This is a genomic window from Alloyangia pacifica, from assembly GCF_900116195.1.
Classification (GTDB): domain Bacteria; phylum Pseudomonadota; class Alphaproteobacteria; order Rhodobacterales; family Rhodobacteraceae; genus Salipiger; species Salipiger pacificus.
The window spans coordinates 1-56,412 of the sequence record NZ_FOZW01000018.1; the positions used below are offsets into that span (position 1 = coordinate 1).

General features: G+C 67.4%; 51 protein-coding genes (1 of these 51 only partly in view). 22 read left to right on the forward strand and 29 right to left on the reverse strand.

All coding sequences use genetic code 11. The features are described 5' to 3' along the window. Positions 1-671, reverse strand: a 671-nt coding sequence (locus BM397_RS25975; protein WP_143187078.1) for an FAD-dependent oxidoreductase, incomplete at its 3' end; no start/stop codon positions are given. Positions 672-1,281: 610 nt separating this feature from the next. Here BM397_RS25975 and BM397_RS25980 point away from each other — a divergent pair. Continuing rightward, positions 1,282-2,865, forward strand: a complete 1,584-nt coding sequence (locus BM397_RS25980) for a BCCT family transporter (protein WP_176806909.1) — start codon at positions 1,282-1,284, stop codon at positions 2,863-2,865. 78 nt (positions 2,866-2,943) lie between these two features. Here BM397_RS25980 and BM397_RS25985 read toward each other — a convergent pair whose 3' ends face one another. After that, positions 2,944-3,987, reverse strand: coding sequence for a GlxA family transcriptional regulator (locus BM397_RS25985; protein ID WP_092430336.1), 1,044 nt, complete (start codon positions 3,985-3,987; stop codon positions 2,944-2,946). Positions 3,988-4,297: 310 nt separating this feature from the next. Here BM397_RS25985 and BM397_RS25990 point away from each other — a divergent pair, with 310 nt between their 5' ends. The 3 genes from BM397_RS25990 to BM397_RS26000 all read left to right on the forward strand — a co-directional run bounded on the left by BM397_RS25990 (position 4,298) and on the right by BM397_RS26000 (position 8,681). Continuing rightward, positions 4,298-5,047: an electron transfer flavoprotein subunit beta/FixA family protein gene (locus tag BM397_RS25990; RefSeq protein ID WP_092430338.1), complete on the forward strand. Its 750-nt coding sequence runs from the start codon at positions 4,298-4,300 to the stop codon at positions 5,045-5,047. A gap of 17 nt (positions 5,048-5,064) precedes the next feature. Further along, positions 5,065-6,000 (forward strand): electron transfer flavoprotein subunit alpha/FixB family protein, encoded by a 936-nt coding sequence (locus BM397_RS25995; RefSeq protein ID WP_092430340.1) that lies wholly within the window; start codon positions 5,065-5,067, stop codon positions 5,998-6,000. 119 nt (positions 6,001-6,119) lie between these two features. Next, positions 6,120-8,681 carry a GcvT family protein gene (locus BM397_RS26000; protein ID WP_092430342.1) on the forward strand — a complete coding sequence of 854 codons (2,562 nt, stop codon included), beginning with the start codon at positions 6,120-6,122 and terminating at the stop codon, positions 8,679-8,681. A gap of 81 nt (positions 8,682-8,762) precedes the next feature. Here the strand turns inward: BM397_RS26000 and BM397_RS26005 are convergent, their stop codons facing one another. Then, positions 8,763-9,641 carry a LysR substrate-binding domain-containing protein gene (locus BM397_RS26005; RefSeq protein ID WP_092430344.1) on the reverse strand — a complete coding sequence of 293 codons (879 nt, stop codon included), beginning with the start codon at positions 9,639-9,641 and terminating at the stop codon, positions 8,763-8,765. Positions 9,642-9,797: 156 nt separating this feature from the next. Between BM397_RS26005 and BM397_RS26010 the strand changes: the two genes are divergently transcribed. Beyond that, positions 9,798-11,036, forward strand: coding sequence for an aromatic ring-hydroxylating oxygenase subunit alpha (locus BM397_RS26010; protein ID WP_092430346.1), 1,239 nt, complete (start codon positions 9,798-9,800; stop codon positions 11,034-11,036). A gap of 6 nt (positions 11,037-11,042) precedes the next feature. Continuing rightward, positions 11,043-12,125 (forward strand): FAD-binding oxidoreductase, encoded by a 1,083-nt coding sequence (locus tag BM397_RS26015; RefSeq protein WP_092430348.1) that lies wholly within the window; start codon positions 11,043-11,045, stop codon positions 12,123-12,125. 93 nt (positions 12,126-12,218) lie between these two features. On the opposite strand, the gene BM397_RS26020 is transcribed toward BM397_RS26015, so the two are convergent. The 10 genes from BM397_RS26020 to hmgA form a co-directional block, all read right to left on the reverse strand. Beyond that, positions 12,219-12,686: a MarR family transcriptional regulator gene (locus BM397_RS26020; protein WP_176806894.1), complete on the reverse strand. Its 468-nt coding sequence runs from the start codon at positions 12,684-12,686 to the stop codon at positions 12,219-12,221. Between the two features lie 20 nt (positions 12,687-12,706). Next, positions 12,707-14,014 carry a TRAP transporter large permease gene (locus BM397_RS26025; protein ID WP_092430352.1) on the reverse strand — a complete coding sequence of 436 codons (1,308 nt, stop codon included), beginning with the start codon at positions 14,012-14,014 and terminating at the stop codon, positions 12,707-12,709. Beyond that, positions 14,007-14,462, reverse strand: coding sequence for a TRAP transporter small permease (locus BM397_RS26030; protein WP_092430354.1), 456 nt, complete (start codon positions 14,460-14,462; stop codon positions 14,007-14,009). The genes BM397_RS26025 and BM397_RS26030 overlap by 8 nt, the downstream gene beginning before the upstream one ends. Then, positions 14,459-15,499 carry a TRAP transporter substrate-binding protein gene (locus BM397_RS26035; protein WP_092430356.1) on the reverse strand — a complete coding sequence of 347 codons (1,041 nt, stop codon included), beginning with the start codon at positions 15,497-15,499 and terminating at the stop codon, positions 14,459-14,461. Before BM397_RS26035 ends, BM397_RS26030 begins: the two co-directional genes overlap by 4 nt. Before the next feature lie 54 nt (positions 15,500-15,553). Beyond that, a complete protein-coding gene (gene maiA / locus BM397_RS26040) occupies positions 15,554-16,189 on the reverse strand; it encodes a maleylacetoacetate isomerase (protein WP_092430358.1) in 636 nt (211 codons plus the stop codon). Further along, positions 16,182-16,376 (reverse strand): DUF2783 domain-containing protein, encoded by a 195-nt coding sequence (locus tag BM397_RS26045; protein WP_245696233.1) that lies wholly within the window; start codon positions 16,374-16,376, stop codon positions 16,182-16,184. Before BM397_RS26045 ends, maiA begins: the two co-directional genes overlap by 8 nt. Next, the gene (locus BM397_RS26050; protein ID WP_092430360.1) at positions 16,376-17,989 is read right to left on the reverse strand and encodes an FAD-dependent oxidoreductase; all 1,614 of its coding nucleotides are present in this window, start codon (positions 17,987-17,989) and stop codon (positions 16,376-16,378) included. Before BM397_RS26050 ends, BM397_RS26045 begins: the two co-directional genes overlap by 1 nt. A 99-nt stretch (positions 17,990-18,088) precedes the next feature. Continuing rightward, the gene (locus tag BM397_RS26055; RefSeq protein ID WP_092430362.1) at positions 18,089-19,039 is read right to left on the reverse strand and encodes an MBL fold metallo-hydrolase; all 951 of its coding nucleotides are present in this window, start codon (positions 19,037-19,039) and stop codon (positions 18,089-18,091) included. Between the two features lie 11 nt (positions 19,040-19,050). Beyond that, complete coding sequence (gene fahA, locus BM397_RS26060; RefSeq protein WP_092430364.1) at positions 19,051-20,292, reverse strand: fumarylacetoacetase; 1,242 nt, start codon at positions 20,290-20,292, stop codon at positions 19,051-19,053. A gap of 124 nt (positions 20,293-20,416) precedes the next feature. Then, the gene (gene hmgA, locus BM397_RS26065; RefSeq protein ID WP_092430366.1) at positions 20,417-21,784 is read right to left on the reverse strand and encodes a homogentisate 1,2-dioxygenase; all 1,368 of its coding nucleotides are present in this window, start codon (positions 21,782-21,784) and stop codon (positions 20,417-20,419) included. Between the two features lie 86 nt (positions 21,785-21,870). On the opposite strand from hmgA, the gene BM397_RS26070 reads away from it, so the two are divergent. Then, positions 21,871-22,317: a MarR family winged helix-turn-helix transcriptional regulator gene (locus BM397_RS26070; protein WP_245696234.1), complete on the forward strand. Its 447-nt coding sequence runs from the start codon at positions 21,871-21,873 to the stop codon at positions 22,315-22,317. A 49-nt stretch (positions 22,318-22,366) separates the two neighbouring features. Here BM397_RS26070 and BM397_RS26075 read toward each other — a convergent pair whose 3' ends face one another. After that, a complete protein-coding gene (locus BM397_RS26075; protein ID WP_092430370.1) occupies positions 22,367-25,519 on the reverse strand; it encodes a 2Fe-2S iron-sulfur cluster-binding protein in 3,153 nt (1,050 codons plus the stop codon). 110 nt (positions 25,520-25,629) lie between these two features. On the opposite strand from BM397_RS26075, the gene BM397_RS26080 reads away from it, so the two are divergent. Further along, complete coding sequence (locus tag BM397_RS26080) at positions 25,630-26,412, forward strand: helix-turn-helix transcriptional regulator (RefSeq protein WP_092430372.1); 783 nt, start codon at positions 25,630-25,632, stop codon at positions 26,410-26,412. On the opposite strand, the gene BM397_RS26085 is transcribed toward BM397_RS26080, so the two are convergent. Together BM397_RS26085 and BM397_RS26090 are read right to left on the reverse strand one after the other, a co-directional pair. After that, positions 26,396-27,574, reverse strand: coding sequence for a CaiB/BaiF CoA transferase family protein (locus BM397_RS26085; protein ID WP_092430374.1), 1,179 nt, complete (start codon positions 27,572-27,574; stop codon positions 26,396-26,398). The two genes, BM397_RS26080 and BM397_RS26085, sit on opposite strands and share 17 nt — an antisense overlap. Further along, the gene (locus BM397_RS26090) at positions 27,571-28,536 is read right to left on the reverse strand and encodes a hydroxymethylglutaryl-CoA lyase (RefSeq protein WP_092430376.1); all 966 of its coding nucleotides are present in this window, start codon (positions 28,534-28,536) and stop codon (positions 27,571-27,573) included. The genes BM397_RS26085 and BM397_RS26090 overlap by 4 nt, the downstream gene beginning before the upstream one ends. A gap of 76 nt (positions 28,537-28,612) precedes the next feature. Here BM397_RS26090 and BM397_RS26095 point away from each other — a divergent pair, with 76 nt between their 5' ends. The 4 genes from BM397_RS26095 to BM397_RS26110 all read left to right on the forward strand — a co-directional run bounded on the left by BM397_RS26095 (position 28,613) and on the right by BM397_RS26110 (position 32,314). Further along, positions 28,613-29,332 (forward strand): GntR family transcriptional regulator, encoded by a 720-nt coding sequence (locus BM397_RS26095; RefSeq protein ID WP_245696235.1) that lies wholly within the window; start codon positions 28,613-28,615, stop codon positions 29,330-29,332. A 64-nt stretch (positions 29,333-29,396) separates the two neighbouring features. Continuing rightward, a complete protein-coding gene (locus BM397_RS26100; RefSeq protein ID WP_092430378.1) occupies positions 29,397-30,374 on the forward strand; it encodes a Bug family tripartite tricarboxylate transporter substrate binding protein in 978 nt (325 codons plus the stop codon). Next, positions 30,371-30,802, forward strand: coding sequence for a tripartite tricarboxylate transporter TctB family protein (locus tag BM397_RS26105; RefSeq protein WP_092430380.1), 432 nt, complete (start codon positions 30,371-30,373; stop codon positions 30,800-30,802). Before BM397_RS26100 ends, BM397_RS26105 begins: the two co-directional genes overlap by 4 nt. 9 nt (positions 30,803-30,811) lie before the next feature. Further along, positions 30,812-32,314 carry a tripartite tricarboxylate transporter permease gene (locus BM397_RS26110; RefSeq protein WP_092430382.1) on the forward strand — a complete coding sequence of 501 codons (1,503 nt, stop codon included), beginning with the start codon at positions 30,812-30,814 and terminating at the stop codon, positions 32,312-32,314. A gap of 66 nt (positions 32,315-32,380) precedes the next feature. Here BM397_RS26110 and BM397_RS26115 read toward each other — a convergent pair whose 3' ends face one another. Genes BM397_RS26115 through BM397_RS26140 form a run of 6 tightly spaced genes read right to left on the reverse strand, consistent with a single transcriptional unit; the run spans position 32,381 to position 38,736 of the window. After that, entirely contained in the window at positions 32,381-33,673 is a 1,293-nt protein-coding gene (locus tag BM397_RS26115; protein WP_092430384.1) for a TRAP transporter large permease, read from the reverse strand. Then, positions 33,666-34,226 (reverse strand): TRAP transporter small permease, encoded by a 561-nt coding sequence (locus BM397_RS26120; protein WP_092430386.1) that lies wholly within the window; start codon positions 34,224-34,226, stop codon positions 33,666-33,668. Before BM397_RS26120 ends, BM397_RS26115 begins: the two co-directional genes overlap by 8 nt. A 45-nt stretch (positions 34,227-34,271) precedes the next feature. Further along, positions 34,272-35,291 (reverse strand): TRAP transporter substrate-binding protein, encoded by a 1,020-nt coding sequence (locus tag BM397_RS26125; protein ID WP_092430387.1) that lies wholly within the window; start codon positions 35,289-35,291, stop codon positions 34,272-34,274. 42 nt (positions 35,292-35,333) lie between these two features. Beyond that, a complete protein-coding gene (locus BM397_RS26130; RefSeq protein ID WP_092430388.1) occupies positions 35,334-36,236 on the reverse strand; it encodes an SDR family NAD(P)-dependent oxidoreductase in 903 nt (300 codons plus the stop codon). Next, positions 36,233-37,045, reverse strand: coding sequence for an enoyl-CoA hydratase/isomerase family protein (locus BM397_RS26135; RefSeq protein ID WP_092430390.1), 813 nt, complete (start codon positions 37,043-37,045; stop codon positions 36,233-36,235). Before BM397_RS26135 ends, BM397_RS26130 begins: the two co-directional genes overlap by 4 nt. Beyond that, positions 37,042-38,736 (reverse strand): AMP-binding protein, encoded by a 1,695-nt coding sequence (locus tag BM397_RS26140; protein ID WP_092430462.1) that lies wholly within the window; start codon positions 38,734-38,736, stop codon positions 37,042-37,044. Before BM397_RS26140 ends, BM397_RS26135 begins: the two co-directional genes overlap by 4 nt. 114 nt (positions 38,737-38,850) lie before the next feature. Between BM397_RS26140 and BM397_RS29440 the strand changes: the two genes are divergently transcribed. The 7 genes from BM397_RS29440 to BM397_RS26175 all read left to right on the forward strand — a co-directional run bounded on the left by BM397_RS29440 (position 38,851) and on the right by BM397_RS26175 (position 46,272). Then, entirely contained in the window at positions 38,851-39,309 is a 459-nt protein-coding gene (locus BM397_RS29440) for a MarR family winged helix-turn-helix transcriptional regulator (RefSeq protein WP_176806896.1), read from the forward strand. A 625-nt stretch (positions 39,310-39,934) separates the two neighbouring features. After that, a complete protein-coding gene (locus tag BM397_RS26150) occupies positions 39,935-40,975 on the forward strand; it encodes an ABC transporter substrate-binding protein (RefSeq protein ID WP_176806898.1) in 1,041 nt (346 codons plus the stop codon). Next, complete coding sequence (locus BM397_RS26155) at positions 40,972-42,165, forward strand: isochorismatase family protein (protein ID WP_092430393.1); 1,194 nt, start codon at positions 40,972-40,974, stop codon at positions 42,163-42,165. Before BM397_RS26150 ends, BM397_RS26155 begins: the two co-directional genes overlap by 4 nt. Beyond that, positions 42,156-43,058 carry an ABC transporter permease gene (locus BM397_RS26160; protein WP_092430395.1) on the forward strand — a complete coding sequence of 301 codons (903 nt, stop codon included), beginning with the start codon at positions 42,156-42,158 and terminating at the stop codon, positions 43,056-43,058. Before BM397_RS26155 ends, BM397_RS26160 begins: the two co-directional genes overlap by 10 nt. After that, positions 43,058-43,855 carry an ABC transporter permease gene (locus BM397_RS26165; RefSeq protein ID WP_176806900.1) on the forward strand — a complete coding sequence of 266 codons (798 nt, stop codon included), beginning with the start codon at positions 43,058-43,060 and terminating at the stop codon, positions 43,853-43,855. Before BM397_RS26160 ends, BM397_RS26165 begins: the two co-directional genes overlap by 1 nt. 3 nt (positions 43,856-43,858) lie before the next feature. Further along, entirely contained in the window at positions 43,859-44,899 is a 1,041-nt protein-coding gene (locus BM397_RS26170; protein WP_092430399.1) for an ABC transporter ATP-binding protein, read from the forward strand. 8 nt (positions 44,900-44,907) lie between these two features. After that, a complete protein-coding gene (locus tag BM397_RS26175) occupies positions 44,908-46,272 on the forward strand; it encodes a hypothetical protein (RefSeq protein WP_092430401.1) in 1,365 nt (454 codons plus the stop codon). Here BM397_RS26175 and BM397_RS26180 read toward each other — a convergent pair. From BM397_RS26180 to BM397_RS26210, 7 genes are all read right to left on the reverse strand, one after another. Continuing rightward, positions 46,257-46,967: an IclR family transcriptional regulator gene (locus BM397_RS26180; protein ID WP_092430402.1), complete on the reverse strand. Its 711-nt coding sequence runs from the start codon at positions 46,965-46,967 to the stop codon at positions 46,257-46,259. The two genes, BM397_RS26175 and BM397_RS26180, sit on opposite strands and share 16 nt — an antisense overlap. A gap of 283 nt (positions 46,968-47,250) precedes the next feature. Beyond that, positions 47,251-48,240 (reverse strand): 4-hydroxythreonine-4-phosphate dehydrogenase PdxA, encoded by a 990-nt coding sequence (pdxA, locus tag BM397_RS26185; protein WP_092430404.1) that lies wholly within the window; start codon positions 48,238-48,240, stop codon positions 47,251-47,253. A gap of 32 nt (positions 48,241-48,272) precedes the next feature. Beyond that, positions 48,273-49,253, reverse strand: a complete 981-nt coding sequence (locus BM397_RS26190; protein ID WP_092430405.1) for a phosphoglycerate dehydrogenase — start codon at positions 49,251-49,253, stop codon at positions 48,273-48,275. Then, positions 49,253-50,140 (reverse strand): dihydrodipicolinate synthase family protein, encoded by an 888-nt coding sequence (locus BM397_RS26195; RefSeq protein WP_092430407.1) that lies wholly within the window; start codon positions 50,138-50,140, stop codon positions 49,253-49,255. The genes BM397_RS26190 and BM397_RS26195 overlap by 1 nt, the downstream gene beginning before the upstream one ends. Positions 50,141-50,152: 12 nt before the next feature. After that, complete coding sequence (locus tag BM397_RS26200) at positions 50,153-51,637, reverse strand: tripartite tricarboxylate transporter permease (RefSeq protein WP_092430408.1); 1,485 nt, start codon at positions 51,635-51,637, stop codon at positions 50,153-50,155. Positions 51,638-51,749: 112 nt separating this feature from the next. Further along, a complete protein-coding gene (locus tag BM397_RS26205) occupies positions 51,750-52,706 on the reverse strand; it encodes a tripartite tricarboxylate transporter substrate binding protein (protein ID WP_092430410.1) in 957 nt (318 codons plus the stop codon). 45 nt (positions 52,707-52,751) lie between these two features. Then, positions 52,752-53,207 (reverse strand): tripartite tricarboxylate transporter TctB family protein, encoded by a 456-nt coding sequence (locus tag BM397_RS26210; RefSeq protein ID WP_176806902.1) that lies wholly within the window; start codon positions 53,205-53,207, stop codon positions 52,752-52,754. 411 nt (positions 53,208-53,618) lie between these two features. Here BM397_RS26210 and BM397_RS26215 point away from each other — a divergent pair, with 411 nt between their 5' ends. The 3 genes in view from BM397_RS26215 to BM397_RS26225 are tightly spaced (at most 57 nt apart) and all read left to right on the forward strand, a layout consistent with a single transcriptional unit that may run on beyond the window. Continuing rightward, complete coding sequence (locus BM397_RS26215; protein ID WP_092430414.1) at positions 53,619-54,737, forward strand: iron-containing alcohol dehydrogenase family protein; 1,119 nt, start codon at positions 53,619-53,621, stop codon at positions 54,735-54,737. Between the two features lie 27 nt (positions 54,738-54,764). Next, positions 54,765-55,796, forward strand: a complete 1,032-nt coding sequence (locus tag BM397_RS26220; RefSeq protein ID WP_092430416.1) for a four-carbon acid sugar kinase family protein — start codon at positions 54,765-54,767, stop codon at positions 55,794-55,796. A gap of 57 nt (positions 55,797-55,853) precedes the next feature. Then, positions 55,854-56,412 carry the 5' portion of a FadR/GntR family transcriptional regulator gene (locus tag BM397_RS26225; protein WP_092430418.1) on the forward strand. The gene runs 137 nt beyond the window's last position, so the window shows 559 of its 696 coding nt (coding positions 1-559); its start codon is at positions 55,854-55,856; its stop codon lies beyond the right edge, outside the window.

Below are 56,412 nucleotides of genomic sequence, written 5' to 3' on the forward strand. Positions count from 1 at the left end.
GTCTCCACGCCCGCCACCGAGCCGTCGGGGTTGCGGCGGATCGCCGTCACCGCGCAGTTCTGGATGATGTCGACGCCGCGCGCCGCCGCGCCGCGGGCATAGCCCCAGGCCACCGCGTCGTGCCGCGCCGTGCCCGCCCGCTCCTGCAGCGCGCCGCCCATGACCGGGTAGCGCGCGTCCTTGGAGATGTTGATCGGCGGGCAGTATTCCTTGCACTCCTCCGGCGTCAGCCAGCGGTTGTCGACGCCGTTGAGGCGGTTGGCGTGCACGTGGCGCTTGAAGCTCTGCACGTCATGCACGTTGTGCGCCAGCATCAGCACGCCGCGGTTGGAGTACATGACGTTGTAGTTCAGCTCCTGCCAAAGGTTCTGCCACAGGTCCACCGAGTGATCGAACAGCCGCGCGCTCTCGTCGTAGAGGTAGTTCGAGCGGATGATCGTGGTGTTGCGCCCGGTGTTGCCGCCGCCGAGCCAGCCCTTGTCGATCACCGCGATATTGGTGATCCCGTGCTGCGTCGCAAGGTAATAGGCCGCGCCCAGACCATGCCCGCCCGCCCCGACGATCACCACGTCATACGCGGCCTTCGGCTGGCTGTCAGGCCATTGCTCCGTCCAGTCCTTGTGACCGGTCACGGCGTTCTTGAGAAGGGTGAAGGCGTTGAAGCGCGTCATCGGCGGGCCCCGGGCTTGGAATGGCGATCCGCTATCCCTAGCGAGACCTGCGGCCCGCCGCGTGAGCTTTTGCGACAGTGTGATCGGATCTTTGCGCCGGGCGCGGTGACGCAATTGTCCGGCCTCGCCCGCGGCAGCGCGATGCGCGTGATCATGCCGCCGAGCGCCGCGACTTACAGTGAGAGCCGGGGGCCCGGAATGCCCAGAACATCGTTTTAAACCATGTAGTTATGCCACTTAATTTTCCGATATGCGCCGACAAACGGGTAGATTTTTCCCGCCCCGGCACCGCGACTCCGGGCCTCTATCCGAAGACCGCGTCGCGAAGATCCCGGCGCTCTGTCGTTCCGGTTCTGCCCTCGGCGCGCGCTTCGCTGAATAACCTCCTGATCGCAGAGATGCCTGCCGCCTGTCCGGGCTCAGAGCCGCTGTAAAGGTCCCAGCCGCGCACGCTACGCCGGCACAGTACGATTTCCCGCAGTAAGACGGGCAGAGGTCTCCGGACACATAATGGCGAAGGGCTCCTTACCAGCAGAGGACGCCTCATTTGACCTATCCCACCGACACCGATGACAAGGCCGCGGACCTAGGGTCCCCACCCGCCGAAAGCCTGATCCAGACCGACTACACGATCGGCCGCGACAATATCGAGGGGTCGGTCGGTCCGATCTACTTCGATGTGCACAACCCGGTATTCGCGATCTCGGCCTTTGCCGTCATCGCCTTCGTGGCCTTCACCCTCGCCCTGCCCGAGCTCGCGGGAACCCTCTTCAGCACGCTCTTCACCAAGGTCACCACGGGGTTTGACTGGCTGTTCCTCGGGGCCGCCGATGTCTTCGTTCTGCTCTGCCTCGTGCTGGTCATCAGCCCCTATGGCAAGGTGCGTCTCGGCGGGCGCGACGCGCGGCCCGATTTCGGCTACCTGAGCTGGTTCTCCATGCTCTTTGCTGCCGGCATGGGCATCGGCTTGATGTTCTACGGTGTCTCCGAGCCGCTCAGCCATTTCGGCTCGTCGCTCGGCGGCACGGCGATGGGCGAGGCCGGCGCGCGCACAGACTGGGCACCGCTCGGCGCCGCGGCAAGCCAGGCGGAGGCGGTGCGCCTCGGGATGGCGGCCTCGATCTTCCACTGGGCGCTGCACCCCTGGGCGATCTACGCAGTGGTCGGCCTCAGCCTCGCGCTGTTCAGCTACAACAAGGGCCTGCCGCTGACGATCCGCTCCGCCTTCTACCCGATCTTCGGCGAAAAGGTCTGGGGCTGGCCGGGCCATGTCATCGACATCCTCGCAGTCTTCGCCACGCTCTTCGGGCTTGCCACCTCGCTCGGCCTCGGCGCGGCACAGGCCAACGCGGGCTTCAACAAGCTCTTCGGCGTGCCGGTGGGCGAGACGACGCAGATCGTGCTGATCATCGGCATCACCGCGATCGCGCTCTTCTCGGTGATCCGCGGGCTCGAAGCCGGGGTAAAGCTGCTCTCCGAGATCAACATGGGCCTCGCCCTGCTGCTGCTGCTCTTCGTGCTCTGCGCCGGGCCGACGCTGCTGCTGCTCACCAATACCGGCGACTACCTGCTGGCCTATCTCGAGTACCTGCCCGCGCTGTCCAACCCGGTCGGCCGCGAGGACGTCAACTTCATGCAGGGCTGGACGTCGTTCTACTGGGCCTGGTGGATCAGCTGGTCGCCCTTCGTCGGCATGTTCATCGCCCGCGTCAGCCGCGGCCGCACCGTGCGCGAGTTCCTCATCAGCGTGCTGCTGATCCCCAGTCTCGTCTGCGTGATCTGGATGTCGATCTTCGGCGGCGCGGCGATCAGCCAGGTCGTGCAGGAAAGCTACACCGCCGTGCAGGAGGCCGATCTGCCGCTGCAGCTCTTCGCCATGCTCGACGACATGCCGCTGACCGCGATCACCTCCTTTGTCGGCATCGTACTGGTCATCGTCTTCTTCGTCACCTCGTCCGACTCGGGCTCGCTGGTGATCGACACGATCACCTCGGGCGGAAAGGTCGACGCGCCGGTTCCGCAGCGGGTGTTCTGGTGCATTTTCGAAGGCATCGTCGCTGTGGTCCTGCTGCTCTCGGCGGGCGGACTGAAATCGCTGCAGTCGATGGTGATCTCGACCGGTCTGCCGTTCACCATAGTGCTGCTGGTGATGTGCGTCGCGATCTGGCGGGGGCTTGCGAGCGAGCCGCGCTGAGACGCGCGCCCTAGCCAGACGGAAGCGCCGCGGAGCCCCCTCCGCGGCGCTTTTGTTTTAGAGAAAGCGTGCCCGGGGTCAGGCCGCCAGGCCTTGCTCCTGCCGCAACGCCTGCGGAGTGCAGCCGAAGCGCCGCCGGAACATCCGGCTCAGATGCGACGAGTCGCAGAAGCCGCAATCCACCGCGACCTGCGCAATGGACTTTTCCGCAGTGAGAAGAAGGTGATGCGCCAGCGACAGACGAATGTTGAGGAATGCCGCCTGCGGTGAGATGTCCAGCGCACTGCGGAAATGCCGTTCCAGCTGCCGCTTGCTGTGCCCGATCCGACGCGCGATCTCCTCGACGGAAAGCGGCGTGTCGATGGTCTGCTGCATGAGCTGCAGCGCCCGCAGAACGATCGGGTCGCGGGTCTTGAAACCGAGGGTGATCCCGGGCTGCGGCTTCTCGGCCTGCAGCGCGTCGTCGATGATCATGATGTGCAGGCTCTTGCTGGCCTGCGCGCGCCCCACGTGCTTTTCCACCAGGTAGGCCCCGAGATGCGCCGAGCTAGCGCCGCCCGAGCAGGTCAGCCGGTCGCGATCAACCACGAAGATCTGGTCCGCCACGGGATTGAGCCCCTCGAACTGCTCGAGGAAATCCGCGTGATGGAACCAGCTCACGCAGCAGCGGTAGCCCTGCATCAGCCCGGCTTCGTGCAGAAGGAAGGCCCCGGTGCAGACCCCGACCAGCGGCACGCCCGCGTCTGCTGCCTGTCGCAGAAACTTGGTGTAGGCCGGCCCGAGCGTCTGCATGTCGTCCATCAGCCCGCCCACCACGACGATATAGTCAAAGCGCGTCGGATCGCCGAGCCGCTCCTTGGGTTGCACCGTGATGCCGCTGCTCGAAGGCACCGCGTCCATCGTGTCCGAGAGCACCGTCCAGGTGCAGAGGATCGGACGGCTGCGGTCCCCCTCGTCCGCCGCGAGCCGCAGCACGTCGACGAAATTGGCAAAGGCGCAGAGGGTGAAGCGCTTGGCCAGGATGAACCCCACCGAGAGGCGCGCATCCTCCGGCCCGCGCCGGATGGCCCGGGAGGACGCCGCGCGCGAGGTGGCTTTCTGCGGTGCAAGGAGATGGGTCATGCTGGCGCTCCGGGCTGCACGGGGACGTTTCGGCGGGCTGTCGTAGCCCTCATCCCCGCGTGACGCATATGTCCTGTCTTTCGACAGCGTTTCGTCGCAATACTCTGCGCTACGAAATCGGCATCGACTTCGCCAAACGCGCCCCTGCAAGGCCGAAACGCGACGTCTACCCCGGTCGGATGAACACTGGCGGAGATTTGCGACAGGCCCCGGGCCGTCGCCCCTGTTCTCGGTCAGATCGCAGGAACCCCCCGCATCCGCGGGCAAAGAATCCCCGGCGACGCTCGGGTCACGGCAGAGAGGAAGCGACATGAAGGTGCTTGTCCCGGTGAAGCGGGTCGTCGACTACAACGTGAAGATCCGCGTGAAGGCGGATGGCACGGGCGTCGATCTGGCCAACGTGAAGATGTCGATGAACCCGTTCGACGAGATTGCCGTCGAAGAGGCGATCCGCCTCAAGGAAGCCGGCAAGGCCGACGAGGTCATCGTCGTATCGATCGGCCCGGCACAGGCGCAGGACGTGCTGCGCACCGCGCTCGCCATGGGCGCCGACCGCGCCATCCTGATCACCACCGAGTGCCCGGTGGAGCCGCTAACCGTCGCCAAGCTGCTGAAGGCGGTCGCCGCGCAGGAGGAGCCCGGTCTGGTCATCCTCGGCAAGCAGGCCATCGACGACGACAGCAACCAGACCGGACAGATGCTGGCGGCGCTGCTCGGCTGGAGCCAGGGCACCTTTGCTTCCGCGCTGGAGCTGGGCGAGGGCCGCGCCAAGGTCACCCGCGAGGTCGACGGCGGCCTGCAGGCCATCGAGATCGCGCTTCCGGCCATCGTCACTGCCGACCTGCGCCTCAACGAGCCGCGCTACGCCTCGCTGCCGAACATCATGAAGGCCAAGAAGAAACCGCTCGACCAGAAGAGCGCCGAGGACTTCGGCGTATCGACCGCGCCGCGCCTCAAGGTGCTGCGCGTCGAGGAGCCCGCGGCGCGGGCGGCGGGCGTGAAAGTGGGCAGCGTCGGCGAGCTGCTCGACAAGCTCAAGACCGAAGCCGGCGTCATCTGAGAGCGGGACCCTACACCATGGCTATTCTTCTTTTCGCAGACCACGACAACGGCACGCTTTCCGAGCAGACCGCCAAGGCGCTGACCGCCGCGCTGCAGATCGGCCCCGAGGTCGACATCCTGATCGCCGGCAAGGGCGCCGCCCCTGCCGCCGAGGCTGCCGCGCAACTGACCGGCGTGCGCAGCGTGCTGCTGGCCGAGAGCGATGCGCTCGAGCATCGCCTGGCCGAGGCAAGCGCGGCGCTGATCGTCGGGCTCGCGGCGGGCTACGATACCGTCCTCGCACCGGCCACCACCACCGGCAAGAACGTCCTGCCGCGTGTTGCCGCATTGCTCGACGTGATGCAGATCTCCGAGATCACCGAGGTCGTTTCGGCCGACACCTTCAAGCGCCCGATCTACGCCGGCAATGCCATCGAGGTGGTGCAGAGCACCGAGGCCAAGAAGGTGCTCACCGTACGCACCGCCGGCTTCGCCGCCGCCGCCGCCGGGGCCGCAGCCGCGCCGATCAAGGCCGTCGAGGCCGGGACCGAAGGTGCCGAGCTTTCGAGCTTCCTGGAGAACATGCTCTCGTCCAGCGACCGCCCCGAGCTGAGCTCGGCGAAGATCATCGTCTCGGGTGGCCGCGCGCTCGGCTCGGAAGAGAAGTTCCGCGAGGTGATCAACCCGGTCGCCGACAAGCTCGGCGCCGCCGTCGGCGCCTCGCGCGCGGCGGTCGATGCGGGCTATGCCCCGAACGACTTCCAGGTCGGCCAGACCGGCAAGGTCGTCGCCCCCGACCTCTACGTCGCCTGCGGGATCTCCGGGGCGATCCAGCACCTTGCAGGCATGAAGGACAGCAAGATCATCGTCGCGATCAACACCGACGAGGATGCACCGATCTTCCAGGTTGCGGACTACGGTCTGGTCGGCGACCTTTTCGATGTGCTGCCGGAACTTGAGCGTCAGCTCTGACTTCCCTTTCGCGCGGAAGACGGTCGTTTTCCGCGCGGTGAATGCCGGTTCGGCGCCATCAGCGCGCCGCGCCAAGCCCTATCACTTGCGTACTCCCCTCGAACAAGCGGACTGCACCCATGTCTTCCTTTCCTGAACGCGCGAATGTCGTCATCGTCGGTCTCGGCGGCATCGTCGGCGCCTCGGTCGCCCACCACCTGGTAGAGCGCGGCTGGGACAATATCGTCGGCATCGACAAGTCCGGCATCCCCACCGACATCGGTTCGACCGGCCACGCCTCGGACTTCTGCTACTGCACCAGCCACGATCTGCTGAGCACCTGGGCGACCATGTACTCGGTCGATTTCTACGAGAAAATGGGCCACTACTCGCGCATCGGTGGTCTCGAGGTGGCGCGCGTCGGTGACGATCAGCGCATGGAAGAGCTCAAGCGCCGCTGCGACTCGGGCCGTGCCTTTGGCACCAACGTGCGGATGATCTCCGCTGCCGAGGCCAAGGAGAAATTCCCGCTTCTCGAAGAGGATCAGATCCAGGGCGCGATGTGGGACCCGGATGCGGGCCTCGTCATTCCGCGCTCGCAGACCGTCGCCGGCAAGCTGGTCGATCAGGCCGAGAAATCCGGCAAGCTCAAGGCCTTTGCCAACACCCCGGCGCTGGAGCTGCTCACCGAGAACGGCCGCGTGACGGGCGTGAAGACCTCGCGCGGGACCATCATGGCCGATCACGTCGTGGTCTGTGCCGGCCTTTGGGGCCGCCTGATCGCCGCAATGGCGGGCGAAGACCTGCCGGTCATGCCGGTAGATCACCCGCTGACCTTCTTCGGACCCTACGACGAGTTCGCCGGCACCGGCCTCGAGATCGGCCGTCCGCTGCTGCGCGACCAGGGCAACTCGGCCTACATGCGTGACACCGGCGATCCCGCGACCACCGAGGGTGGCCAGATGGAATGGGGCTACTACTACGAGAAGGACGTGCGGATGGTGCATCCGCGCGACATCCTCGAGAAGGGCCAGGCGCGCCTCGGGCCGTCGATGCGCGACCTCGTGCTGGAAGACGTCATCGAGCCGCTCGAAAAGGCCATGGAACTGACCCCGATCCTCGCCGAGCTCGGCTTCAACGAGAGCCACTCGTTCAACGGCCTGCTGCAGACCACCACCGATGGCGGCCCGTCGATGGGCGAAAGCCGCAAGCTGCGCGGCCTGTGGTACGCCGTGGCGATCTGGGTCAAGGACGGCCCCGGCATGGGCAAGCTCATCGCCGACTGGATGACCGACGGGCGCACCCACATCGACCACCACGCGATCGACTATTCGCGCTTCCAGGACTTCCAACTGAAAGAGGACTTCATCTGGGGTCGCTGCGAGGAAACCGCCGCGAAAATCTACAACCCGCCCGTCCATCCGCGTGAGCCCTTCGGCAACGCCCGTGGCATCCGCCGCTCGCCCTTCTACGAGCGCGAGGTCGAGCTGGGTGGCTACTTCATGGAACTCGGCGGCTGGGAGCGTGCGCATGGCTATGCGGCCAACGAGCACCTGCTGGAGAAATACGCCGATCAAGTTCCGGTGCGCGAGAACGAGTGGGACAACCGCCACTTCTGGCGCGTGTCCAACGCCGAGCAGCTGGAGATGAGCGCCGATTGCGGCATCATCAACCTGTCGCACTTCCACATGACCGACATCGAGGGCCCGGATCACGTGGCGCTGATGGAATGGCTCTGCGCCGCGAAGATCGGCGGCGACAACATGGTCGGCAAGGGCATCTACACCCACATGCTCGACGACGAGGGCAACGTGCGGGCGGACTTCACCGTCTTCCGCATGGGCGACCGCTGCCGCCTGGTGAACGGTGCCGACGCCGGCCCGCGCGACCTCGAGTACATGAAGCGCACCGCGATGGACAAAGGCTTCGACGTCACCATCACCGACGTCACCGAGAGTTTCACCACCATCGGCATCTGGGGCCCGAACGCCCGCGAGAACCTCAAGAAGGTGGTCGCGGATCCGGCCGGCCTCGATATCGAGAACTTCCCCTTCGCGGCCATCAAGCCGATCGAGATCGCCGGCAAGACCGTCACCGCCTTCCGCATCTCCTACGTCGGCGAACAGGGATGGGAACTGCACATGCCCTACGAAGACGGTCTTGCCGTCTGGGACGCGCTGCGCTCGACGGGTGTCATGGCGGTGGGTGTCGAGACCTACGCCAACTCGCGCCGCCTCGAGAAGTCGCTGCGCCTGCAGAACGCCGACCTGCACACGCAGTACAACCTCTACGAGGCCGACCTTTCGCGTCCGAAGGTCAAGGAGGCCGACTTCCGCGGCAAGGAGAAGCACGTCGAGTTCCGCGCCCGCGAGCACCAGCCCGCGATGCTCTGCACGCTGGTGATGAACGACAACCTCGACAGCAAGGGTGTCGCCCGCTACCCGGTCAACACCATGCCGGTCATGGACCCCGAAACCGGGAAAGTGCTGGTCGACGAGCTCGGCCGCCGTTCCTACACCACCTCGCAGGCCTTCGGCCCCAGCATCGGAAAGAACATCATGCTGGCCTACCTGCCCTGGGACTACTGCCAGGTCGGGCGCAAGCTGCAGGTGACCTATTTCGACGAGCCCTTCGAGGTCGAGGTCGCCGGCATCGGCTACGCGCCGCTCTACGATCCGGAGAACAGCAAGCCGCGCAGCTGATCTGCCGGCTCACCTGAGAAAGACAACGCCGGCGGGACACCCCGCCGGCGTTTCAGTTTTCGGGGCTGCGTGCGGAGGCCCCTAACCCTCCTGCTCCGCGAGCCAGTCAGCGAACAGCCGCGCGTTGGCCGAAGCGCCCGCATGGATCCGCAGATAGAAGGGATAGGGCGACTCCATCGCCTCTGGCACCAATTGCACGAGGCGATGGCTTTCGAGATATCCGTGCAGCAATCCTTCCCACCCCAGCACCGCGCCGATGCCATCCTCCGCCGCCTTGAGGCCGATCAGGTAGTTGTTGAGCGCGAACTCCGGACCCGTCGGCCCGGGCCGACCGAGCGAGGCGAACCATTCGTGCCAGCCGGTCCATTCGTTCGCCCCCGAGTGAATGCGGATCAACGGCACCTCGGATAGATCGGCGACCTTCGCGATCCTATGGGTCTCTGCGAACTGCATGCTTCCGAGGGCAAGGATCCGGTCGCGAAACAGCAGCCGGGTCTCGTCGTCCTCCCGGTCGGGATCGCCGTAGTGGATGCTGAGGTCCACGCCGGTCACCCGACCGCTGTCCTCGATGACCTGCGAGATCGCGACCCCGGGATGCGCCTTCCAGAAAGCCGCCAGCCGCGGAGTCAGCCAAAGGCCGCTCATCGCGGTCGTCGCCGCGATCGAGACCGCGGTGCGATCCCGGCGGTTGCGGATGCGCGCGACGCTGTCGGAGATCCCCTCGAATCCCCGCTGCAGCGACACGAACAGCAAGGCCCCCGCCTCTGTCAGCTCCACGCCCCGATACTGCCGCGTGAACAATGGCTGGCCCAGATCCTGCTCGAGCGCCTTGATCCGGTGACTGACCGCAGCAGGGGTAACGTTCATCTCGGCCGAAGCCTGCTTGAAGCTCAGATTCCGGGCGGCCGATTCAAAACAGGCCAGGTCGCCTAAAGACGGTAGATCATAGGGCTTTCGCATATCGTCAGGTCGCTTTTGTCTGGCAAGAGTCGCAGTTGGATCATGGTGGCAGTGAGTTTACTAAGGCTAATCTCAGATGAATTTTTTGCCAATTGCCAGGTGAGCAGCGCAGTGGCTTTGTGGCGCGAAACTCACTCCCCCGGCAGGAGATTCAAGATGGCCAGCCAGACCGCCCCGCTTTCCGAACTGCTCCACCAGCACCGGCCCGGACATGGTCTTCGGCAGCCGTTCTACGGTGACCCCGAGATCTTCGAGGCGGACCTGCAGGCGATTTTCTACCGCGACTGGCTCTATGCCTTTCCGGCCTGCATGCTCGGCAAGTCCGGCAGCTACCAGCGTCTGAAGGTCGGCGCTTTTGACGTGATCGTGCTGCGCGACGCCAAGGGCGAGATCCGCGGCTTCCACAACTCCTGCCGCCATCGTGGTTCGATCCTCTGCTCCGCTAGCAAGGGCAATGTCGCCAAGCTGACCTGCCCCTATCACCAATGGACCTACGACCTCGATGGCCGTCTGATCTGGGCCCGCGACATGGCCGCCGATTTCGACGCCTCGAAACACGGGCTGAAGCCGGTGCACTGCCGCGAGCTTTCGGGGCTGGTCTATATCTGCCTTGTCGACGAGGCCCCGGATTTCGACGCCTTCGCCGAGACCGTGCGCCCCTACCTGGGCGTGCACGATCTTTCCAATGCCAAGGTCGCGCACCAGTCGACGATCATCGAGAAGGGCAACTGGAAGCTGGTCTGGGAAAACAACCGCGAGTGCTACCACTGCGCCGGCAACCACCCCGACCTGTGCCTGACCTATCCCGAGGATCCCTCGATCACCGGCGTCAGCCCCGACGGCACCTTCCCCGAGAAGGTCGAGAGCCACTTCAACCGGCTCGAGGCCGCCGGCGCCCCGTCGCGCTTCAAGGTCGGTGGCGATGGCCAGTACCGCGTGGCCCGCATGCCGCTGCTCGACGGGGCACAGAGCTACACGGTGAGTGGCAAGATCGCCGTGCAGAAACGGCTCGGCCATGTGCCCGTGCTCGATGCCGGAGCGCTGCTGCTGTTCCACTATCCGACCACCTGGAACCACTTCCTGACCGATCACTCCATCACCTTCCGCGTGACCCCCATCGGACCGCAGGAGACCGAGGTGCAGACCACCTGGCTCGTCCACAAGGATGCGGTCGAGGGCGTGGACTACGATCTCGAGAACCTGATCCGCGTCTGGGAACACACCAATGACGAGGACCGCCGCGTCGTCGAGGACAACCAGCAGGGCATCAACTCGCCCGCCTACGAGCCCGGTCCTTATTCGGCCACGCATGAAGACGGCGTGCTACAGTTCGTCAGCTGGTATCTCGACCGGATGCGCAGCGCATATACCCCCATCGCCCAGGCCGCGGAGTGACGTGATATGGTGAATTCAAGCCCTGCCCCCCTTGGCCACTGGACCGACGACGAACCGCTGGAGTGCGTGTCGATCCTGCCCGAATCCGAGAATGTCGTCACCGTCTGCTTCCAGGCCCCCTCCGGCCGGCCGTTCGAGTTCGATGCCGGCCAGTTTCTGACGCTGGAGCTGCCGGTGCCGGGCGGCCCGCTCTACCGGACCTTCACCATCTCCTCCTCACCGTCGCGCCCGAAGTCGCTCACGGTGACGATCAAGGCCCAGCCGGACTCCATCGGGGTGCGATGGATCATCGACACGCTCCGGCCCGGCATGAAGGTCAAGGCAAATGGCCCCGCCGGCCATTTCACCGCGGCCAACCACACGGCCAAGAAGTATCTCTTCATTTCAGCCGGGACGGGCATCACCCCGATGATGTCGATGACGACCGAGATCTACGACCTCGGCAGCCATTGCGACATCGTCTTCGTGAACTGCGCGCGGCGGCCCTCGGAGATCATCTTCAAGCGCCGTCTGGAGCATATGGCGACGCGGATCGCCGGCCTCGACCTGAAATGGGTGGTGAGCGCGCCGGACCGCTACCAGCCCTGGACCGGCTACCAGGGGCGCCTCAACCAGCTCATGCTTGGCCTGATGGCACCCGACTACCTCGAGCGCGAAGTCTTCTGCTGCGGCCCGGAGTCTTTCATGCAATCTGTGCGCGAGGCTCTGGCGGGCCTCGGCTTCGACATGGATCACTACCATCAGGAGAGCTTCCACGCGCCTGCCATTCCGGGACCGCAGCACGTCGAGGCACCAGTGCCCGACGACGATCTGCCCGACGAGGACATCATGGCAGAGGTCACCTTCAGCCGCTCTGGCCTGAAGCAATCCTGTGCCGAAACGGAAACTGTTCTGGCCGTGGCCCGACAGGCCGGGATCGCGATCCCGACCGGCTGCACCTTCGGCGTCTGCGGCACCTGCAAGACGAAGAAGATCTCCGGGGACGTTTATATGGTCCACAATGGCGGCATCACCGAGGACGAGATCGAAGAGGGCTATTTCCTGGCCTGCTGCTCGAACCCGCGCGGAAAGGTCGAAATCGAGCTCTAGTCTTTCGAGACGGCGAACAGGCCGTTCCGCCGAAGCGCTCTTGCGCCTCAGGGATGATCGCCCGTCCGCGTCGCCCGTTCACGCCTGCACGGCTCAATCGGCGGTCGGCCCGTCGCAATCCGAGATGAAGGCATCGAGAAGCGCGATCAGCTGCTGGTAGCGTTCGGCACCGAACCTCTCGGCAAAGGCGTCGGTAATTCCGCGCGAGACCGGGCTGAACCTCGCCACCAGGGCCCGGCCCTCGTCGGTGACCGAGACCACCTGTCGCCTGCGGTTCACGCGGTCCTGCACCCGTTCGACCAGCGCCCGCTCGACCATCGACTGCAGGATGCGCGAGACCGAGGCGGGTTGCAGGCAGGCGGTCTCGGCCAGCCCCTGCACGGAGCAGGGGCCGCTCTCGATCAGCACGCGCAGGATGCGCCACTGCGGCTCGCTCACCCCGGCCTCGGCCAGCATCGGGCGCAGCTCGCGCAGCAGCGTCTCGCGTGCGCGGATGAGCGCGATGGGCAGCGACTGGGTGGTCGGTGCGAGCGTCGTATGGTCGCTGGTGCTGTCGGTCATGGATCCCCCGGTGTGCTTCGTCACAGCAGACATAGCGAAATCCACGGCACCAGCACCAGCAGCGCCAGCCGCACGAGATCCGCGAGCCAGAACGGGATGATGCCTCGGAAGATGGTCGAGAGCGCGATGTCCGGCATCACCGAGCGCAGCACGAAGACGTTCATCCCCACCGGCGGGGTGATCAGGCTCACCTCGGTGACCACCACGACGACCACGGCGAACCAGATCAGCAGCGCCTCGGGGTCGGCGAGCGGGCCGGTGCCAAAATCGAGCTGCGCGACGATCGGGTAGAACACCGGGACCGTGAGCAGGATCATCGACAGGCTTTCGAAGACGCAGCCCATCAGCAGGTAGATGCCCACCATGATCCAGATCACCGTCCAGGGGCTGACCTCGGCATCGTAGATCAAGTCGACAAGCGCGTCGGGCAACCCGGCGAAGTTGACGAAGGCCGAGAAGATCTCTGCGCCGATGATGATCGCGAAGATCATTGCCGAGGCCAGCACCGTCTCGCGACAGGCCGAGACGAAGCCTTTCCAGTCGAGCGCCCGCATCGCCAGCGCGAGGCCAAGCGAGGCGATGGCCCCCATGCCCGCGGCCTCGATCGGGGTGAAGAAGCCGCCGTAGATGCCGACCATGATAAAGAGAAACAGGCCCAGCGTGCCCGCGACCCCCATCTTGTCGCGACGGCTCATCGGCTGCGAGCTGCCGGCCTCGGGTGCCAGCGAGGGATCGAGGCGCACCGCGACCATCACCGCGATCAGGTAGAAGACGATGCCAATCGCCCCCGGCAGCAGCCCCGCGATGAAGAGCTTGCCGATGTCGCTCTCGGTCAGCAGCCCGTAGATGATCATGATCACCGAGGGCGGGATGAGGATACCCAGCGTGCCCCCCGCGGCGATCGAGCCCGCCGCGAGGCTGTCGGCATAGCCGAAGCGGCGCATGGGCGGCATGGCAACGCGGCTCATGGTGGCGGCGGTCGCCAGCGACGAGCCCGAGACCGCCGAGAAGCCGCCGCAGGAGAGCACCGCCGCCAGCGCCAGCCCGCCGCGCATCCGGCCGAACACCCGGTCGGCCCCGGCAAACAGCCCCTGCGCGATGCCCGAGCCGGCCAGCACGTTGCCCATGAAGATGAACAGAGGCACCACCGAGAGCGAGTAGCTCAGCCCGGTCTCGAAGACCGCGGCGCCGACCATCGCCCCTGCGGGCTCCCAGCCGCGCAGCCAGGCAAAGCCGACGCCGCCGACCAGCGCCATGGCAAAGGCGATGGGCACGCGGGCGAAGACCAGCGCCAACAGGATGACGATGGCGATGATCGATTCAGTCATGGGAGAATTCTCGCAGCAGTCCGAAAAGCGCCGAGGCGAGGCAGGCGACGCCCCCCAGCGCGGCAAAGGGGGCGAGCGGCACGCCCAGCGAAACCGAGCGCGCGCCCTCGTGCCACTGATCGAGCATCAGGCCGAAGAGGGTCCAGGCAAACCAGCACAGCACGAGCGCCGAGACCGTTGCGGCGAAGAGGCCGAGCGCCCTCTGCACCGCGCGGGGCAGCGCGCCGACCAGCAGATCGACCTCCACATGCGCCCCGGCACGGCTGACCAGCGGCAGCGCCACGAAGACCAGCGCGCCGAGCATCAGCTCGGTCATCTCGAAGGCACCCGAGAGCGGCGCGTTGAGCAGGTAGCGGCCCACCACGTCGATCCCGGTCACCGCCATCAGGGCCAGCAGCAAGGTTGCCGCCAGCCCCAGGAGGATCGTTTCGAACCGCTTGGCGATCATTGCGCCGCCGACATGTCGACGCCGGTCATCTCGCGGAAGCGCGCCAGCGCCGCGGTGCCGTCCTCGCCCTCGGGCAGGCTTTCCGCCCAGGCCTTTTCGTGCTGCGCGGCGGCGGTCTTCACCGCATCGAGAACCGGCGCAGAGGCGGCGTAGAGCTCGATCCCCGCCGCGTCGATCTTCTCCTTCGCGGCATCGTCGGCGTCGTTCCAGGCCTGCCCCACCAACTCGGCAAAGGCCTCGCCGGAGATCGCGTCGATCGCCTGCTGGTCCTCGGGCGAGATCTCGTCCCATTTGTCCTCGTCCATCACCAAAAACCAGCTGGTGTTGTAGAGCCCACCCGGCACGGTCATCGAGTACTTGATGTCATCCGTCAGCTTGAACGCCGTGAGCGCCTCGTAGGTGAAGGCCACCCCGTCGATCACCCCGCGCGAGAGCTTCTCGTAGACCTCGGGCGAGGACATGAAGAGCGGCGTCGCGCCCAAGTCTTCGGTCAGGCCCGCGATATAACCGCCGGGCACGCGGATCTTCATGCCTTCAAGGTCGGCAGGGGTCTCGATCTTGCGCAGGTTGTTGTGCAGCAGCCCCGGCCCGTGCATGAAGAGGCCGAGCAGGTGGGTGCCGGCGTGTTCCTCGCGCGCGTTCAGATCCTCGGTGTAGACGGTCCAGAACGCCTTGGAGGCGGCAACCGCGTCATCGCCGAGGAAGGAGAACTGCCCCAGCTGCGAGCCGCCAAAGCGGTCGTCCTGGGTGAAACTGTGCAGCCCGTAGGTTATGTCAGCCACGCCGTCACGGGCCATGTCGAAATGCGCCGGCGGGCTGCCCAGCGGCTTGCCCAGCACGCGCACCGAGACGCGGCCTTCGGTTACCTCTTCTACCTTCTCGGCCCAAGGCTTGATCGCTTTGACCACGATCGGATGGCGCGGCGGCAGCCAGCTCGACAGCGCCAGCTGCACGTCCTTGGCCTGCGCCACGCCGGACAGTGCCAGCAGGGCGAGGGCCGCGAGACCCGTTTTCTTGAGCGTCGTTTGGAACGTCATGGGGGATCCTCCCTTGCGGGGCCACGGGCTCCTCCGCCCGGACCCGGTGAAATCTCAGATGGTTGCGGGCTGCATCGCCTCGGGTTCGGCCCGGCGGAAGGCGTCGAACCCTGCGCAAGCCCGCGCGACGCGGGTGATGCGCGGCAGGTCAGCGGTCTCCACGCCCCAGCGCGCGGCGTTGTAGAGTTGCGGGATCAGGCACAGGTCGGCCTGTGTCAGCTCCGCCCCGATGCAGTAGGGGCCGGTCTCGTCGAGCAGCGCCTCCACTGCCTCCAGCCCGGGACGGATGAAGTGGCGCATCCAGTCGCCGCGGGTGTCTTCCAGCCCGGTCAGCGCGGCGGCATGGGCCGCGACGCGCAAGTTGCAGACCGGATGCAGGTCGCAGGCGATGGCCTGCGCGATGGCCCGCATCCGCGCGGCCTGTGCCGGGTCGGAGGGGCGCAGCGAGACGCGCCCGGTCTCCTCGAGGAAGTCGAGGATGGCAAGGCTCTGCGTCAGCCGCAGCCCGTCGATGTCCAGCACCGGCACGAGGCCTTGAGGATTCAGCGCCAGATGCTCCGCACCGCGCTGATCCCCGGCGAGCAAGTCGACCGGCCGGCTCTGCCAGTCGAGCCCCGCGAGGTTGAGCGCGATCCGCACCCGCCAACTCGCGGTCGAGCGCCAGTAGTCGTAGAGCACCGCCTCAGGCATAGGAGCGGGCCGTCGCGAGGATCGTCTTCAGCTCGTCCACGTCGCCGAAACGGTTGGCGAGCAGCAGCACGATCCTAACGTTGAGCGCGTGGCTCTGCGCCTCGTCCAGTCCCTCGTGCGCCACCATCAGCGCCTCGTAGGCCTCGTCGCCGCGGGAACCCAGCCCCATGTCGTACACCTGACGCATCACGCCATCTCCCTTTCGCAGCTGCGGCCCATGGCGCGGGCCAGCGCCTCCTTCAGTGCGGGCTCGTTGACCTCGCCGTGGAACACCGCCGCCGCGTGGCCGTCGGGCCGCACGAGGTAGGCAACTCCCGTGCCGTAGCGCTGCAGCGCATATCCCGCGCGGTCGTCGTGGGTGGGGTAGCCCTTGCCGGACTGCCCAATCCCGATACGCCGCACGCCCCCATCCGGCAGCTCGATCTCGCCGAAGCCGACCAGCGTGAAGTCGCCCTGAACAAGCGGCAGCAACCAGCCATTGCCCAGCGGCGCATCCACCATCGGCTGGCCCGGGCGCACCAGCCCCTCCCCGGGTGTCTGCAGCGCAAACCCCTCCAGCGAGCAGGGCACGGACAGCCGCCCCGAGTTGATCAGCCGCCGCGCAAAGGGCTGGTCGTGGGCCATGCGCAGCGTCTCGCGGCGGAACAGCGCCTCGATCTCGGTCTTCGGCGTCATGAAGTTGGTCGAGCGGGCGGAGTTGAGGATGTTCTCCGCCGAGCCGTGCGAGCGCTCCTCGTGGTAGCTCTCGATCAGCGCCTCGTCGGCCTCGCCCTTCAGCACCGCGGCCAGCTTCCAGCCGAGGTTGTCGACGTCCTGGATGCCGCCATTGCCGCCGCGCGCGCCGAAAGGACTGACGACGTGGGCGCTGTCGCCGACAAACGCCACGCGGCCATGCACGAAGCGGTCGAGCTTGATGCAACGGAACTTGTAGACCGACAGCCAGTCGAGCCGGAACGGCTTGTCCCCGACGATCGCCCTGATGCGCGGGATGACCATCGCCTCGCTGGCTTCCACCTTGGCATCCGCGCCGAGGTCGAGCTGCAGGTCGATGCGGTAGATATTGTCGGGCTGCGCGTGCAGCAGTGCCGACTTGCCGGGATGGAAGGTCGGATCGAACCAGAACCAGCGCTCGGCGATGCCGTGATCGCCGAAGGGGCTCTCGTCCATCTCGATATCGGCGATGAGAAACTGCTCCTCGAAGGTCTGGCCGGAGAAGTCGAGCCCCATGCGCTCGCGCGTCGCCGATTTCGCCCCGTCGCAGGCCAGCAGCCAGTCCGCTGCCAGCTCGTAGGTGCCCTCGGGGGTCTCGACGGTCAGCCTCACCCCATCCACGCACGCCGCATGGTCCACCACCTTCGACAAAAAGCGGATGTCGATCAGCTCGGGAAATTCGCGAGCCCGCTCGAGCAGATATTGCTCGACGTAGTATTGCTGGAGGTTGATGAAGGCCGGGTATTTGTGGCCGTCCTCGGGCAGCAGATCAAAGCTGTAGACTTCCTCGTCGCCGTGGAACAGCCGCCCCACCTTCCAGGTCACGCCCTTTTCCAGCATGCGCTCGCCGACGCCCAGCCGGTCGAAGATCTCGAGCGTGCGCTTGGCCCAGCAGATCGCCCGGCTGCCGACCGAGACGACGTTGTTGTCATCAAGCACCACCGAGCGGATGCCCTGCAGCGCCAGATCGATCGCCATCGCCAGCCCGATGGGGCCCGCCCCGACGATGGCCACCGGCGCGCCGGTGGTGCCGCCGTCAAGCTCGGGCGGGCGCACGAAGGGCTGCGGGGCGTAGCTGTATGCTGGCATGGTCTCTCCTCCCTCATGCGTGCGGTCCGGCTCCTCCGCCGGGCCGCACGCGGATCGTCTCGTATCGTGTCCGGCGCGGCACCCCGCGCCGACGGGCGCTCAGCCCTGCAGGTCGGCCCACATCTGCTGATCGCGCTCGGCGGTCCAGACGCGGGGGGTGTCGATGCCGCGGGCCTCGTCGTAGGCACGGCCGACGTTGAACGGCAGGCAATGTTCGTAGATGGCGTAATCGGCGAACTTCGGATCGCACTCGGCGCGCACCGCGTCCCAGGCCTCCTTGAGCGTGCCGCCTCGGGCCACGACACGGGCGACGGGCTTGTAGGTCGAGCGCACGAAATCGGCGGTGTTCTCCAGCGCCTGCATCACCTGCGCCTCGCCCACCAGCGCATCGCCCCGGCCCGGCGCGATGGCCTTGGGCTCGAAGGCGGCGATATTGGCCAGCGTATCGGGCCAGTCGGCGAAATGACCGTCGCCGCAGTAGCAGGCCGAGTGGAACTCGACGATGTCGCCGGTGAACATCACCTCCTGGTCAGGCACCCAGATCACCGCGTCGCCGGCGGTATGGGCGCGGCCGAGATGCATGATGTCGACCCGGCGCTTGCCGAGATAGACGGTCATCCGGTCGCTGAAGGTGGTGGTCGGACGGGTCAGACCGGGGATTTCCTCATGCCCCTGGAACAGCCGCGGGAAACGGCCGAACTCGCTGTCCCAATCTTCCTGCCCGCGCTCTTCCACCATGGCGGCGGCGGTATCGGACATGATGATCTCGCGCGCGCCATAGGCCGAGGCGCCGAGCACCCGAACCGCATGATAATGCGTCAGCACCAGGTGGCTGATCGGCTTGTCGGTGACAGAGCGCACGCACTCGATGACCTTGCGCGCCAGCCGCGGGGTGGCCTGCGCCTCGACGATCATCACGCTCTCGTCGCCGATGATGACGCCGGTGTTGGGGTCACCCTCGGCGGTGAAGGCATAGAGCCCCTCGCCCACCTGCGTGAAGCTGATCTTCTTTTCTTCCATGTCGCCTTGCGACGCGAATGCCTTGGCCATGAGAGCCTCCTTCAGTCCTTGGTCCAACTGGGCTGCGGCACGGCGGGCAGAACCTTGCCCGTGCAGGCGCCGAAGCCGATGCGATAGCCGTCGCCCTGCGCCGCGCCGCGCAGGGTCAGAGTGTCGCCGTCCTCGAGGAAGCTGCGCGTCGCGCCGCCGGGAAGCTCGACCGGCTCCTTGCCGCCCCAGCTCATCTCCAAGAGCGAGCCGCGGCTGCCGGGCGTCGCGCCCGAGATTGTCCCCGAGCCCAGCAGGTCGCCCGTGCGCATGGCGCAGCCGCTGGTGGTGTGATGGCAGAGCTGCTGCGCCGCCGAGTAGTACATCTCGGCATAGTTGGTGCGGGCGATCACCGACTCCTCGCCCCCCTCCGGGGCCAGCGCCACCTCGAGGTCGATGTCGTAGAGCATCGGCCCCGGCTCGCGCAGGTAGGGCAGCAGCTCGCGCTCGCGCTCGGGTGTCGAGGTGCGGAACGGCGCCAGCGCTGCGGCGGTGACGATCCAGGGGCTGATCGTGGTGGCGGTGGCCTTCGACTGGAACGGGCCGAGCGGCTGGTACTCCCAAGCCTGGATGTCGCGCGCCGACCAGTCGTTGAGCAGCACGTAGCCGAAGATCATCTCGTCCGCCTGCGCCACCGAGACCATGCCCTGCGACGGCGTGCCTACGATAGCGCCCATCTCCAGCTCCAGATCGAAGCGGCGGCAGGGCTCAAACACAGGCAGATCGGCGTCCGGCAGCTTCAGCTGCCCCCAGGGGCGGATGACCTCCGTGCCAGAGACCACCACCGAAGACGCCCGGCCGTTGTAGCCGATGGGGATCGACAGCCAGTTCGGCGGCAGCGCGTTCTCCGGCCCCCGGAACATGGTACCGACGTTGAACGCGTGGTTCTTGGCGGCGTAGAAATCGGTGTACTCGCTGACCGAGAAGGGCATCAGCAGTGAAACCCCCGCCAGCGGCACCAGATGTGGCTCCACGGCGGCGCGATTCGTCTCGTCGCCCAGCAGTTCGGTCAGCCGCGCGCGCAGCGCCGCCCAGACTTCTGGCCCCGCCGCCATCACCGCGTTCCACGACGGCGCGGCGAAAAGCGCCGGGTCCAGCCCGTGCTCCACCGCGCCCACGTCGAGCACAAAGTCCCCGATCGCCACGCCCATGCGCGCGCCTTGCCCATCATCGAAGACCCCGTAGGGCAGGTTGTTCAGCGGGAAGTCGCAGCCGGGCTCGTTCGCCCCGTCGACCCAGCTCGTCATCAAGCTCATTCTCGTCCTTCCGGGCGCGTTCTCTTGGGGCCGCCCGCCCCTTCTTCTCTTTTCAAATACGCCGGGGGTGAATTGGCCGCAGGCCAAGAGGGGGCAGCGCCCCCTCCCCCTTGCAAGCGGCAGCTCAGTCCCAATTGCCCTCCGGCGTGCCGTCGAAGCGCTTCTTCAGGCTGTCCCAGCAGTCGATGTAATCGTCCTGCAGCGGCGCCTCCGCCGCGGCAAAGCGCGTCAGGTGCTGCGGGAAGCGGGTCTCGAACATGAAGCTCATCGTGTTGTCGAGCTTGCCCGGCTTCAGCTCGCCGAAGCTGGCCTTCTCGAAGGCCTCGTTGTCCGGGCCGTGCGGCAGCATCATGTTGTGGAGGCTCATGCCCCCCGGCACGAAGCCCTGCGGTTTGGCGTCATACTCGCCGTAGATGTTGCCCATCAGCTCGGACATGACGTTCTTGTGGTACCACGGCGGGCGGAAGGTGTTCTCGGCCACCATCCAGCGCTCGCGGAACAGCACGAAGTCGATGTTTGCGGTGCCCTCGACGCCCGAGGGCGCGGTCAGCACGGTGAAGATCGACGGGTCGGGGTGATCGAAGAGGATCGCACCGACCGGGCAATAGGTGCGCAGGTCGTATTTCACCGGCGCGTAGTTGCCGTGCCATGCCACCACGTCGAGCGGTGAATGCCCGATCCAGGTCTCATGGAACTGGCCCTGCCACTTGATCACCACCCGGCTCTTGGCGTCACGGTCCTCGAAGGCGGCGACCGGCGTCTTGAAGTCGCGGCGGTTGGCCATGCAGTTCGCACCGATCGGACCGCGCCCCGGCAGGTCGAACTTCTGGCCGTAGTTCTCGCAGACGAAGCCGCGCGCCGGCCCGTCGATCAGTTCAACCCGGTACACGAGGCCGCGCGGCAGGATGGCGATCTCCTTCGGTTCGAGGTCGATCACCCCGAGCTCGGTGCAGAAGCGCAGCCGGCCCTCCTGCGGCACCACCAAGAGCTCGCTGTCGGCGGAGAAGAAGTACTCGTCTTCCATCGAGGCGGTGACGAGGTAGATGTGGCTGGCCATGCCGACCTGCGTGTAGACGTCGCCCGCCGTGGTCATGGTGCGCATGCCGGTCAGCCAAGTCAGGCTCTCCTGCGAATGCGGCACCGGATCCCAGCGGTATTGGCCGAGGCTGATCACGTCCGGATCGACGTTGGGCGCGGACTGCCAGTAGGGCACGTCGATCTTCGCGAAGCGGCCGACATGCTTCACCGCCGGGCGAATGCGGTAGCACCAGGTGCGCTCGTTCTGGTGGCTCGGCGCGGTGAAGGCGGTGCCGGAGAGCTGCTCGCCGTAGAGACCGTAGGCGCAACGCTGGGGCGAGTTCATTCCGTCGGGCAGCGCGCCCGGCAGCGCCTCGGTTTCGAAATCATTGCCGAAACCGGGCATGTAGCCCTCATGCAGCGCGGTGATACCCGCGGCGCGCGTCAGGCCCGAGATCTTGCTCAGGTCATTCATCTCCGAAGTCCTCCCTCGACGTATTGATGACATGTTGTTAGTTACTTTTGTAACTAACAAGAGGGATTCTTGAGGTGATGAAGAAATTGGCACAAACCCGAGAAAGCGATGATATTTTCGAGCTTTCCAGCTTCACGCCCTACCTCCTCAACCAGGCCGCCGAAGCGCAGAGTGACGTGTTTTCAAGGAATTACCGCGAACGCTACGGGATGCTTCGGACCGAATGGCGGGTGCTGTTCCACCTGGGCCGCCACGGCGACATGAGCGCCAAGGAGATCTCGGAAAGCGCCTCGATCCACAAGACAAAGGTCTCGCGCGCGGTCCGTGCGCTGGAGGAGAAGCGATTCCTCTCGCGCATCACCAGTCCGGACGACAGGCGCAGCGAACGGCTGTCGCTGCGCCCGCCCGGGCAGGAGGCCTTTCGCCATCTGTCCCGCGCGGCGCAGGACTACGAGGCCGCGCTCGAGCAGCGCCTCGGAAAACGCGACGCGCGAAAATTGCGGGAGCTGCTCAAGCGGTTGGACGGCACGTGACCTGCCGGGCGGCGGGGCCCGCTGGGGCACCCCGCAGTCCGGCCCGCGCTCACAGGTCCAGCTCGATCACCCCGCCCGGTGTCGCGGCGCGGCTCTGGCAGGTGATCATCGCGCCCTCTCTTTGTGCCTTCGACAGGACGAAGTCGCGGTGCTCGACCTCCCCCGCCCGGACCCCGCACTTGCACACCCCGCAGATGCCGTCGTCGCACTTGAGGTCGATCGGGATCCCCGCCGCCTGCAGGACCTCCGCGGCGCTGCGATCCTCGGGCACCTGCAACACGCGCCCGTCCTTCAGCCGCAGGGCAAAGGGGTGGTTCTCATAGTCGGGCTGCTCGGGGACCGAGAAATATTCCAGATGCCGCGCCTCCTCGGGGAATCCGGCGCGCTCGGCGGCCTGCATCACCCCCTGCATGTAGCGCTCGGGCCCGCAGGTGTAGACGTGCCAGCCCTGCGCATAGCGGCCCATGATCGCATCCAGGTCCGCGCGTGTTCCTTCGTCGGAAAAATGCAGGTGCACCTTCCCGGCCCAGGGCATCGCCGAAAGATCGTCGAGGAACCCCGCGCCTGCCCGCCGCGAACAGGAGTAGTGCAATGCGAAATCCCGGCCGAGGGCATGCAGGCGATGCGCGAAGGCGATCATCGGCGTGATCCCGATGCCGCCGCCCATGAGCAGCGACATCGGCGCAGACTCCTCCAGGGGGAAGTGGTTGATCGGCCGCGAGATGAAGATCTTTCGCCCCGGCGTGAAGATCCGGTGCATCAGCTTCGAGCCGCCCCGCCCCGCGTCCTCGCGCAGCACGGCGATCTGGTAGCGCGTGCGATCGGCGGGATCGCCGCTCATCGAATATTGCCGCAGGAACTCCGGCGCGACCACGATGTCGAGATGCGCCCCGGCCGTCCATTCCGGCAGGTCCGAACCGTCTAGGCTGCGGAATTCGTATCGGCTCACATCCCCGGTCATCGCCTGGGCCTCGGCCACCTCCACCCGGATCACCGGCGCATCCCCGGGGACGCGATACTCGTGCAAATGGTCGGTCCGCCCCTGTTCGAGCCGCAGCTTGTACTCGCGGGCGGTGACCATCGCCTGATAGGCCTCGATGCCTTTCTCGCGGTCCATCGGGAACGGATAGGGCCAGGGGTGTGGCGCCAGCGGCGCGGGGTAGACCGCCAGCGTCTGGTCCTCGTAGCGCAGCTTCAGCTCGGGTTGCAGATCGCGGCGGTTGACCGGATGCCTGCTGGGACGATAGGCGCCGTCCTCTTCCAGCTCGATGTCCCACCACCACTTCTTGACCTCGTTCAGCCCTCCGTTGCCCACGGCGTCGTCGAGTCGGGCCAGCAGCGGGGCCGCCTTCGGCAGGGTCATTGCGGCCCAGCGGAACGGCCGCTCGGCGAACAGTCCCTCGAGGTTCCAGGGGCAAGTCTTCATGCAGCGCCCGCACATCGCCCCGCCCTTGGCGGTGATGCGGTAGGTCGCGCATTTCTGACTGTCGGACTTCCAGATCTCGTAGCCATTGAACATCAGCTTCGGCCCGGCGGTGATCGCCCCCGAGGGGCATTCCCGCGCGCATTTGTTGCAGCTCTCGCAGAAGCTCTGGAGGCCGAAATCGATGGGCCTGTCGTGCGCCAGCGGCATGTCGGTGGTCACCACGCCAGACTTGAGCCGCGGCCCGAGATAGGGGTTGAGGATCACCTCGCCGATGCGGCTGACCTCGCCAAGACCCGAGAGCAACAGCAGCGGCGGCTGCAGAACCTCGCCATCCATCACCGTGTGCGCCTTCGCCTTGTAGCCGAGGTTGCGAATCTGCTGCGCGATGACCCCGCCCAGCAGCGAGAAACGGAGGTAGGCACGCATCGACTGGGCGACGCTGATCCAGTCGTCGCCGCTGGCGCCCTCCATCGTCTCGAAGCCCTGGTCGATGATCATGCTGATCGCCTGATCGTGGGGCGGATCGATGGGGGTGCCGAGCGCGTCGTGCGAATACCACGCCCAGTCGGGGCAGCGCGAGATCCCCACCGCGTCCACCCCGAGGAAATAGCTCGCGGCCTTGATGTTGGCGGCGTTGCGCGCGGCATCCGAGGGACGCGGCCCGTCAGGGTTCGGCGCGCCGTCCTGGCTCAGCACGAAGGCTCCGAGCGCCCGGCGCTGCGCATAGGAGGGCGCCGCCTTGCGCGCGTAGTGCCCGCCCTTTGCCCCCTCCTGCAGCGCCTTGCCCATGTCGCCGAACTGGGCACGGGCGAACATGTCGGCGCGCTTCGGCACGCGGGCGACCCGGGCCTCGTCGATGAATGTCGTGGGCGCATCGACCCGCTTCAGTTTCTCGAAAGGATGCGCCCCGTCAACGAAGCGGCGGCGGTCGTAGGGGTTTCCGTTCAGACGCGAGCGCTGCACCCCCTTGCCCAGCCTCCACGCCAGCCCGCCCGAGCCGGGCTGTGCGGCGAGGGGAAGGTCGCAGGCCAGATCGAGGCGGCAGGTCACCACGCCCAGGCCGAAGCGCTCGCCGAGGAAGGGCGCCACGAGCCGCCCCTCTCTGACCTGAGCGAGCCCCGCCGCGACCGCCAGCCGGTTCATGTCCACGTCCGAAGCCGCCCCCGAATGCGCCTTGGCGTCATGCCCGAGCAGGCGGATGTAGTTCGCGATGACGTTGGCGGTCTCCGATGCGCGCAGGCAGGCGCGCTGCGCCAGCGCATCCTGCAGCCAGTCGCAGCCTTCCTCCCCCTCGCCCGGTTCGCGTGGATTCTCATAGAGATAGACGATCGCATGCGTATGACCGGTGATCGCTGCGGGCGGCGCGGCGATGCTGTCCTTCAGGTCCGCCATGATGACGTCTATCCCCGAGGCGAGCGTCTTGCTCTGGCGGGTCTGGATGTCCCGGGCCAGACGGTCGATGTCGGGATTGAGGAAGGGCTTCTCAAGCAGCGCGGCTCCGTCCAGCCGGCAGATGCCGACCATGGCCGCGTCGTTGAAGTAGCCGAAGGCCTTGAGGTGGTTGGCGCGCTCGGCCGGATCGCCGGGGATCTCGGAGACCACGGGATTGGTCAGCCCGCCGCGGATCGTGTCGAGGATCGCCTGATACTCGCGCATCGCGTTGACGATGCTTTCCGGCGCGTCGGGGCGGTCGAAGCGCACCTGCTGCATCGGCGGCACGCCGGAGAGGTCGGCCGTTTCCGCCCGCGCAAGGGTTTCGAGCGGAAACGGTCCCATGTGGACCGGGCGGTTGCGGTCGGAGAACAGTCGAGTCACGGCACCTCCCCATGCGTGTGGATCGAACTGCCTTGATCTAGCCGGAGCGGGACGCCTATTCTGTCACCCGAATGGATGACATCGCCTTTTCTCCCCTGCCGCGCGACCGGACCGCGAGGCTGACCGCTCTGGTGCCGGAGCCGGGCTTCGGCGCGGCGCTTCTGGCCTCTATCCGCGACGCGGCGGATATCGTGAATTTCGGGGCCTTCTACGTGTCGGACCTGAAGCGGCCGGAGCCGGTCCTGTCGATCTGGTCCGGCGAGATGAGCGACTACTGGTTCCGCCGCAACGCCCGCACGATCGCCTCGCACGACAGCCTGCGGCAGGACTTCTCGGAGCGCATCCGCCGCGCGCCGCAGGGCGCACTGGTGATCGACCGCTGGCATCCCCCGGCGGACGACCCGCGCGCGGCGATCTACGCCCGCGACCAGGTGATCGAGCGGGTCTCGGTCGCCTCGCGGATCGGGCGCGGCGGCCTCGTGTCCTTTTACCTACGCGGCGTTCAGGCGGGCTGGCTGTCGGACACGGATCTGGCACGATTGCGGGACGTCCTGCCTTTGGCACACGAGCTGATCGGACTTCGGCACCGCATCGTCGGCCCCCAACCGGAGCTGCCGGCGGAGCGCTCCTTCGCCGCGCTGCGGGCGGACAATGTCGGCGCTTTCGCGGGTCTCACCGCGCGCGAGGCCGAGATTTGCGATCTCGCCGCGCGCGGCATATCGGTCGAGGGTACGGCGCTCGACCTCGGCATCTCGCAGAACACCGTGCGCACGCTGCGCCGACGCGCCTACCGCCGTCTGCAGGTCGCGACCACGACGCAGCTGACGCGCCTGCTGTTCAGCGACCGCCGGTGACCTGACCCTCCCGCAGGGCGGCCAGCACCTCCTCGGTATGTTCTCCGAGGCGCGGTGCCGGCAGTCGCGCCGCACAGGGGGTCCGGCTGAGCTTGACCGGGAACCCCAGCATCCGCACCGTGCCCCGCTCGTCGCCATGCGGCACGTCGATGGCCATTTCCTGCGCCTGGATCTGTGGGTCCGCGAAGACCTCTTTCAGGGTCTGGATTTTGCCGGTCGGCACGCCCGCGCGGTTGAGCCGGAGAATCCAGTTCTCGCGCGTATCGCTTGCCAGCGCCGCGTCGAGGATGCCGTGCAACTCGTCACGCCGGGCAAAGCGTTTGTCGTTGCTGTCGAAACGCGGATCCGACAGCAGGTCGGGCAGACCGATCTCGGCCAGCAACCGCCCCAGCACCTGGTCGTTCGACGGAGAAATCGCGATCTGCCCATCGGCGGTATTGTAGAGCCCGTAGGGCGCCACCAGCGGGTGATCGTTGCCGGTGCGCTGCGGGTTCTCGCCGGTGACGAAATGCTCCGAGGCGAGATAAGCCATCATGCTCAGCACGCCGTTGACCATCGAGGTCTCCACCGCCTGCCCCACCCCATCGCGGTTGCGCCCGTGCAGCGCCGAGACGATGCCGAAGGCGGTGTAGAGCCCGGCCACGAGATCCGTCACCGGCTGCGCCGCGCGCAGCGGCGGCTCGCCTTCGGGGCCATTTACGCTCATGAAGCCGCTCATCGCCTGCGCGATGAAATCGAAGGCCGGCCGATCGGTGTAGGGGCCGGTCGAGCCAAAGCCGTTGACGCTGGCCACCACCAGCCGCGGGTTGATCTCTTCGAGCCGCTCGGGCGGAAAGCCCATGCGCCCCAGCACTCCGGGTCGGAAATTCTCGACCAGCACGTCGGCGGTTTCCAGCAAGCGCGCAAGGTCGGTGCGCCCCTCGTCGGAATAGAGGTCCAGCACCACCGACTTCTTGTTGCGGTTGAAGCCGGCGAAATACCACGAGAAACCGTTCTTGTGGTGGCCCTGCCCGCGCACCGGATCGCCGCCGGGGCTCTCGATCTTGATCACCTCGGCGCCCATGTCGCCGAGCAGCATCGAGCAAAAGGGCCCCGAAAGGACGCGGGTCAGGTCGATGACGCGGATGCCGTCGAGCGGCGGTTTCAGCTCCGTGCCGCTCATGCGCGGCTTCCGCTCGACGAGCGGACCTCGTCGCGGCGATACTGCCGCAGGCGCGGACCGGCCTTCATCACCTGCCCCGGCAGCTTCTGCCCGAGCGCCGCCTCGGTGCGCCGCGCGACCTCGATCAGCGCGTCCAGATCAATGCCGGTCTCGACCCCGCTTTCATGCAGCATGTAGACCAGATCCTCGGTGCAGGCATTGCCGGTCGCGCCGGGCGCGAAGGGGCAACCGCCGATCCCGGCGACGCTGGCCTCGTAGCGGGTGATCCCCTCGAGGAGCCCGGCATAGGCGCAGGCGAGGCCCACCCCCCGGGTGTTGTGGAAATGCAGCGCGACATCGGCCTGCGGCACCTCGGCGGCCAGCGCCCGGCAGCGCTCCTGCACCAGCCGCGGCGTCGCCATGCCGGTGGTGTCGCCGAGCGTGATCTTGGTGATGCCGCTGCCCGCGTAGGCCTTGGCCACATCGAGGATGTCCGTCACCGGCACGTCGCCCTCGAAGGGGCAGCCGAAGGCGGTGGCGATGGCGCCATAGACGGCAATCCCGGCCTCCTCTCCCATCCTTGCGATCTCGGCCGCGGCGGCCAGCGAGACCTCCCGGGAGCAGTTCACATTGGCCTGGTTGTGGCTCTCGGAGGCGGAAAGAAAGACCACCATCGCGTCCACCCCGGCCTCGATGGCGCGCGCCGCGCCGCGGGCGTTGGGCACCAGCGCGGTCAGCTCGGCACCGCGGCTGCGGTCGATGGCCGCCATGACCTCGGCGGCATCGGCCATGTTGGGCACGGCGCGCGGCGCGACGAAGGAGGTGACCTCGAGCTGCGGCACTCCCGCCGCGATCAGCCCGTTGATCATCTCGATCTTCACGTCGGTGGACACCGGCACCGGCCAGGCCTGCAGCCCGTCGCGGGGGCCCACGTCCACGATCCGCACTCTTTCGGGGAATCCCTCCAGCGTGACCTGCGTCATAAGCCCTCCTCCAAAAGCTGTTGATGTGGTCTACCGCCGTGGTATACCACTCGCACAGGGAGGGTCAATCCAGACCATGAACACGGACAGGGCGGCGGATAACGCGGCATTGCCGCAGGCGGAGCGCGCGTTGCAGGACATCCGGAAGGATATCCTGTCGATGGCCTTTGCGCCCGGCGAACCTGTCTCGGAACGCGCCCTGCAGGACCGCTATGGCATGTCGCGGACGCCGATCCGCGCGGCCTTGGCAGCGCTGACCGCCGAGGGGCTGGTCGACCGCGATCCGCGCGGCGGCTACGTCATCGCCCCCATCGACCTGCAGGAGATCCGCGACCTCTTCGAATTCCGCGAGGAGCTGGAGGACACAGCGGTGCGCCTTGCCTGCGTCCGCGCCCGCCCCGAGGCGCTGGCGGCGCTGCGCGCCACGGTCGACCGCGGGCGCACCGATTTCCGGGTCGAGGACTGGCTCGCATCGGGGCTCGACGTGCACGTCGAGCTGGCGGCGCTCTCCGGCAACCCGTTCCTGCGCGACGCGGTGCGCACCGTGGTGGGGCGGGCGCTGCGCCTGCGCTGGCTGCTGGCCAGCGATGCTGCGCAGCGAGAGGCGGCCTGGCAGGAACATACCGAAATCCTCGATCTCGTCGCCGCCGGCGACGCGGACGAGGCGGCCCGAAAGGTCCGGTTGCACACCCGCGCGGTGCGTGACCAGATCCTCGAGGCCGTGGAAGGCGCGCGCCGGTTTCTCGGCACGCGCGGTGTCGTCGACCACAAGAGGAGTGACGGCGACACGCAATGACGCCCCGGGGAGGGAGACCCCGGGAACAGGGGCCCATCGGGCCACAGGACAAAAGGGAGGAACCATGTCCTACATGCGCAAATTCATCACCGGGGCAATGCTCGCCGCCGGTCTGACCGGCGTCAGCGCCGTCACCGCCAGCGCGGCGGAATGCATCGCTCCGGCCGATCCCGGTGGCGGCTGGGATTTCACCTGCCGCACCGTCGGCCGCCTGCTGACCGAGCTGGGCCTCGAAGAGAGCTCGGTGCAGGTTACCAACATGCCCGGCGGTGTCGGCGCGGTGGCCTTTGCCAACGTCGCGGGCAAGCGCGCCTCCGAAGGCGACCTGCTGGTCGCGACCTCGACCGTGGGCGTGACGCAGATCGCGCAGGGCAAGTACCCGGGCGGCGTCGACGTGATGCGCTGGGTCGGCATGCTGGGCACCGATGTGGGTGTCATCGTGGTGCCGGCTGACTCCGACTACGAGACCGTCGGCGACCTGCTCGACGCGCTCAAGGCCGATCCGACCTCGGTGCCGGTGGCGGGCTCCTCGGGCGCGGGTGGCTGGGACCATATCCGCCTGCTGATGCTGGCCGACGCCGCGGGCATGGAAGGCGATGACTACAAGGCGATCCGCTGGGTGCAGTTCGACGGCGGCAGCCCCGCCGTGACGCAGATGCTCGGCGGCCAGGTCGGCGCGGTGTCGACCGACCTCGGCGAAATCGCAGGCTTCGTGGAATCGGGCGACATCAAGATCCTCGCAGCGCTGTCGGACGAGCCGATCCCGGCCTTCCCCGACGCGCCCACCGCCAAGTCGCAGGGCTTTGACGTGACCGGCTACAACTGGCGCGGCTTCTACACCGGCGGCGATGTCTCGGACGAGGATTACCAGGCCTGGGTCGACGAGCTGAAGTCGCTCTTCGACACGCCGGAGTGGAAGGAAGCGGCCGAGGGCAACGGGCTGATCACCGTCTGGCGCGGCGGCGAGGAGTTCGAGGCCTACGTCGCCGACCAGGCCAAGCAGATGGAAGAAATCTCGCGCAGCATCGGTGTCATCCAATGATCGACCGCATCGTCGGGGCCGTGGTCTTCATGATCTCGGTCTCGGCCTTCTGGGTCGCGCGCGGATACGAGGCGGGTTTCGGGGATCCCCTGGGCCCCGCCGTGTTTCCGCAGATGGTCGCCGGAGGGGCGGCCATCCTCAGCCTCGGGCTGATGCTGCGCCCCGACCCCGATCCCAAGGCCCAGTCCCGACCCGCGATGACCCGGCAGATCGCCACGCTCGCCGTGCTGGTCGGCTACGTGCTGCTGCTCGAACCGCTGGGCTTCCCGCTGTCGACCACGCTCGGCACCGCCTGCCTGGCGCTGCTGTTCGGTGCCGGCCCCGCGAAGGCGGGGGTCACCGGGCTGGCGGTCGGCCTGTCGCTCTTCGTGATCTTCGACACCGTGCTGGGGCTGCCACTGCCCTTCGCTCCCGCGCTCTTCGGCTAACGAGACCTCATGGATATCCTGACCTCCCTCATCGGCGGCTTTGCCGTCGCCGTGACGCCGCTCAACCTCGCGCTGGCGGTCTTCGGCTGCTTTGCCGGAACGCTGATCGGCGCGCTGCCCGGGCTCGGCCCGGTCAACGGCGTGGCGATCCTGATCCCCGTCGCCTTCGCCATGAAGCTCGAGCCCGGCTCGGCACTGATCATGCTGTCCTGCATCTACTATGGCTGCATGTACGGCGGTCGGATCAGTTCGATCATGCTCAACATCCCCGGCGACGAGCCCGCGATCATGACCACGCTCGACGGCTACCCGATGGCCCGCAGGGGCCAGGCGGCCAAGGCGCTCGGCATCTCGGCGGTGGCTTCCTTTACCGGCGCCACCTTCGCCACGCTGGGGCTGACCTTCTTTGCGCCGCTGCTGGCCAAGGCGGCGATCCACTTCGGCCCGGCGGATTACTTCGCGCTCTATGTCATGGCCTTCGCCACCATCGGGGGGGTCACCGGGGTGAACCCGTTCAAGACGCTGCTCGCGGCGATGCTCGGGCTGCTGCTGGCCAGCGTCGGGCTCGATCCGGGCACCGGCACCGCGCGCTTCACCTTCGGCTCGTTCCACCTCTACGACGGGTTCGATCCCATCGTCGCCATCGTCGGCCTCTTCGCGGTGAGCGAGATCATCATGTATTTCGAGAGCCACGCCACCTCGGGCGCGGGACCGGCCAAGCTCGGCCGCGCCCTGCCCCGGCTACGCGAGGTCTTCGAGGGCTTCCCCGCCGCCCTGCGCGGCTCGGTGATCGGCTTCATCTGCGGCGTGCTGCCGGGGGCGGGCGCCTCGCTCGGTGCCTTCGTCTCCTACAGCACGGAAAAGCAGATCAGCGACAAGAAGGGCACCTTCGGCACCGGCGACCCGCGCGGCATCGCGGCGCCGGAAGCGGGCAACAACGCTGCCTCGGGCGGCGCGCTGATCCCGATGCTGACGCTGGGTGTGCCCGGATCGGGCACCACGGCGGTGATGCTGGCGCTGCTGGTCTCGCTGAACATCCAGCCCGGCCCGCTGCTCTTCGAGCGCCAGCCGGACATCGTCTGGGGTCTCATCGCGGCGCTCTATCTGGCCAACGTGGTGTTGCTGCTGCTCAACGTGCCGATGGTCGGGCTGTTCACCCGCCTGCTGTCGCTGCCGCAATGGCTGCTGATGCCCGTCGTGGTGATGGTCAGCTTCATCGGCATCTACTCGATCAGCCATTCGACCTTCGATCTCTTCGTGATGATCGGCTTCGGCCTGCTCGGCTACGCCCTGCGCAAGCTCGAGATCTCGCTGGTGCCGGTGGTGCTGGGGCTGCTGCTCGGCGCCGACATGGAGAATAACCTGCGCCGCGCGCTGTCAATCTCCGGAGGGGATTTTGGCATCCTGCTGCAGAGTCCCATCGCGCTGGTCATCTACGGCTTCACCGCGCTGATGCTGATGTTCTCCTTCGGCATCGCCATGCGTCGGCGGCCCGATCCGCTGGAGGGCTGAGATGGGAGCGCCGGGCGGATCGGTCACGATCCGCCCGGCGCCCTCGTCGAAGGCGGGCCCCCGAGGCTACATCGAGTTCGGCAGGAACAGCACCAGCCCCGGCACAAGGATCAGGATCGCCAGCCGCAAGAGATCCACCAGCACGAAGGGCAGCACCCCGCGAAAGATCGTGCCGAGGCCCACGTGCCGCGCGATGCTGTTGATGACGAAGACGTTCATGCCGATCGGCGGGGTGATCAGCCCCAGCTCCACGGTCATCACGATGATGATCCCGAACCAGATCGGATCGAAGCCGAGTTGGGTGATCACCGGGAAGACGATGGGCACCATCAGGATGATCATCGCCATGGCGTCGAGGAAACAGCCCAGCACGACGAAGAGCACCATGATCAGCACCAGCGTGCCGTAGCGCCCCAACCCCAGCTCGATCAGCATCCGCGTCATGTTCTGCGGCACCTGCGTCACCGCGAGAAAGTAGCCGAAGAGGATCGCCCCGATCAGGATCGTGTAGATCGCCACCGAAGTGCGCAGCGCGCCGACGAGACAGTCGAGCAGCGAGGCTGCTCCCAGCCGTCCGCGCGCGAGGCCGATGACCGCCGTCAGCACCGCGCCCACCGCCGCCGCCTCGGTCGCGGTGGCGATGCCGAGGTAGATCGACAGGATCACCGCGATGAACAGCAACGCCACCGCCCAGACGTCGCGCAGCGCCCGCAGCGCCTCGCGCAGCTCGAAGGGCGCGCCGGCGGGCAGGTACGGGCCGTAGCGCAGCCGCACCGTGAGCATGTACATCAGCACCGCCAGCAGCCCCGGCACGATGCCCGCGATGAACAGGCTGCCGATGTCCTGTTCGGTGATGTAGCCGTAGACCGCCAGCACCACCGAGGGCGGGATGAGGATGCCCAGCGTGCCGCCCGCGGCGATCACCCCGGTGGCGACGTCGTCGCCGTAGCCCGCGCGCTTCATTTCCGGATAGGCGATGTCGGTCATCGTGGCCGCGGTCGCCACCGACGAGCCGCAGATCGCCGCGAAACCCGCGCAGGCCCCCACCGTCGCGATCCCCAGCCCGCCGCGGAACGAGCCGAGCGTGGCATTGGCTGCGCGGAAGAGCTCTCGGCTCATGCCCGAGCGGGTGGCGAGCACCCCCATCAGCACGAAGAACGGGATCAGCGTCAGGTTGAAGTCGGTCACCGTGCGCAGCGGCGAGGTGGCCAACAGGTTCAGCGCCGGTTTCAGCCCGGTCACCATGCCGAAGCCGCCGACCCCGACGATGCCCATGGCGATGCCGATCGGCACGCGGATCAGCATCAGCAGGAACAGGATGACAAAGCCGCCCGCCGCGATCAGGTCGCGTTCACTCATTCTTTTCTACCTTTGGATGGCCCATGTCGGGCCCGTCTTCCTCGGGGGGCACCTCGTGGCCTTCCAGCCCTTCGCCAAAGCGCCAAATCCGCCAGAGCCGCAGCGCCGTGGTGAAGAGCGCCGCGATCAACCCCAGCAGGATCGCGGCAAGGAAGGGCCAGTGCGGCAGGCGCAAATCCATGGTCACCTCGCCGCCCGAGAGCTGCGAGAGCACCCGCGCCCCCATTTTCCAGACCAGCAGGCCGGTGAAGCCCAGCAGGATCGCCCAGGCCACAAGATCCAGCCAGCGCCGCAGCGCCGGAGAGACCGCCTGCGCCAGTATGTCGACCTTGATGTGGCTGCCGCGGTAGCCGAGCGAGGCAAAGCCCCAGATCACCGCGATGGCCAGCGTCAGCCGCGAGATGTCAAATGAATCCGGCAGCGGCGCGGCAAAGAGATACCGCCCCACCGCCGAGACGAAGATCAGCAGCGTGACCAGCCCGAGCATCACCGCGGCGGTTCTCTCCACCCACAGGATCACCCGGTCCGCCGCAGTGTGACGTTGGCCCGTCATGGCGCCTCGCAAGTTGGGGGGAGCGCCCGCGCTCCCCCGGTTGCCTTACTTGTAGAGCACGCCATTGGCGTCGAGCGCCGCACGCAGCCCCTCGAGGATCGCCTCGGGGTCGCCGCCCGCTGCAGACACATCCTCTTTCCACGCCTCCAGCGTCGGCATCGCCGCCTCGCGCCACAGCGCGACCTCCTCGTCGCTGGGCATGTAGACCGTGTGCTCGGGGTCGTTCAGGATTTCCTCGCGCACGCCCTTGTCGTAGTCGGCCCAGCCTTCCGAGAATTTCTTCGACCACTCCGGGGTGCAGTGTTCGTCGATCACCGCCTTCTGCTCGGCGCTCAGACCGCCGTAGCTGTCGTTGTTGAACAGCAGCACCTGCGACGAAAGGTAGAGCGGCATGTCGTTGTGAAACTTCGTCTCCTCGGCAACGTTGAAGATCTTCATCGCCTCGTAGGGGAAGGTCACCGCGTCGGCGGTGCCGCGCGCCAGCGCCTCGCGGGCCTCGGGCGCGGGCACCTGCACCGAGGCGCCACCAAGCGAGGCGACGAAGCGCGCCATGGTCGAATGCGCGGGGCGCACGTTCAGCCCTTTCACGTCGGCCGGGACCTTGATCTCGGACTTGCCGTGGAAGCGGCCCGGCTCGTGCGGGTTGACGAGGCAGAAGTGGACGTCGCCCATCTCCTTTGCGGCAAAGTCGCCCGCGTACCACTCGTGGATCGCCTTGGCGGCGTTCGGCCCGTCGGTGGCCAGGAAAGGCACGCCCGTCAGCTCGTAGATCGGGAAGCGTCCGGCGGTGTAGCCGGGGTTCACGTAGCCGATGTCGGCAATGCCGTCGCGGGTCATGTCGTAGTGATCTGGCGCCGCGCCAAGTTGCTGCGCGGGGAACACCTCGAAGGTGATCGTTCCGCCCGAGGCCTCGGTGATCGAGTCCATCCACTCCTGCATGCCGGTCTGCGGCACCGCATGCTGCGGCGGCAGCCAATGCGCGAGCCGTAACGTGACGTCCTGCGCCTGCGCGCAGGTGGCGCCAAGCGCCAGAGCAGCGGCAGCCCCGATGGTAAAGGTCTTCATGGTCTTCCTCCCTAAATGCGCCCGGTTTCCTCCTCCGGCGCGTCAGTTCATCTCGATCCCCACCGATTGCAGGGACCCGGCGAGCGTGCCTCCGAGCGCCTCGGCAATGCCGTCCGCGCGCCACCCGCCTTTGGAAATCTCATGCGCCGCCTCGACCGGATGCGCCCAGAGGCTCAGCCGGTCGCCGCCGATGCCGATGCACTGGCCGGTGATCCCGGCGGAGGCCTCGGAGGCAAGGTAGACGATCAGCGGCGCCACGTCCTCCGGTCCGCCGATGCCCATGGTCTGCCGCACGCTGTCGTCCAGCGCCTCGCCCCGCGCCGCCCGTTCCGACAGCTCGGTGAGCGCCGGGATGGTGGCGGTCATCGAGGTCAGCGCCGTCGGCACCACGGCGTTCACCGTGACCCCTGCGCGCGCCAGCTCCATCGACCATGTGCGTGCCATGGCGGCGATGCCGGCCTTGGCAGCGGCATAGGACGTCTGGCCAAAATTGCCGCGCTGCCCGGCTATCGAGGACATCAGGATCAGTCGCCCGCCGTGTCCGGCCTCGCGCCAGTGCCGCGCGGCGGCGCGGGCGCAGGTGAAGCTACCGCGCAGATGCGTGGCGATCACCGCGTCGAAATCGGCGTCGGAGGTGTTCCACAGCACCCGGTCGCGCAGGATCCCGGCATTGCAGACGAGGGCGTCGAGCCGCCCGAACCTTTCCAACGCAGCGGCGAGACAGGCGTCCGCCGCCTCGGCCGTGCCGATGGCGGCGACGCAGGGCACCGCGCGCTGGCCGATCTCCCCCGCCACCGCCTCCGCAGCCCCAGCGTCGATGTCGTTGACCACCACCGAGGCCCCCGCAGCCGCCAGTGCCAGCGCGGTGGCGCGCCCGATGCCCTGCCCCGCGCCGGTGACCACCGCCACGCGACCGTCGAGGCGGATCTCCCCTGCCCCGGTCATCGTCCCACGAACCTCGGCTTGCGCTTTTCCATGAAGGCGCGCGGCCCCTCGCGCGCATCCTCCGAGGCCATGACGATGCGCTTTGCCTCATCCTCGAGCGCAAACCCTTCGTCCAGTGTCAGCCCAGAGCTGCCGCGCACCACCCGCTTGATCTCGCGCAGCGAGACCGGGCCGTTCTCGGCCAGTGCCGCGGCCATCTCGAAGGCGCGCTCCAGCACCTCGGCCTGCGGCACCACCCGGTTCACCAGCCCGATTTCCCGGGCGCGCTCCGCATCAATCGTGCCCCCGGTCAGCAGCAGTTCCAGCGCCACCGGCTCGGGGATCTGACGGCCCAGCCGCACCAGCGCCCCGGCAAAAGGAATGACCCCGCGCCGCGCCTCCGGCAGGCCGAAGACGGCGCCCTCCGCGCAGATCCGCAGGTCGGTGCCGAGCATGGTCTCCATTCCGCCGGCAAGGCAAAGCCCGTTGATCGCGGCGATCACCGGCTTGGCGGGCGCGGCGCGGCGCAGCGCAGAGCGGTCCTGCAGCCCCGGCTCGTTCAGGAAACGCCGATCCCAATCATCCTCGGGTGCACGATCGCCCGACAGAAGCGGCAATGTCCGACCCAGATCGCCCCCCGCGCAGAAGGCCTGCTCCCCCGCCCCGGTCAGGATCGCCACCCGCAGCGCGTCATCCGCATCGAACGCCGCGAAGGCATCGGCCAGCCGGCAGGCCATCTCCGGCGAGATGGCATTGCGCACCTCGGGCCGGTTCAGGGTCAGCAGCAGCACCGGACCACGGCGTTCTTCGCGCAGGTGGGGAGCGCTCATGCGATGGCATCCTTTTCAAGCATCTCTTCGGCCATCCTCCTAAGGTCGATCTTGCGCACCTTGCCATTCGCCGTCTTCGGCGTCACCTCGATGAAGGCGATGTGACGGGGCACCTTGTGGCGGGCGATGCGGGCGCGGCACCAGTCGCGCAGTGCCGCGGCCTCCAGCTCTTCGCCCGCGCGCAGCACCACGAAGGCGAAGATCTCCTCTCCGAACTCCGCGTCAGGCACGCCGACCACCTGCGCCTCGGCGATGGCGGGGTGCTGCATCAGCCAGTCCTCGATCTCCACCGGGTAGATGTTCTCGCCGCCGCGGATCAGCATGTCCTTGATCCGGCCGATGATCCGCAGGTGACCTTCGGCGTCCATCACCGCCAGATCGCCGCTCTTCAGCCAGCCGCCCGGGCTGATCGCCGCGGCGGTCTGGTCGGGCATATCGAAATAGCCCGCGGTCACCAGGAAGCCGCGGATCTGCAACTCGCCCTCGGCGCCCACGGGCCGGGTCTCACCGCTCTCGGGGTCGACGATGCGGATCTCCACATGCGGCAGCGGCACACCCGCCGTCCTCACCCGCGCCTCGAGCGCCTCCTCGGGCACCGTCTGGGTGATGATCGGGCTGCATTCGGTCATTCCCATGATGATCACCGGCTCGCAGCCGACCCGGGACTGCAGCTCGAGCATCACCTGCGGCGGGATCGAGGTGCCCCCGGTATAGGCGATGCGCCAGCTTGAGAGGTCCCGCGCCCCGGCGATCAGCCGCGGGTCTTGCAGCATCCGGATGTACATGGTCGGCACACCGTTGGTGATCGTGCCGCCATGCGCTTCGATGAGATCGAGCATCCGCCCCGCGTCGAAATCCGCCATCGCCACGAGGCAGCCCCCGGCCGCCAGCATGCCCATGACGTTGCACACGCAGCCCGCCGTGTGGAACAGCGGCATCGCCGAGACCATCACGTCCGTCTCGCGGTATCCGGCCCGATCTGCCGCCAACAGCGCGTTGTTGATCGTGCCGCGGTGGCTGAGCATCGCGCCCTTCGGCTTGCCGGTGGTGCCAGAGGTATACTGGATCTGCAGCACATCCTCGGGTCGGACCGCCCCGGCGGCCTCGGCCAGCGCGGCATCGGAGGTTTCGCCGGCCCCGGCAAGGAACGCGTCGAACGCCAGCGCGCCCGGAACCGGCACCGCGCCGATCTGCACGACGCGCCGCAAATCGGGATAGCTGGCATCGCCGCCGGGATCACCACGGTCGAGCGCAGGCAGCATCTCTGCCAGCATCGCCCCGAGATCGAAGCCCCGGAAATCGCCGGCGATGAACAGCGCCGAGACCCGCGCCTGGCGCAGCAGGTAGTCGAGCTCGCCGCTCCGAAAGGACGGGTTCACTGTCACCAGCACCGCCCCGATGCGCCCGAGCGCATATTCCAGAAGCACCCATTCGGGGCAGTTCGCGGCCATGACCGCCACGCGGTCGCCGGGCCCGATCCCATGGCCAAGCAGCGCCTTGGCAAGCCGCGTCACCTCGGCGTCGAGCTGCGCGTAGGTCCATGAAACGCGCAGATCGGGCTCGTCGAAGATCAGCGCAGGGCACTCCGGACGCGCAGCGGCGCGCTCGGCGAGCAATGTCCCGAGCGTCACCTCGCGCAACGGCGGGTCCGACGCCTCCGGCAGCCAGTGAGCCACGGCTGTGGTAGACATTCCCATCGACACGTTCCTCCCTCCGGGCCGACTCAGGATGGACTGGGTCCACGAGTTACTGTACGTAGCAGAACTGTTCGATGTAAAACAAAATCTCGAAGGAGGCTCCGGAGCGTGAGCGACAGGGAAGACAGCCAGGTGCGCCTCGATGCGGGCGAAGCCGAGGAAACCCTCGGCTACAAGCTGCGGCTCGCGCAGATCCTTGCCTTTCGCGGGTTCGAACAGCGTCTGACCGATTGCGGGAGGGCGCCGCGCTACCTCGGGCTGCTTTCGGTGATCCGCGCCCACCCCGGGCAACCGCAGAGCCGGATCGCCGAAGCCGTGGCGCTCTCCCGGTCGAGTTTCGTCACCATCCTCGACCAGCTGTCCGCCGAAGGGCTCATCGAGCGGCGCCCCTCGGATTTCGACCGGCGGGTCAACGGCATCTGGCTGACGCCACAGGGCGAGGCCTTGGTCGCCCGCTTGATGGAGGAGGCGCAGCGCTACGAGGCCGAGATGACCCGCGGCATGAGCGACGAAGAGATCGCCTGCGGCCTGCGCGTCCTGCAAAAGCTTATCGACAACCTGTCCTGACCCCGAACGTGCCCCGGGATCGAGGTCGCTTCGATGCGGCACTTTCGCTGGGCGATCACCGGGCCGCGTCACGCTAGTAAACAGCCAAGCCCGAGTTGCACGGGGGTGGTGCACCCCATGCCTTCACCTCGGCACGATCCGGGCAGCAAAGCGTGGCCGTGGGCCCGGGCGCATTCAACCTCACACAGATCCTCGGGCCGCCGGAAGAGCGGCGCGCGGAGCAAGCGGTGCGCCCAGGTAGCGCGCTGACGGTGCCATGGGCCAAGGTCCCCGCCCCTCGCCCGAGCAGAGCGCCGGCCAGCGGGCAAAACTCCACGCCTCTCCCCCGGCACGCTGCTCGAATCCTCCCGCACCGTCGCCCCGGCGTGCCAGGGCCCCGAATCAATGCCGATTACGACAGTCCAGGGGAGGGCCTTGCTCTGGCTTCGAGGAGCCGCGGACGAGCCCCTGCCGCCGCACGACAGGGCCCGAGCGTTCCGATATCGCTTAATGAATAGGCAATATTGGGCGCGCTGCTCAAATGATCACACTGGACCTCAACACAACCCGCCTGTCGTGCCCGCACTATGTTCCCATATCCGAACCTCTGTTCATTTATACGAACAACCAACAGGGACCCCGAACCATGAACAAACTTGACCGACGCAGCTTCCTGGCCTCGACGGGGGCAATCACCCTCGGCGCGATGATCCCCGGCATGGGGCGTGCCGCCGATGGCGGTTTCACCTCCACCGTCTTCGGCGGCGTGTGGGAGCAGAACTACCGGAAGGCCATCGTCGATGGCTTCGAGGCCGCGACCGGTGCCAAGGTGAACCTCCAGCTCGGCTCCTCGGCGGAATGGCTGACCAACGCCATCGTCAACCGCGCCGAGCCCGAGATCGACATGCTGATGCTGCCCTATCCCGACAGCATCAAGGCGATCATGGCGGATATCGGCATCGAGCTGACCCCCGAGGACATCCCCAACATCGCCGAGATCGCGCCGGTCTGGTGGGAGCAGTACAAGAAGCGCGGCGTCGGCCTCGACTACGCCTCCTACGGCATCGCCTACCGCACCGACCTCGTGGACCAGCCGATCACCAAGTGGGAAGACCTGTTCCGCCCCGAGCTCGCCGGCAAGATCTCGATCCCCGACATCGGCACCTGGGGCTCGTGGGAAATGCTGGTGATGCTCGCCAAGCTGCGCGGCGGCTCGGAGGACAACCTCGAGCCGGCCTTCGAGGCGCTGGCCGAACTGAAGCCGAACATCCGCCGCTACTTCACCTCCTCCACCGACGCGATGTCGATGCTGGACGCGGGCGAGGTCGTCGCGGTCGGCATGACCACCAACATCCCGCCCTATGCGTTGATCGACGCCGGCAAACCGGTCGACTTCGTCTTCCCCGAAGAGGGCGCGATGGTCGGCATGGTGTCCTACCACATCGCCGAGGGTGCCGCGAACCCCGAGCTCTGCAAGCAATTCATCAACCACGCGATCTCACGCGAGGCGCAGGAAGCCTTCTGCAACGCGGTGATCGCGGGCCCGGTGCGCCCGGATGCCAAGCTCACCGGCAAGGCCGCCGAGCGGGTGCCGGCACTCGACCAGCTGACGCTGTTCGACTGGTTCAAGATCGTGCCGCAGATGCCGATGCTGACGGATCGCTGGAACTACGAGGTCTCCCTGTGATCCCCCAGACGACCGAACTGACCCACCCGCAGGCCGATGGCCTGCGGGGACTCGACGCTCCCGAAGCCGCAGCCCTCGTCTGCGTCGGCCAGGCCTTCCCCGCGCCGCTGCGCGCGGCGGCGGCATGCGCCGAGATCCTGCTGATGCAGGTCACCGCCACCGACCGCGTCGAGCCGATCGACCAGCTCGACGGCCCCGGCGCCGTCACCATCAGCCACACCGGCCCCTCGCCCTTCTTCGCCTCCGACATCGACCTCGTGCTGCGCTCGAACGGCATCCGCACGCTCTATGTCTGCGGCGACCCGGTGGCCGGGCTTCGCCTTGCCTACGACGCGCAGCGCAAGGGCTACCGTGCCGTGCTGGTGCGGGCAGGCAACGCCCCGAGCGAAGCGCTCGGCCTGCGTATGCCGCAGGTCTCGCAGGCGGAACTCACCGGGCTGCTTGCGGGCACCGCGCCGGGACAACGCAACTGGCACGAGGCGGTCAAGGCGCAGCGCATGGCGCGGCCCTTTGCCGAACGGCTCGATCCGGCGCGCACCGCGCTCATCATGATCGACGTGCTCAACGATTTCTGCGTCGAGGGCGGCGTGATCGGGAAGACCAAGGCCGCGATGCCCCGCGTCACCGAGGCGCTGCCGCGCATCCGCGCACTGCTCGACGGTGCCCGTGCCGCCGGCGCCCACGTCATGCACGTGCAGGCGATCTATGGCCCGATGTTCCGCGGTCAGGGCTCGCCCTACCGCTACCCGTCCGAACAGACGCGCGAGGGCGCGGTCTGGTGCGCCTCTGCGGCCGACATCACCGGCGCCGCCCCGGCCTTCGACCCCTCGATGACCGAGGTCTGCCGCGAGGGCACCTGGGGTGCCGATTTCGTCGAGGGCATGGGCCCCGTCGCCGGCGAGACCGTCATCCGCAAGCACCGCTATTCGGCCTATCTCGACACTGCGCTCGACGGCGAGCTGCGCCGCCGCGGCATCGAGACCGTGGTGCTGGCGGGCGTGACCACCAACTGCTGCGTCGAAAGCACCGCGCGTGACCTGGCCATGTCGGACTATGATACCGTGATCGCCGAAGACTGCGTGGCGGTGAAGGACCTGGTGATGCACCTGCACGAGGCCAGTATCGAACAGATCCGGACCTATTTCGGCATCGTCACCCCTTCCGACAGGATCCTTGACGCATGGCACTGACCGACACCGCCCCTCCGCCGCAGGCACAGCCCGCGCCGCGCAAGCCGCTCTCTCCGGCCTGGCTCACGCTGCCCGGCCTGTGCTTCCTCGTCTTCGTGCTGCTGCTGCCGGTCGGCTGGCTGATGGCGCTGAGCCTCAAGCCATCGATGCCCGGCGCCTTCACCATGGAGGGCGACTGGACCATCGCCAACTACCTGCGCTTCTTCAGCCAGCCGTTCTACTACTCGACGCTGATCAAGACCCTCTGGGTCTCGGCGCTGACCACGGGCATCACCGCAGTTCTGGGCTATGCTCTGGCGCTGATTATCTGGACCGCAAGCCCCGCGAAACGCGGCTGGGTGGTGCTCATCGTGCTGTCGCCACTGCTCGTGTCGATCGTCGCGCGCACCTATGGCTGGATGATCATGCTCGGTGACCGGGGCATCCTCAACCAGGCGCTGCTCGGGCTCGGGCTCATCGAGGAGCCGATCCAGATCATGTATACCGCCGGCGCGGTCATCATCGGCCTCGTCCACGTCTTCGTGCCCTTCATGGCGCTCTGCGTTCTGACCTCTCTGGAAAAGATCGACCCGAAAGTCCCCGAGGCGGCGATGACCTTCGGCGCCAGCCGCTGGGCCGTGCTGCGTCGCATTCTGCTGCCGCTGACGGTGCCCGGCCTCGCTTCCGGGCTGACCATCGTGTTCTCGCTGTCGATCTCGTCCTACGTGACGCCGGCGCTGATGGGCGGGCCACGCTCGGGCATGCTCACCACCTTCATCTACCAGCAGTTCGCCGTGACGCTGGACTGGCGCTTCGGCGCGGTGCTGGTGACGCTGCTGCTGGCGCTGACGCTTCTCGTCCTGACGTCGATCCTCGCGCTGGCCGCGCGCATGACAGCCAAGTGGAGCAAATGATGTCGCCCTATTTCACGCTCTTCCGCCGGGCGGGAACCGCCGCGCTCTTCGCCTTTCTGCTCGCGCCGCTGGTCGCGGTGATCATCGTGTCGGTCAATGCCGGCGCAACGCCGAAATTCCCGCCCGAGGGCTTCTCGCTGCGCTGGTACGGCGCGGCGCTCGCCAACCCAGCCTTCACCGGCTCGGCGCTGACCTCTCTGGTGCTGGCCGCGCTGGCGACCGCCATCGGCACACCGCTCGGCGTGGCAGCCGCCTTCGGCATCGCCCGCGGCAAGATGCCGAGCGGCCTTCGCGGGCTGCTCGAGGCGACCTTCCTGTCGCCGCTGATCGTGCCGGGCATCGTCATCGGCGTGGCGCTTCTGGTCACCCTGTCGACCGCCGGGCTCCGCGATGCCTGGTTGCGACTGACCCTCGGTCACGTACTGCTGGTCGTGCCCTACGTGATCCGTACCAGCCTCGCCGCGCTGCAGAGCTTTGATCCGTCCCTGGAGGAGGCCGCGCACACGCTCGGCGCAAGCCGCGCGAAGATCCTGACGCGGGTGACGCTGCCGGTGCTCAAACCCGCGATCTTCGCCGGGGCCGCATTCGGCTTCATCATCTCCTTCGACGACGCCGCGGTGTCGATCTTCCTGATCGACAGCAGCACCTCGACCCTGCCGCTCGCGATCATGAGCTACATGCAGTACAACTTCGATCCCTCGATCGCGGCCATCTCGTCCATGCTCATCGCCATCACCCTCGCCGGGGCCCTCTTCATCGAGCGCGTCTTCGGTCTCAAGAAATTCCTCGGGAACTGAACCATGGCCCAAGTCACTCTCTCGCGCATCACCAAGCGTTACCCCGGCTCTGACACGCCCGCCGTAGACGACGTGTCAATGACCATCCCCAAGGGCAGCTTCACCACGCTGCTGGGCCCCTCGGGCTGCGGCAAGAGCTCGACCCTGCGCATCGTCGCCGGCCTGTCGAAGCCCGATTTCGGCACGCTGCAGATGGATGGGCGCGACATCACGCATCTTTCCGCCGCCAAGCGCAACATCGGCATGGTGTTCCAGTCGCTGGCGCTGTTCCCGCACATGACCGTGGCGCAGAACGTGGCCTTCGGGCTCGAGATGCGCGGCATGGGCCGCAGCGAGCGCGAGGCCAAGGTCGCCCGGGCCCTCGACATCGTCGAGCTCGGCCATCTCGCCGCGCGCCACCCGCACCAGCTTTCGGGCGGCCAGCAGCAGCGCGTGGCGCTGGCCCGTGCGCTGGTGGTCGAGCCGTCGATCCTGATCCTCGACGAGCCATTCTCGGCGCTCGACCGCAAGCTGCGCGAGACCATGCAGATCGAGCTCTACCGCATCACCCGCGAGCTCGGCATCACCGCCATGTTCGTGACCCACGACCAGGAAGAGGCGCTGACCCTCTCCGACAGCATCGTGGTGATGAACCAGGGTCGGATCGAGCAGCAGGGCACCCCGCGCGAGATCTACGGCGCGCCGCGCACCCGTTTCACCGCCGAGTTCATGGGCCTGTCGAACTTCCTGCCCGCGCGGTGTAGCAGCGGCGCCCTCTCTTTCGAGGGGCTGACCACCGCGCGACCGGAAACGCTCGAGGCCGAGGGCGACTGCACCGTCGCGCTGCGCCCCGAAGGTCTGTCGCTGAGCAGCACGCGCCCCGAAGGCGCGGCGCTGAAGGGCCATCTGGCCGAGGCGATCTATCAGGGTGCCAGCACCGCCTACACGCTCGACCTGCCGTCGGGCCGGCGGATCACCGCGCGCACCCCCGATTGCGGCCTGCAGCCCGGCCAGGAGGCCTGGGTCTCCTGGACGCCCGGCGCGCTGCACGCCTTCGCCGCCTGAGTCCGAGCATGACGACAGGTATCGCAGCCCGCCCCTTCTCGGGGGTGGAAGGCCCCGGCCGCGCCGCGCTCGCCCTCGCGGCGCTGTGCTCGGCCGCCGGGCAGCTCACCGGGTGGCAGGAGCTCCTCTGGCTCGGCCTGCTGGCGCTCGCGAGTTTCGTCGCCTGCGACTGGATACGGGTGCGCAGCTCGGGCCGCACGGTGATGGCGCTGGCGCTGACGCTTTCCGCCGTCACTGCGGCGCTGCTACCTGCGGCGCGGCCGGTGATCCTGTCGGCGGCGACGCAGGGGCTCGGCTTCACCGCGCTGCTGGTGGCGCTTGCCACCCTGCGCCCGGCCATGCAGCGCTCGCGGCTTCTGGCGCAGGCCGCGGCTTGGCTGATCGGGCGTCCGCGCGGGCAGCGCTATGCCTCGGTCACCTATGGTGGCCACGGGCTGGCGCTGATTTTCAACGTGGGCGTTCTGCAGCTGATCGGTGACATCCTCGCCGCGGCGCGGCTCGATTTCGCCCGCCACCCCACCGCGCGTCACCTGCTGATGGCCACCATGCGCGGCTCGGCCGCAATCGCGCTCTGGTCGCCGCTGGCCATGGGCTTCGCCGTCGTCACCTCCTCCTTCGCGAAGCTCGATCCGCTGGCCTATATCGCGCTCGGCATGGCGCTGGCGCTGGTGCTTCTGGGCACCGGCTGCCTGCTGCCCCGACACGACCGCGCCGAGACGCTCGACCTCCCCTCGGACGGCAACGCCCGGGCCATGGCGCTCCTTCTCCTCGGCGCGCTCACGCTGTTGGCCACCACATCGGCGCTCTACCTCTTCGCGGGCCTGAGTTTCCTGACAGCAACCACACTCGTGGTGCCGGTCTTCGCACTGGTCTGGATCCGGCTCGAGCCCGATGCCGACGGCGCACGCGCCGCCCCGGCAGCACTCGCAAGCCGCCTCTCGGATCTGCGCAACGAAATGTTCATCTTTGCCGGCTCGACGGTGATCGGCGCGCTGGCGGCGCTGCTCTTCACGCTCTACGGCCCGCAGTCGATCATCGCCTTCGACAGCCCGCTGATGCCGGTCGCGGTGCTGCTGACCATCTGGGGCCTGTCGGTCATCTCCACGCCGCCCTCGATCCCGGTGATCCTGATCGCGCAGCTGATGGCAACCTCGCCGCTGGCGCAGGGACATGCGCTGTCGCTTGCCATGGCGCTCTCGGCGGGCTGGTCGCTGGGCATGATGGTCTCGCCGGTCTCGGCGACGCTGCTGCTCTCGGCGCGGATCGCCGGCGAGCCGGCACGCCGTATCGCCTGGGACTGGAACCGGGCCTACACCGCGATCGCCGTGCCGCTGACCTCGGCGGCGCTGGCGCTGACCTACCTGCTCGAGTGAGCGGTTCCGAGCGCGGCCTCGGCCTCGTCGCGCAGACCTGAGATGGCGGCCTCGATTCCGGCGCGGATCGTGGCCGTCATGCGCGCCACCGGCATCGCCAGCGAGAAGGCCAGCGGCGGCACCCCGGGCGGCACCCGCAGCGGCACCGCGAAAGAGGCCACACCCGGCACGATCGCCGAGGGCAGGTAACACACGCCCTGCGCGCTGACCTCCACCGGCTCGGCCCGCCCGTCGGCATCGCTGAGCGTCTCGCCCGGCCTGCAGAGCGCGTGGCCACCGGCGGTGCCGGGCAGCGGCGCGACGTCGCCCACCGGCACGGTAAAGCTCAGCCCCTCACGAACCATGCGGCGCGCCACGACCACCCGGTGCTCGCCCCGGCGTTCGACGAGAAAGGTGGTCTCGTTGGTCTCGTCCCGGAGCCGCTCGAGCAGCGGCAGTAGCGGCCCGAGCCACTGGCGATGGGCGAGGAAACCCTCGCTCAGCCGCAGCACGCGCGGCGACAGGCTGAATTTGCGATCCTCGTCACGGGTGATGTAGCCCGCGCCCTGAAGAGACTTCAGCAGTGCACTCGCGGTGCTCTTGGGAATCCCAAGCCGCTCCGAGATCGCCATGTGGCCCAATGCCCCCATCTCGGCCAGAAGTTCGAGCATCTCGAGAGCGCGGATCGGGGAACTTGTTTCGGTGCGGGGGGCCAAGGCTGTCTCCAGTGCAACTGCAAGCTGTTGTGAAGCCTTCCCCAATCCGCCGCAAGCCAAATAGCGCCAGACACCGTTCCGACCTGCCGCCAAAGCTCGCACACCGCACCGCCGCGTGCTGCTCGACCGGGCCCAATCTTCTACCAAAGGCGACGGCAGCCGCTGGAGGCGTCACCACGGCGGCACTCACCGTCGGAAGCCGAGCGGTGCAGGACAAGCGCGCCGGGCGCGGGTTGGCCGGGACCTTGGTTCCCAGCCAACCCGCATGAGCCGAGGCCTGTGATCAGGCGGCAACCTTGCGTTTCGCCTCAGCCAGCTTGCCCGCGTAGTCGAGCGCGGCCAGCATGTTGACGTGGTTGGCCTTGCCGGTGCCGGCGATATCGAAGGCGGTCCCATGATCCACCGAGCAGCGGTCGATCGGCAGGCCGAGCGAGACGTTCACCGCCGTATCAAAGGCAATGAGCTTGATCGGGATGTGGCCCTGATCGTGATACTGCGCGATCACCAGATCGAAGGCGCCGGTGTTGGCGCGGTGATAGACCGTATCGGCCGAAATCGGCCCCTGCACGTTGATGCCCTCGGCCTGCGCCATTTCGACGCCCGGCGCGATCTGCTTGTCGTCCTCGCTACCGAAGAGCCCTCCCTCGCCGCAGTGCGGGTTGATGCCGGCCACGGCGATGCGCGGGTTTTCAAGCCCCATGCGCCGCAGGTGGTTGTGGCCAATGCGGATGGTTTCCAGCACCCGCTCGGGCGTCGCGCGGGTGATCGCATCCTTCAGCGAGACGTGGGTCGAGACGTGCAGCACGTTCAGCGTCGGCGAGGCGAGCAGCATCCAGCTCGACTTGCAGCCGGTGAGATGCGCCAGCATCCCGGTGTGACCGTCATAGTGATGGCCGGCCGCGTTCAGTGCCGCCTTGTTGATCGGCGCGGTGACGATGCACGAGGCCGCGCCCGAGCTGGTCAGCTCGACAGCCTTGTTGATGTACTGGAACGAGGCCTCGCCACAAGCCTCCGACAGAACACCGAACTTGCCCGGCAGCCCGTCCACGGGCACGTGGATGACCTGCAGCGCATCCCCTGCGTCGCTGCCCTGCGGGCGCAGCGCCAGATCGAGATCGCAGGCGCGCACGGCCCGTTCCAGCGTGTCCTGATCGCCGATCACGGCGTAGCGGGCGCGCTCGGCGGGCGAGAGGCCGGCCATGGCCTTGACGGTGACCTCGGCGCCGACCCCGGAAGGGTCGCCCATGGTGATGACAATAGGTTGTTCGGACATGTCGTCCCTCCAGCGAGTACGGGTGCGGGGGCTCAGGGGCCCGCCAGATCCCCTGCGTTGAGGCAGCGCGGCGGCGTGTCGCCGGCAAAGAGCGCATCGAGGCTTTCGATCACCATGAGGCCCACGTTTTCCAGCGCCTCCTTGGTATCCGCCCCGGAGTGCGGCGTGAAGACCGCGTTCGGATGCGAGAACACCGGGTGGCTGACATCCGGCGGCTCGGAGACATAGGCGTCGATCGCGACCCCGCCGAGCGTGCCGGCCTCGAGCGCCGCGGCCACGGCATCGAGATCGACCACCTCGCCGCGGGCGAGGTTGATCAGCTTGGCATCCGGCTTCATCAGCTTCAGCGCTTCGGCGTTGATCAGCGCGGCGTTGCCTTCGCCGCCGAAGACGTGCAGCGAGACGTAGTCGGACTGCGCCAGCAGCTCCTCGAGCGGCACGAAGGTGACGCCGTGCTCGGCCGCAAATGCCTCATCGGGATACTTGTCGGTGGCAACCACCGTCATCCCCAGACCCAGCGCCAGCTTCGCCAGCCGCTTGCCGATGTTGCCCAGCCCGACGATGCCCAGCGTCTTGCCGCCGAGCTGCGTGCCGATGCGCCGCTCCCAGCCGCCGGAGGTCACCGAGGCATGCCCCTGAGGGATGAAGCGCGCCATCGAGAACATCAGCCCCACGGCAAGCTCGGCCACCGCGTCGGCATTGGCGGCGGGCGTGTTGCACACCGGCAGGCCGGCGGCGGTGCAGGCGGGGATGTCGATGTTGTCGACGCCCACGCCGTGCTTGATCACCGCCTTCAGCTTGCTGCCCTGCGCCAGCGTCTCGGCGGTGACCGGCACGAGCCCGACCACCAGCGCGTCGGCGCGGGCGATATGCTCGGACAGGCCGCCGTCGGGCAGGCTGGTGTCGGTGCAGCGGATGAATTCCCAGCCGCGCGCCTCGATCAGCTCCGGCACCCGGCCGTGCTTGCCGAAGCCCGGCGAGGTGGTGACGACGACGGGTTTCGCTTCGGCCATCAGATCAGCTCGTATTTGCGCAGGATCGCCTCGACCTGCTTGTCCTGCTCGGGATCGGGCAGCAGCGCGGGCTGGCGCGAGGCACCGACCGAGTGGTCCATGACCCAGAGCGCGCGCTTCACCATCGCCGGCGGGAAGCCGAGTTTGTAAAGATCGGTGCGGAAGGCGCCATAGGTTTCCTGGGCCGCTGCCGCACCGGCCTCGTCACCCGCGTTGAAGCAGCTGACGATCTTTGCCAGCACCTCGGGCATGACGTTGCCAAGCCCCGAGATCGCGCCCTTGGCACCGTTCTGGAAGGCCCAGTGCACCAGGTGGTCGGGGCCGGAATAGACGTCGAAGCCCTCTTCCTCGCGGCCCACGGCCATGTATTGCTCGAGCGTTTCCTGCGCGCCGCCGGAATCCTTGATGCCAGCGATGTTGGGGTGCTTGGCCAGCACGCGCGCGGTCTCGGGCTCGATGTGGTTCTGCGTGCGGGCCGGGATGTCATAGAGGTAGACCGGCGTCGACACCGTGTCCGCGACGGTGGTGAAGTGGCGGATCAGCCCATCCTGCGTGCAGGCGATGAAGAAGGGCGTGATCACCGCGATGCCGTCGACGCCGATGCGGTCGAATTCCTTGGCCAGCGCCACGGTCTCGAAGGTGGCGGGCATGCCGGCGTTGACGATGACCTTGGCCTTTCCGGCAACCTCGTCCACCACTTCTTCGGTCAGCTTCACCTTCTCGTCGAAGGTCAGTGCCGAGAAGTCGCCGTTGGTGCCGGCGCACATGATGTTGTTTCCGGCGGCCACCTGGCGGCGGACCTGGGCGCGGGTGGCCTCGAAGTTGATCGTCTCGTCGTCGTTGAAGCAGGTGACCAGCGCGACGAAGGCTTCTTTCTGCGAACTCATGCGTTCTCCTGATTATTGGTGCTGCGCGGCACGATTGCGGACAATGGCGCGCGAGATGATGGGCCAGGCCGCCGAGAGGACGGTGAGGCCGAGGAACAGCAGGGTGATCGGCGTCGAGATGAACGACAGCACGTTGTCGTCGTTCTGCAGCAGGCCGCGGCGCAGGTTGGATTCCAGCAGCGGACCGAGGATCAGCGCGATGCAGAGCGCCGCCTGGCTGAAGCCGAACTTCTGCATGCCCCAGCCCAGCACGCCGAAGCCCACCATGGTGTAGAGATCGACCGGGTTCAGGTTGATCGAGAAGGCACCGATGAAGCAGAACACCACGATCGACATCGCGAGCAGACGGCGCGGGATCATCAGGATGCGGCTGAACAGCGGGATCAGCGCCATCCCGAAGATGAACATGAAGATGGTGGCGATGAAGGTGCCGCCGAACATGCCGACCACCACATCGGGGTTGGTCTGGAACAGCATCGGTCCCGGCGCGAGGCCCTGGATCAGCAGCCCGCCCATCAGCACGGCGGTGACCACGTCTCCGGGGATGCCGAGCGCGAGGAGCGGGATCAGCGCCGCGGCGCAGACCGCGTTGTTGGCCGATTCCGTGGCGGCGATGCCGGGGGCGTAGCCGGTGCCAAATTTCTCGGGGGTCTTCGAGGCGCGGCGCGTCTCGTTGTAGGAAATCCACGAGGCGGTGCCCGAGCCGGTGCCCGGCACGATGCCGATCAGCGTGCCGATGAGCGAGCCGCGTATCAGCGCGCCCTTGCTCTCGGACATCTCGGCGCGGGTGGGCCAGCGGCCCGAGACGCTCTTGATCGGCTCTTCGCCATCGGCGATGCGCTCCATCTGGGTGAACACCTCGGACAGCGCAAAGAGGCCGATCAGCGCCGGGGTGAAGGCAAAGCCCGAGGCAAAGCCCTGGATGTCGAAGGTGTAGCGCATGACGCCCGAGATCGGATCGGCGCCGACGGTCGAGATCAGGATGCCCAGCAGCCCCGAGATCGCACCCTTCAGCAGGTCACCCGAGAGCGAGGCGATGATCGTCAGGCCGAAGAGCGCCAGCGCGAAATATTCCGCCGCGCCAAATTTCAGCGCGATGCCCGCCAGCTGCGGCGCCAGCGTCGCCAGCACCACCGCCGCGATGAGCCCGCCGATGGTCGAGGCGATGGTCGCCATGCCGAGCGCCCGGCCCGCCGCGCCCTTTTGCGCCATCGGGTAGCCGTCGAGCACCGTGGCCGCCGAGGCCGGGGTGCCGGGGGTGCGCAGCAGGATCGACGAGACGCAGCCGCCGTAGATGCCGCCGATATAGATGCCGATCAGCATGTTCAGCCCCATCACCGGGGTCATGCCGAAGGTGAGCGGGATCAGCAGCGCGACACCCATCGTCGCGGTCAGGCCCGGCAGCGCGCCGATGACCAGCCCGCCGAATGTCCCGAGCGCAATGGTCAGCAGGACCTGCGGCTCGAAGAGTGGTGCGAGAAAGGCGATTGTGTCCATGACAACCCTGCAGCTGAGTTGGGAGGCCGCTGCCGGCGGCTGGGAAAGGCGGGGACCGGGGCGGGGCACGCCCCGGTCCGGGGACGGGTGCCGGGGCGTGCCCGGCGCCGCGTCAGTTGTTCATGCCGAGCATCTCGAGCTTCTCGAGCACGCCGCGGGTCGTCTCCATGTCCTTGCGGGCGCGGGCCTCGAAGGCTTCGCCGTCCTCGAAGGTCACGAACTCGCCCATGTCGGTGAGGGTCTTCTTGAACTCCTCATCGTTGGCGACCTGCTGGATCGCGTCGCGCAGCCAGGCGAGGGTTTCCTCGTCCATGCCCTTCGGACCAATCAGGCCCTTCCAGGACGACCAAGTGAAGTCGACGCCCTTTTCGACCGCGGTGGGCGTGTCGGGGAAGAGGTCGATGCGCTCGTCTTCCATGACGAAGAGCGGGGTCATCTGGCCCGAGTCAGACGCCGCCTTGGCCTCTGCGGGCGAGGCGACCATCGCGTCGATATGGCCACCGATGCAGGCGGTGCGCGCCTCGGACGAGCCGTTGAACGGCACCGACTCGATGCTGATGCCGGCGGTATCGGCAAAGGCCTCGGCCGAGATCTGGTTCGCCCCGCCCGCGCCCGAGTTGCCGACCTGCGGCTTGCTCGACTTGGCGTATTCGATGAAGGCGTCATAATCCGAGAAGGGCGCATCGGCGCAGGCCACCATGACCTGCAGCGAGCGGGCGTAGAGACCGATGAACTCGACATCGTCCAGCTGGTAATCGGTGCCGCCGATCAGCGGCTTGATCACCAGCGGGCCCTGCGCACCTGCGCCAAGGGTGTAGCCGTCGGCGCGGGCATGGATCGCCGCGGACGAGCCGATGCCACCGCCACCGCCGGGCTGGTTGCGCACCACCATCTGGCCGTCGAACAGGCGCTCGAAGGCATCTGCCACCACGCGCATCGACAGGTCGGTGGAGCCACCCGCGGAATAGGGCACGACCACCTGGATCGGACGCGCGGGGAAATCCGCAGCAAGCGCCGCACCCGCAGTTGCAGTGGCCAGTGCGGCCCCGATGAGTGTTTTCTTGATCATGAAGTCTTCCTCCCTTCAGTATGGTTGTATTCGGGCTGTCGCGCCTCAGGGCAGCCAGACCGACAGCAGTTCGGTGAACCCGAAGTAGATCGCCAGCGTCATGCCGACGGGAAACAGGACGACGAGCAGCCAGTTGCGCTCGCCCAGCAGGATCAGCCCGACGATGAAGGCCACCAGCGTCGAGGGCAGATAGCCCACCGGCATGAAGGCGACGGCGTAGCAGATCATCAGCAGGGTAAAGCCCGCCATGGCCGCCAGCGTGCGCTTGCCGGGCATGACGATATCGGTTTGGGGGTCATGCTCAGCCCGCAGGGCGCGCACGATCAGCAGCACCGACAGCAAGGCGATGAGGGCAATCACCAGCCAGGGCATGAAGCTCGGCCCGGCCGCGCTCGAGTTGAAGCCCTGCTTGATGTAGGTGGCGCGCCAGCCGGCAAAGCCGCAGAGCAGCAGCAGGCCGGTGCCGATCCAGAGATCCGCCTTTTGCTCGCGTAGGATCATCTGCCACTCCTCCGTTTGACAGCGGGCCTTTGGCGGCAAGCACCTCGGGGGATGCCCTGGCTCGATGCCGCGCCGCAACTTGCATGGCAAAATGCAGTCGAGATGACAACATGTCAATTCACAAACCGAAAAAATGTCAAAATTCATGGAATTCTCTCAGGGAGACGCGCTAGCAACAGATCACATGCCTCACAGAATTACTCTATATATCATACTTTTAATCCATCATTCAGAATACTATCCCCCTATAGCGCCACCCTCCCGGCACCACCCCCTTAGGAACTTACCATTTGACAACTTGTAAAACTTCGGCCAGTTCTACCGCCAAGCGATCGCCGCACTCCGCGCAGGAAGGCGACTCGAACACGCAAGTACACGGGCGCGACCGCGCACCCAGAGGAGGACCCCGCGATGCATGACCTGACGACCCCTATCGAGCTGCGCCGTCCTGCGCTGATCCACTATGGCAGCGGCACGCTGGAAAAGCTGGCCGACTGGGTCGCCGCCTCGGGTTATAAGGCGCCCTTCGTGGTGGCCGATCCAGTCAACGCCGCGCGGCTCCCGGCGCTCGGTCTCGGCGAGGTCGGCTGTTTCGGCACCGTGGTCCCCGAGCCCGACAGCGACAATCTGGCCGCAGCGGTCGCGGCCGCCGAGGGCGCCGACCTGGTGATCGGATTCGGCGGCGGCTCAGCGATGGATCTCGCCAAGCTGGTCGCCGTGCTGGTGGGTCAGCCCCTGGGACTCGCGGACATCAGCGGCCCCAACCGCGCCCCCGCGCGCAAGGTCGGGCTCGTGCAGATTCCCACCACCGCCGGCACCGGCTCCGAGGTCGGCACCCGTGCGCTGGTCACCGACCCCGCCTCGAACAGCAAGATCGCGACGGAAAGCCCGCACATGCTGGCCGACCTGGCGATCATCGACCCCGACCTGACGATGACCGTGCCGCCGCATGTCACCGCCGCCACCGGCGTCGATGCCATGGCCCATTGCGCCGAGGCCTTCACCTCGAAGCGTGCCCATCCGCTGATCGACGGCTACGCGCTGCAGGGCATCGAGCTGGTCGGCCGCTACCTGCGCCGCGCCGTCGAGGATGGCGCGGACACCGAGGCCCGTGCCGGCCTCTCGTTGGCGGCCTTCTACGGCGGCATCTGCCTCGGCCCGGTCAACACCACCGCTGGCCATGCCCTGAGCTACCCTCTCGGCACCCGCTACAAGCTGCCGCACGGCATCGCCAATGCGCTGATCTTCCCGCATGTTCTGGCCGCCAACGCCGCTGCCCGCCCCGAGAAGACCGCGCTCATCGCTCGCGCACTGGGGTTCGAGGCAGGCAGCGAGGCCGACATCCGTGACGGTGCCACAGCCTTTTGCGCGGCGCTCGGGCTCGACATGCGGCTGCGCGCCCATGGCGTGGCCGAGGATGACTTGCGGGCCATGGCCGAAGAGGCCCACGCGATCCGTCGCCTGCTTGACTGGAATCCGCGGGACCTGTCGGTGGACGAGATCGAGGAGATCTATCGCCGCGCGTACTGAACGCGGCGCCGCATCATGGGAGGAGAGATGCGCAAACGGGTACATATCGTCGCGGACGACCTGACCGGCGCGCTGGACAGCGCAGCCACCTTTGCCGCACGCGGCGCCCGGGTGCGCGTGGCCTGCCGCGCCGAGGACCTGCCGGAGGCGCTCGCCTCGACGGCGGAGGTCGTCGCCGTGGCCACGGGCACCCGCGACGGCCCCGAGGGCGAGGCCATCGAGGTCGCACGACGGGTGGCCCGTGATCTGGCGGGGCGCGACGGTCTCCTCTTCAAGAAGGTCGACAGCCGGCTGAAGGGGCATATCCGCGCCGAACTGGCTGAGCTTGCACCCTCCGGCACGCCACTGCTGGTCAATCCCGCCATCCCCAGGCTCGGACGGCACTGCCTTGGCGGCGCGGTCACCGGAGCGGGTGTCGACGCTCCAATCCCGGTGGCACCGCGCATTGGCCGCGACGTCAGCGTGCCCGACACCGACACACCCGAGGACCTGGCGGCACAACTGCCCGCAGAGCTCGGCGGCACGGTGCTGGTCGGCGCCGCGGGGTTGGCCGAAGCACTGGCGACGCGGCTCTGGCCGCACCCCGTCACGCCCCCCTCACTGCACCTGACGTGCCCGGCCCTGCTTGCGATCGGCTCACGGGATCCCGTCACCGTCGCCCAGGTCGACGCCCTGCGGGACGTGCCGATGCTCGCCGCTCCCAACGGCACCTGCTCCCGCCTCCCGGACGCCGCGCAGACACCGATCCTGCTGATACGCATGACCCCGGGCAGCGAGGTGATCTCCGCCGCCGAGGCCGGGGCCGCCTTTGCGCGCACCATCGCAGAAGCACAGGCACGTCTGACGCCGGCGACGCTGTTCGCCTGCGGCGGCGAGAGCGCCGCCGCCCTCCTCGCCGATCTTGGGATAGGACAACTGGACGTGTTGGGCGAAGCGCTGCCCGGCGTGCCGGTGGCACGATGCGCAGGCGGGCAGGAATTCACGCTGGTCACGAAATCCGGCGGCTTCGGCGCGACCGATACATTGGTAAAACTTGTCAAATTGCTGGCGAACAACTAATCCCACTACCCGGATCACGAGGCAGGGCTGATGGCGACAGGCAGGACAAAGACGCGAATGCCGCTTGCAGACAAGGTGTACCATTCGCTGCACGCGCGGATCGTCAACGGCGAGTACCCGGCCAACGAGAAACTTCCGTCGGAGGTACAGCTCTCCGAGGAATTCGGCGTGTCCCGCCCAGTGCTGCGCGCCGCGCTCGAAAAGCTGCGTGACGACGGCATGGTTGTCTCGCGGCAGGGGGCCGGCAGCTTCGTGCGCGCCGTGGCGAACACCGTTCCGCTCGGCTTTTCGAAGGTCGAAACTCTCGCCGACATCCAGCGATGCTACGAGTTTCGCATCAATCTCGAGACAGAGGCCGCCGCACTGGCCGCCGAGCGCCGCAACACCGAGCTGCTTGGCGAGATCGAAAAGGCGCTGGACCTGCTGCGCGCCGCGACCGGCTCGCTGCAACACCGCGAAGATGCGGATTTCATGTTCCACAGCGGCATCGCGCGGGCCTCGAACAACCAGTATTTCGAAGCCACCTTCCGCGCCCTGCGCGATCACGTGAATGTCGGGATGAAGCTGCATGGCGAGTCGCTGATGAACGATGGGCGCAAGGGGCTTGAGGAAGTCC

What these genes read in the sequence shown, in the direction of transcription:
- BM397_RS26115 (WP_092430384.1), bottom strand. Translation starts at nt 33,673, where the DNA reads ATGAGTGAACGCGACCTGATCGCGGCGGGCGGCTTTGTCATCCTGTTC.
- BM397_RS26045 (WP_245696233.1), bottom strand. Translation starts at nt 16,376, where the DNA reads ATGCGTCAGGTGTACGACATGGGGCTGGGTTCCCGCGGCGACGAGGCC.
- BM397_RS26085 (WP_092430374.1), bottom strand. Translation starts at nt 27,574, where the DNA reads ATGAGCGGCACGGAGCTGAAACCGCCGCTCGACGGCATCCGCGTCATC.
- BM397_RS26165 (WP_176806900.1), top strand. Translation starts at nt 43,058, where the DNA reads ATGTCGCCCTATTTCACGCTCTTCCGCCGGGCGGGAACCGCCGCGCTC.
- BM397_RS26110 (WP_092430382.1), top strand. Translation starts at nt 30,812, where the DNA reads ATGGATATCCTGACCTCCCTCATCGGCGGCTTTGCCGTCGCCGTGACG.
- BM397_RS26105 (WP_092430380.1), top strand. Translation starts at nt 30,371, where the DNA reads ATGATCGACCGCATCGTCGGGGCCGTGGTCTTCATGATCTCGGTCTCG.
- BM397_RS26195 (WP_092430407.1), bottom strand. Translation starts at nt 50,140, where the DNA reads ATGAGTTCGCAGAAAGAAGCCTTCGTCGCGCTGGTCACCTGCTTCAAC.
- BM397_RS26055 (WP_092430362.1), bottom strand. Translation starts at nt 19,039, where the DNA reads ATGGCCAAGGCATTCGCGTCGCAAGGCGACATGGAAGAAAAGAAGATC.
- BM397_RS26130 (WP_092430388.1), bottom strand. Translation starts at nt 36,236, where the DNA reads ATGACCGGGGCAGGGGAGATCCGCCTCGACGGTCGCGTGGCGGTGGTC.
- BM397_RS25985 (WP_092430336.1), bottom strand. Translation starts at nt 3,987, where the DNA reads ATGACCCATCTCCTTGCACCGCAGAAAGCCACCTCGCGCGCGGCGTCC.
- BM397_RS26010 (WP_092430346.1), top strand. Translation starts at nt 9,798, where the DNA reads ATGGCCAGCCAGACCGCCCCGCTTTCCGAACTGCTCCACCAGCACCGG.
- BM397_RS26120 (WP_092430386.1), bottom strand. Translation starts at nt 34,226, where the DNA reads ATGACGGGCCAACGTCACACTGCGGCGGACCGGGTGATCCTGTGGGTG.
- BM397_RS26125 (WP_092430387.1), bottom strand. Translation starts at nt 35,291, where the DNA reads ATGAAGACCTTTACCATCGGGGCTGCCGCTGCTCTGGCGCTTGGCGCC.
- fahA (WP_092430364.1), bottom strand. Translation starts at nt 20,292, where the DNA reads ATGAGCTTGATGACGAGCTGGGTCGACGGGGCGAACGAGCCCGGCTGC.
- BM397_RS26000 (WP_092430342.1), top strand. Translation starts at nt 6,120, where the DNA reads ATGTCTTCCTTTCCTGAACGCGCGAATGTCGTCATCGTCGGTCTCGGC.
- BM397_RS26135 (WP_092430390.1), bottom strand. Translation starts at nt 37,045, where the DNA reads ATGAGCGCTCCCCACCTGCGCGAAGAACGCCGTGGTCCGGTGCTGCTG.
- BM397_RS26030 (WP_092430354.1), bottom strand. Translation starts at nt 14,462, where the DNA reads ATGATCGCCAAGCGGTTCGAAACGATCCTCCTGGGGCTGGCGGCAACC.
- BM397_RS26095 (WP_245696235.1), top strand. Translation starts at nt 28,613, where the DNA reads ATGAACACGGACAGGGCGGCGGATAACGCGGCATTGCCGCAGGCGGAG.
- BM397_RS26210 (WP_176806902.1), bottom strand. Translation starts at nt 53,207, where the DNA reads ATGATCCTACGCGAGCAAAAGGCGGATCTCTGGATCGGCACCGGCCTG.
- BM397_RS26100 (WP_092430378.1), top strand. Translation starts at nt 29,397, where the DNA reads ATGTCCTACATGCGCAAATTCATCACCGGGGCAATGCTCGCCGCCGGT.
- BM397_RS26205 (WP_092430410.1), bottom strand. Translation starts at nt 52,706, where the DNA reads ATGATCAAGAAAACACTCATCGGGGCCGCACTGGCCACTGCAACTGCG.
- BM397_RS26170 (WP_092430399.1), top strand. Translation starts at nt 43,859, where the DNA reads ATGGCCCAAGTCACTCTCTCGCGCATCACCAAGCGTTACCCCGGCTCT.
- BM397_RS26015 (WP_092430348.1), top strand. Translation starts at nt 11,043, where the DNA reads ATGGTGAATTCAAGCCCTGCCCCCCTTGGCCACTGGACCGACGACGAA.
- BM397_RS26190 (WP_092430405.1), bottom strand. Translation starts at nt 49,253, where the DNA reads ATGGCCGAAGCGAAACCCGTCGTCGTCACCACCTCGCCGGGCTTCGGC.
- BM397_RS26050 (WP_092430360.1), bottom strand. Translation starts at nt 17,989, where the DNA reads ATGCCAGCATACAGCTACGCCCCGCAGCCCTTCGTGCGCCCGCCCGAG.
- BM397_RS25990 (WP_092430338.1), top strand. Translation starts at nt 4,298, where the DNA reads ATGAAGGTGCTTGTCCCGGTGAAGCGGGTCGTCGACTACAACGTGAAG.
- BM397_RS26005 (WP_092430344.1), bottom strand. Translation starts at nt 9,641, where the DNA reads ATGCGAAAGCCCTATGATCTACCGTCTTTAGGCGACCTGGCCTGTTTT.
- BM397_RS26075 (WP_092430370.1), bottom strand. Translation starts at nt 25,519, where the DNA reads ATGGGACCGTTTCCGCTCGAAACCCTTGCGCGGGCGGAAACGGCCGAC.
- BM397_RS26140 (WP_092430462.1), bottom strand. Translation starts at nt 38,736, where the DNA reads ATGTCTACCACAGCCGTGGCTCACTGGCTGCCGGAGGCGTCGGACCCG.
- BM397_RS26090 (WP_092430376.1), bottom strand. Translation starts at nt 28,536, where the DNA reads ATGACGCAGGTCACGCTGGAGGGATTCCCCGAAAGAGTGCGGATCGTG.
- BM397_RS26025 (WP_092430352.1), bottom strand. Translation starts at nt 14,014, where the DNA reads ATGACTGAATCGATCATCGCCATCGTCATCCTGTTGGCGCTGGTCTTC.
- BM397_RS26160 (WP_092430395.1), top strand. Translation starts at nt 42,156, where the DNA reads ATGGCACTGACCGACACCGCCCCTCCGCCGCAGGCACAGCCCGCGCCG.
- hmgA (WP_092430366.1), bottom strand. Translation starts at nt 21,784, where the DNA reads ATGAATGACCTGAGCAAGATCTCGGGCCTGACGCGCGCCGCGGGTATC.
- BM397_RS26150 (WP_176806898.1), top strand. Translation starts at nt 39,935, where the DNA reads ATGAACAAACTTGACCGACGCAGCTTCCTGGCCTCGACGGGGGCAATC.
- BM397_RS26035 (WP_092430356.1), bottom strand. Translation starts at nt 15,499, where the DNA reads ATGACGTTCCAAACGACGCTCAAGAAAACGGGTCTCGCGGCCCTCGCC.
- BM397_RS26020 (WP_176806894.1), bottom strand. Translation starts at nt 12,686, where the DNA reads ATGACCGACAGCACCAGCGACCATACGACGCTCGCACCGACCACCCAG.
- pdxA (WP_092430404.1), bottom strand. Translation starts at nt 48,240, where the DNA reads ATGTCCGAACAACCTATTGTCATCACCATGGGCGACCCTTCCGGGGTC.
- BM397_RS26175 (WP_092430401.1), top strand. Translation starts at nt 44,908, where the DNA reads ATGACGACAGGTATCGCAGCCCGCCCCTTCTCGGGGGTGGAAGGCCCC.
- BM397_RS26200 (WP_092430408.1), bottom strand. Translation starts at nt 51,637, where the DNA reads ATGGACACAATCGCCTTTCTCGCACCACTCTTCGAGCCGCAGGTCCTG.
- BM397_RS26215 (WP_092430414.1), top strand. Translation starts at nt 53,619, where the DNA reads ATGCATGACCTGACGACCCCTATCGAGCTGCGCCGTCCTGCGCTGATC.
- BM397_RS25995 (WP_092430340.1), top strand. Translation starts at nt 5,065, where the DNA reads ATGGCTATTCTTCTTTTCGCAGACCACGACAACGGCACGCTTTCCGAG.
- BM397_RS26220 (WP_092430416.1), top strand. Translation starts at nt 54,765, where the DNA reads ATGCGCAAACGGGTACATATCGTCGCGGACGACCTGACCGGCGCGCTG.
- maiA (WP_092430358.1), bottom strand. Translation starts at nt 16,189, where the DNA reads ATGCCTGAGGCGGTGCTCTACGACTACTGGCGCTCGACCGCGAGTTGG.
- BM397_RS26080 (WP_092430372.1), top strand. Translation starts at nt 25,630, where the DNA reads ATGGATGACATCGCCTTTTCTCCCCTGCCGCGCGACCGGACCGCGAGG.